Below are 56825 nucleotides of genomic sequence, written 5' to 3'. Positions count from 1 at the left end.
TCGGCGTCCCCGAATCGGCCGACGGCATCACCGTATTCGTGAATGGCGCGGGAACCACCGTCGGATATGCCGCGGTGCAGATGGCGTTGCAGCGGGGAGCCCGGGTCATCGCCTCCGCAGGCAAGACCTATGCCGATGCGTTGCGTGCGTTGGGCGCCCAGGTCATCGCCTACGGCGAGGGCATGGCCGAGCGGGTCTTGGAGTTGGCCGGTGGCCGGGTCGACCTCGCCCTGGACACGGCACCGGTGAGCAACTGCCTGCCCGAGGTCGTCCGAGCGGTCGGTAAACCGGCAGACGTGCTGACCGTCAGCGACTTCGCCGCGGCCCACGAACTGGGCGTGCGAACCCAGTTCAGCGACAATGCGATCCACGACCCCGGCCACGTGCTGGGCGATTACGCCCAGTTGGCGGCGGAGGGCAAGTTCACGGTGCCGGTCGCCCGCGCCTTCCCGTTGGAGGACTGGCGCGCGGCCGCGGAACTGAGCCTGTCCGGCCGACCCGGCGGCAAACTGATCCTTCGGCTGGCATGAACACCAGGCTCGTGACCGCGCTCACCCAAGGTTGAAACCTCTCCGCGACAGTCACACTGAGCGCAAATGGAGACCGATCACGCGGCCTGGCCGACGCCCTGTAAGTAGCCGCCTATCGAGCGGTTTCGCTTGTCACCATCAGCGATCGCGCCACGGAACAGATGCTCGTACTTCAAGGTGCCGAAGAACCGCTCGACAACACCATTCTGAGGCCGCGTCCCCCGCCATCCAGATGATGGACACGCACGAATCTGCTCCTCCCCGATTACCTCCGCGAGTCCGCGACGTCACACGTTCCGCAATCTGCTGCGAGAGGGGGTCTGTCCAGTAGACGGTGTAACTCGGTTTGATTCGGTTATTTTCGTCCGGTGGTGAGGCGGCCGTCGAAGGTGATGTCGAAGGCGTTCAGCGCCGCTTTCCATCGGGTGATCCAGCGTTTCTGGCCGGTGCCGGTGGGGTCCAGTGCCATGAGGGCCATGTAGATGCACTTCAGGGCTGCTTGCTCGTTGGGGAAGTGACCTCGTGCCCGGACGGCGCGTCGGATGCGGGCGTTGACCGACTCGATGGCATTGGTCGAGCACACCACCCGGCGGATCTCGGTGTCGAACGCGAGGAACGGCACGAACTCGGCCCACGAGTTCTCCCAGAGCTTGACGATGGCTGGATACTTGCCGCCCCAGGCTTCGGCGAACTCGTAAAATCGTTCCAGCGCAGCCGATTCCGTCGGCGCTGTGTAGACCGGTTTCAAGGCTTTGGCGATGGCGTCCCAGTGCTGGCGGGCTGCATATCGGAACGAAGCCCGAAGCAGATGCACTACACAGGTCTGCACCACCGCAGCGGGCCAGACCTGCCCGATCGCGTCCGGGAGCCCCTTGAGGCCGTCGCAGACGAGCATGCACACGTCCTCGACTCCGCGGTTGCGCAGTTCGGTGAGAATCTGCAGCCAGAATTTCGCTCCTTCGCCGCCGTCACCGGCCCACAATCCGAGGATGTCGCGGGTGCCATCCACAGTCACCGCCAACGCGACATAGATCGGGCGGTTGGCGACCTTGCCGTCCCTGATTTTCACGTGGATGGCGTCCAGGAAGATCACCGGATACACCCTGTCGAGGGGCCGGTTCTGCCACTCGGCCATCCCGTCCATCACCTTGTCGGTAATGGTCGAGATCGTCTGCTTGGATACTTCGGCGCCATACACCTCGGCCAGATGCGCGGAGATCTCCCCATGCGTCAGCCCCTTGGCCGACAGCGACAACACCATGTTCTCCACACCGTTCAACCGGCGTTGGCGTTTGCGAACAATCTGCGGCTCGAAGCTGGCATCCCGATCGCGTGGCACGTCGATCTCCACCGGCCCGACATCGGTCACCACCGTCTTCGACCGAGTTCCATTGCGGGAGTTGCCCGTTCCGCGACCTGCTGGGTCGCTATGGTCATAGCCGAGATGGTCGGTGATCTCGCCATCGAGAGCGGACTCGACCACCATTTTGGTCAGCTGCCCCAGCAGGCCGCCCTCACCGGTCAACTGCAGCCCGCTAGCGCGGGCTTGGGCCACCAGCTGGCCCACAAGATCGGCATCCACCGCGCTCTTCGCGTCCTTGCGCTTCGCCACCACAGCAGTATCGGCCACACCGGCCGTCGCCACATCAGACATCAAGTGCCACTCCTTGTTTGGGAGTTACACCGTTGTATTTACAGTCCCGCGAGAGGTACAGCGGTGGCATGCAAGGCTAAAACCACTGTGCTAGTGCATCATTCGGGAATGTTGGTGGGATAACCGGGTGTCGGGTTGATCGGGTGCGTGTGGTCGGTGCTGCTGCCGAATGGAGGGGTGTCGTGGCTCGCAAGCCATCGATCTTGTACGTCAAAGTTGCCCATTCCTACACCGTCCATCGCGTGACTGAAGCAATATCCCGAACCAGGGAACGATTACGCGCTCGACAAAGAGGCGATGGGGCACGTCTTCGTGCCGAAGCACAAACTGGACGGGCTGGTGCGGTCGCTGGGTGGCGAGGAGGCGACGATGAAGAAGATCATCGAGAGCGTTCAGGGTGTACCGGACGGTGTGCACAACGGGTCGAATCCTCTGGTGCGCACGATCATCGGCCAGACCGTCCATATTCGCGGCGCCATGATCGATGGCGTCTTCAAATCGGCACCGCGTACATTCCGTGACGTAGCGCGAGAACCGAGGAGAATGCGATGAGTATTACACCGATTCAGCTGCGGGTGCTCACCGAGCTCGAGTCCGGCGTCGTCACCAAGCTGCTGTCGTCCGGTGCCGCCGGTGCGGGCGAGTTCCTGTCGCAGATCCCGTTCGCGCAGGTCGTGGCGACCTGGGGTGTCGGTTCACCCAGCGTTGACCTGTCGGTGCTGCCCAGTGCGGTGCCGGCGTCCGGGTCGACGGACGGAATCTTTGCCAGCGGAGCGGTCACGGACCGGAACGGGGCACCTGTCGGTGAGGTCATCCTGTGGGTCGAGAACGGCAGGCTCAGCGGAATCGAGTACGCCTGGTATACGGATGAGCGCCCACAGGAGCTGCCCGAGCCCGCGCGGATAGAGGTTCTGTAGAGCTGGCCGAGCTCGAGTGGTTGCTGGCGCGGATACGAGAACTGGGAAGCGGCCAGAATGTTGGGGCGGTTCAGTCACCGGCCACCCACAGGGGGAACTGCCAGAACTCGGGCGCCCACACCACCCGGCGGCTGCCACAGGAGATGAGATAGCCAAAGGTGGGATGGGCGGTGTGCACGACCGGGCACGGGTCGACCCGCAGTGCTCGATCACAGTAAGAGCCGACCGCAGGTTCGGTGTCGTACGCCCGCGCAAGGCGGCGTATCTGCCCGATGAGCTCGGCACGGTTGTCGGTGATCAGCCAGGCATCGATACGGCCGTCGGGCACGGCACCCGGACCACCATCGAACATGATCCGCCGCCCAGACGAGCACAACAACAGCCCAGCGGGACGGTACCGCGGCGAGTTCATCGCCCCGACACCGAGCAGCTCGAACTCCATGCGACTGACCGGTTCCGGGAGGACACCGCCCTTACACGTGGTCGACCAAGCCTTTGGCACCCTCGGACACGGCGCAGTGCGCGCAGCAGAAGAATCGGCCGTCTGACTCCACACCGTGGCCGATGATCTTGCAGTTGCAGTGCTCGCAGATGGGTGCCATGCGGTGGATCGCACATTCGAAGCAGTCGAAGACGTGCCGCATTCCCTGAGCCTCGACGACGATCGGCATAGCGTAATCGTTACCGCAAACCTCGCATGCGCTCATGGACCGTAGGCTACTCCGTGGAACCGGCACCATATAGCTAATTTCAGGTTATCTGCGCATGACCACGTCGAACTGCGCTGTGGAGGTCATCGCCCCGAGTTCGGCACCGATGCCCGGGCCGTCGTCCCCCAGCGCCCACATATTCGATACAACCCGGTTGACGAATTCGTCATACATCGACTAGAGCTATGAGTCGACGTTCGTTCGAACGTGCACGATCGCCGGGTTCGAACGCGAGCTGTGCGGGATTGCGAGGCGTCGGCCATGACGATTCGGGACGTTGCGGCGTCGAAACAGGGCCTGTCATGACCGGACCGGTGCAGATGGGCACACGAGCGGATCGACGCCGGTGAGTGCTGAACTGATGGCCCACAGTCTGGCGGCGGTGTCGTGGTCGGTCATATGCGCCCGAGGTGCCTCCCTATGAGGTTGTCCACGAAGACCGAAAACCCTTGGCCCCCAAAGCTGCCCGCCGGTGATCTCAGTGTCCAGAACGGCCCGGACAATACCCTCGGCCGCCGCGTGTTTACCATGCAGCACAACGCCTGCGGGCAGCCCACGCAGGCGCTGAGCGGTGGTGCGGACGAACAGCGGTGGCCGTGACGGGGTCAGCGAGTCCAGGGCACCACCGGGATGGACGACAATGCTGGCGGTGCTGGCCCTGTGTCCACGCAGACGGCGATCCAGTTCGAAACCGAAAAGCATCTGGGCCAGTTTCGATCGCCCATAGCTGCGTTTGGGCTGATAGTCGTGCTCGGATTGCAGATCGCCAAGATCCAGCCGCTCCGACCGCGCGGCGAAACTGCCCACCGTAATCACCCGACTGTTCGCGGCTGCGGTCAGCATCGGCGCCAGATGAGCAACCAGAGCGAAGTGCCCGAGATGGTTTGTCGCGAACATCAATTCATGTCCCTGGGCACTCACACGGCGATCGGGACCGGACAGCAGGACTCCAGCATTGAGCACGACCGCGTCCAGGCTGTCGACACCGAGGGCGTCCACTGTCGCGGGCAGTGCGGACAGGTCCGCCAGATCCACACGCACGCACCGCAGACGAGCGCCGGGAACCCGTGCCCGAATCGCGCCTATCGCGAGGTCGCCCTTGGCGGTGTCACGGCAGCCCACCACCACGGTGGCACCGCTGACCGCGAGGTGCTCGGCGACGAAATATCCGATGCCCGCACTCGCACCGGTAACCAGAAATGTTCTCCCATCGGCCCGATAGCCGCTATGCCAGGTCATGCCGTCCACCTTTGCACCGGGCTCTTGCACGGCACTCGCACACCACTGGCATGCGGCGCCACCGATTAGGAGTAACCGCTCGGCCCCGCCGGGGGGGATCGACGCATGTCCGGAATTCGGCTGACTACCACACGTTCGAGGAGGCGGTGGATGCTCGCTGAGTCTGACCTGCCCCTGCTGTCGTAATTCGTGAACATCTTCGAAGTGATGTAGCTAGAGCCACACGCCACCAGGATTCGCGAACAACTGACGTCACAGTTCGCGGACAGAGCCAGTCCGCGAGTGCGCGGACCGCCCAAGTGCTCTTTGGTGGTGACCGGCACCCAGGCCAGAGAGATTTCCGAACTCCCTTGCCTGGGCCTATTTTTCGGCCTAACGGCCTGTTCGATCAGGGAATACTGAATGTCGGGTCAACAGTCCCCATCGCGTCACCGTATGAGGATCGGGGTGCTCATGGCTTGGCGTCGTTGTCGAGCCGGTCACGCTCGTCGACGGCGGCGGCGAGGACAGAGGAACCTGGTCGTTTGCCGAATTTCCATTCGTTGAAGGCGAGGTTGAGGAGGACGGCGGCGACTGCGGCGGCGCTGATTCCGGAGTTCAGGACCACTGTAATTTTTTCGGGGAGGGCGTCCCAGAATTTCGGTGCCGCAACGGGTATGAGGCCGAAGCCGATGCCGACCGCGACGATGATCATATTGAGGTTGTCCTGGTAGTCCACCCGGGACAGGGTGCGGATCCCGCTTGCCGCAACCGATCCGAAGAGCACGAGTCCGGCGCCGCCGAGTACCGGGTACGGAATTCCGGCGACGATCGCGCCGACCACCGGGAGCAGACCGAGCAGTAGGAGAATCAGGCCGCCGGTTGCTACTACGAACCTGCTTTTGATTCCGGTCAGTGCGACCAGGCCGACGTTTTGTGCGAACGCGCTGCAGGTGAAGGATCCAAAGACCGGGGCAACCGTCGTCGACAGCATGTCGGCTCGCAACCCGTCCGCTACCCGCCTGGCATCGACGTCGGTCCCGACGATTTCACCGATGGTGAGGATGTCGGCCGTGGTTTCGATCAGGGTCACCAGAATCACGATTGTCATCGCGACGATGGCCCCGATTTCGAAGGTCGGCGACCCGAAATGCAGCAGCTGCGGCGGCGCAACCAAGCGGGCGGCGCCCACGTTGGAGAAATCGGCCTTGCCTGCGCACGCCGCGATGACGGTACCGAGCACCAGTCCGATAAGAATCGACAGTCGCGACAGCGCGCCCTGGAACAGGCGACTGATCACCAGGATGATCAGCAGCGTCAGCCCGGCGAATCCGATGTTGGCCAGGGAACCGTAGTCGGGTGCGGTGGAGTTGTTGCCCATGGCCCAGTTGAAGGCGACCGGCATCAGTGAAAGGCCGATCACGGTGATGATCGTGCCCGTCACCACCGCGGGGAACAATCGCACCAGTTGTGCAAAGAACGATGACAGCAACAGGCCGATTACCCCGGCGACGATGATGGAGCCGAGTACCGGACGCAACCCGCCGGTGGTGGCAATCGCCACCATGGTCGATACGCCTGCGAAGGAAACCCCCTGCACGATGGGCAATCGGCTGCCGAACGGTCCGATTCCGAGGGTTTGCAGCAGCGTGGCGAGGCCCGATACGAATAGGGCGGCCGTCACCAGTAGTCCGATATCGGTGGCGGATAGCCCGGCCGCGCCGCCGACGATGAGTGGTGGGGCGATCACACCCCCGTACATCGTCAGAATGTGCTGGGCTCCATAGGCGGCCAACTGTCCCGGCGAGTGTCTTGCATCCTCCGGTCGTCCACTGTCCGCCCGGCCACGACGCCAAGTCAACATCCCCATACCTCGTCCTCTCCGATCGCGGAAATGATGTTCCGCTACATCGGAAATGTGACAGCCATCACTCGAGTGTGGCTACGGTAGGTATGTCCAGTCTTCGCTCCCTCGTCGCTACGCCGCATTGTTGGTTCGGCTAGTTGCCGCTGTCTTGATGCGGAGAAAGTGATTCGAACGTGCGTCGCTCGCAGTACAAACCGTGCGCGACATTGTGCTGCGGCCCCGGAAGTTGCAGCGGCAGCCAGACGTTACGAAGCCGCTGCGGTCGCGGGGTAACGCACCTCCTCGCACCGTTGGATGTGCGTCATCGAATCGGCCCACCGACTCCCGGACGACGAAAATCCTTCTGCTCGAGCTGATTTCATCTCGCCGTTCGGGAACAGGCGTTCGCGCACGCAGGTTGCCCCTGGCATGACTCTCGGAATTGCGCTCGCTGCCTCGAATTCGGGCAACTACGTTGACCAGATCGTGGCGCAGGCCCGCTCGGTCGCCGAGCTGGGTATCGGGTCGGTGTGGTTCGGACAGCGGATGGACTACGACTCCCCCGCCCTCGCCGCCATCGTGGGCCGGGAGGTGCCGGGCATACAGGTCGGCACCTCGGCCATCCCCGTGGTCGGGCGCCATCCGCTGCTGGTGTCCGCCCAGGCGCAGACCGCCCAAGCCGCGACGCACGGGCGCTATCACCTGGGTCTGGCCGTCGGTTCCACGCTCGCCGCCGACGCGTTCGGCACAGCCTTCGACCGGCCCATTACCCGCTTGCGCGAGTTCCTCGCCGCGCTACGGGAATTGCTCGACACGGGCACCGCCAGCTTCCACGGCGAACTGCTCACGGTCACACCCTCGCTGCCGACCACGGTTCCCGGTGCAGAACCACGCGTACCGGTGTTGGTGGCCGCGATGGGGCCGCAAGCACTACGAGTCGCCGGGGAACTCGCAGACGGCACCCTGCCTTATCTGGCGGGCCCGAAGACCTTGAGCGAGCACATCGTGCCGGTGATCACGCAGACGTCGGAAACCGCACCACGCATCGTCGCCTTCGTCCCGGCAGTCGTCACCTCCGATGTCGAGGGCACCCGTGCGACGGCGGTGCAACACCTGGCGTTCTACGAGCAGGTGCCGTCCTATCGCCGGGTCATCGAACTCGAAGGTGCTTCGCGGGCGGCGGAACTGGCGCTCATCGGCGACGAGGAGACCATCGCCGCCGGGATCCAGCGCTACTACGACGCGGGCGCCACCGAGGTCGTGCTGACCACCACGGAACTGGCCGGTCCGGACGATCAGTACCGCACCTGGGCGCTGGCCGGGGCACTCACCGCCGACCGGGCCGGCTCCTCGACGGCTGCAGCCCTGCCCGCGTTGTAGCACGCGCGATCCCGAGCTCAGCCCCGACGCCCTCGCGCATGGCGTTGCCGACCAACCCGAAGACCCGCCGAGCAGCTGTGGGGACCGCTCACCACGTCCGGGCCTGCACGCGGCCGACACAGGCGGCGGGCACGGTCGATGTCGGTGTAGGTGCCGTCGGAGTTGATAATGGCTTCGAGGCGGTCGGCGACCTTGCGCTGATGATGTCAGCGCTCGGTGCCTTCCAGCAGTGCGAGATACCGGCGTCCGAACAGATAGGCGTCTCCTGGCCAGCGTGCGGAGAGATAGTTGCGATCTTCGACGATGAAGGCGGGGGTGTCGTCGGTGGCGGTGCCGCGTCGGGTGAGTTCGACTGGGCCGCGCTGGAATTGGGTGTCCGGGTTGTCGAGAGCCGCGCGGACCTCGTCCTCGACGTAGGCCGGATACGTGCGGTAGTAGCGGCCGAGTCGCCATGCGGTGCTGAAATACGCGATGCGCTCCATGTACTTGGGCAGGCAGGTGGTGCGGCGCTGGGCGAGCACGCTACGGCCGGTAGCGGGATCTTCGGACCGGGCGAGGACGAGGACACCGTGGCAGATGGCGCCCACCGGCCGGCCCAGGGTCCAGAACCTTGCGACCTGCCGCTGCAGTGTCTCCGAGCCCAGGTACTGCCGCATGCCGGGTGCATGTCCGCCGGGTAGGAGCAGTCCGTCGAAGTCGTCCACCTCCACCTCCGACCAGGAGACCGTGGCGGTGAACTCCGGTGTGCCAGTGAGCTGCTGGTAGAAGGTCCGGGGCTCGGCTTCAGCCCCGAGTTGACCGAAGATCACTCCGGTCAGCAGCCGCGGATCCGCCGCGGGCACCGTGCCCGCGCGCTCGGTGGCGAGTACGACCTCGTGTCCGGCGTCGGTCAGGATCCGCCAGGGCACGGCGACCTCGGTGACGTCGAAGTCGCGGTCGGGAACCGGCATGAACACGCGCATGCGCACATCATTGCAGCCGGCCCTCGACTGTTGAGCCATACATCAGCACAACGCGATATTTACGCGCAATCACGCTGTTCGGCGCATTGGTCCGCGTACATGGAGGGAGATCGGTACGCCATGCAGCTCAGTTCGATGGTCTCGCTCGCTGTATTTCAGGTCAATGCTCGATCTCAGGGGTGTAGCCGCACAGGAAGTTTGGTCAAACCGCGCACGATGAGGCTTCTGCGCCATTCAAGTTCAGCACCGGCAGCGAGTTCGAGGTCAGGGTATTCACCGAGCAGCCGCGTAAGCGCGATTGTCGCTTCCATTCGCGCCAGTTGGGCTCCGACGCAGCGATGAATACCGTATCCAAAAGCTAGGTGGTGATTGTCAGGCCGGTCGATGTCGACTCGGTGTGGATCGGTGAAACGGCGCGGGTCGCGACCAGCCGCTGCCATCGACACCACAATGAGCTCGCCGGCTGGGATTTCGATCCCGCCCAAAGCTATCGGTTCCGTTGTGTAACGAAAGGTTGCTTCGCCCGCCGGCGATCGGTGGCGCAGCACCTCTTCAACAAGAGCGGGAATACGGCTGGGATCATCGCGCACCATCACGCGAGTGTCGTTGTCGGCCAATAGTGTTGCAACCGCATTGCCCACGAGATTGACGGCCGTCTCATACCCGGCGACGAGCAGTAGGAACACCATACTGATCAGCTCTCGGTGAGTAAGCCGGTCACCGTCCTCTCCCACCGCAATAAGCTCGGAAAGCAGGCTGGAATCAGGTGCCCCGGACTTGGTGCGAATCAGCTGGTCAATATAGGCAACGAACTCTTGCACAGCCGCCATTCTGGCGTCGTTGGAATGTTCGCTCGAGACCAGGATGGTCGACCATTCCCGGAAACTGTCGCGGTCGGAATGCGGAACCCCCAACAGCGCGCCGATAACCATCATCGGCAGCGGAACCGCGTAGCTGTCCAACAGATCCTGGTCCGCATTCGATTCGCTTGCCATCGCAGCCAGCAGGGAATCAGCGATCTCTGCGACCCTGGGCGCCAGGTCGCGGACAGCGCGGCTGCCGAACGCCCGGTTGACCAACGTGCGGAGCCGAGTGTGCTCGGGCGGGTCGTAGAACACCATCATGTCCTTGAACAAGCCGCTTTGCACGTGCTGGTCACCGCCGTTGGCCGCCAGCGCCGCCCGAGCTCCGGTGGACTTCAGGGCCTTACTGATCGTTGGATCGGTGAACGCGATCTTCGCCACCTCGTAGTCGGTGACAAGCCAGGCAGTGCTCGAATCGGGGAACCGAACGTAGTGCACCGGACCCCGACTGCGCAACCGGTCATACGCGGTGTACGGATCCTGATAGAAGTCATCAGTCAGCTCGAATGGATCGACCGCCAATTCCTTTGCCGCGCATGCGGTCTCATGCCCCATAGCTCCGAACTCCAGCAGCGACCAGGAACACGTTCTACTTGCGATGGTGAGCCCCATGCCCGATCATCGACCACTACACCCCGGACCGACCGCGACATGGGCGTCCACAGCAGCTGCGCCCGAACGCCAGATCTCACTTGTGTTCAGTGACTGGTGATTCGGCGGCGCCCAACCCTCATCAGATCTGGGCGTTTTCTCATCTCCCTCGCGCTGCTGGTCGACGCCGCGATCGAACTCGACGTTCGCCGCCGCCCCGCCCCCGGGCCAGCTCGCCCACTGCGTCCGGATGAACTACATTATCAACGGCTTCCACGAGCAGGACTTCGAACTCTGGGGTACCACGGACACTCTCGTCGCGAGACCTTGTCGGCTCGCACTGATTCACAGCGGACCAACAGCTTTCGCGAACGCTCATCGGTCGCGCAGTAGATCGAGGAGCTTGCGGTGGGCGTGGGCGATCCCGGACGGGGTGTAATGGGCGACCACCACACCCGGGTCCGCGGCGCGACCGTCGAGGTGAGCACGCAGATAGTTGTATTCGTCGGGCAGGAAGTAGGTCGGGGTGCCCAGGGTGCGGACCGCGTAGTTCAGGGCGGACTGATCCTCGATCGGCAGCGGCCGCACGTTGTCGCGCCACAGCTTTGTCGCGAGATCGAACACGGGGCGATGGGCGCGGCGATTCACGATGAACATGCCGGAGTTGAAGTACGTGGGCCGCGGGATATCAGCGTCGTAGTCGGGGTAGAGCTCGATGAACTGGTCGCGGACACAGATGAACTCGACACGGTCCGTTAGTGCGGCGGGCTGCCACTCGCGCAGCACGACCGCGTCGGCGTCCAGATAGCAGATGTGATCGGCGGCCACGAGATCGAACAGCGACAGTTTGGCGTATCCGGGGAAGGCCTCGGGCGGGAAGTTCCGTGGCGGATGTTCGATGACAACGAATTCCAGCCCCGTCATGCGCTGTGCCCGGGCGGCGCTCAGCCGCGCGGTGTCGCGATAGGCGCCGAGTCCGAGCATCACTCCGATCATGGGTCAAAGATAGTGCGCCGCAAGGGAACATCGGTACCGTTGCACCATGAGCGAACTCTTGCGTTTCCGTACCGGCGACGGTGGCGTGATCGTGGTCGAGGGTGATCCGTCCGATGCCGGTGTGCAGCGGGTCGGTCGCGGTGGTGTGGTAGAGGTGAATCGCCGCTTCGAGGATGCGCTTGCTGACGTCCAGCGGGCCGCGGCGGCCGCGTTGGCGGTGTTCCGGGACGGCAGCCTGAAACCGGACGCGGTCGATCTGGAGTTCGGTATCAAGCTCAACGCCGAGGCCGGCGCGGTGATCGCAAAGACATCGGTCGAGGGCCATCTGACGGTGAAGCTGTCGTGGAAGCCGGGGGCATGAGGCTCACTCTTCGCACAACGTGAGTATGTGTACGGCGCCCGCTGCCTCGCCACATGCCACACCACCGTCGGGCAAGGGCGCGATCGCGGTGATGCGGCCGTCGCCGGTGAAACAGGCCACCTCGATTCCGGATTCGAGGTCGTAGACAGCCAGCAGGTCACCGGCCCCAACGGCGATGCGCCGACCCCCGTGCAGCGCTGCGATGGCGCGTACGGGTGCACCGAGTTCGGCGAGCACGCCGATTCGCGCTCCGTCGGTAAGTCGCCACAACCGGATCGCACCGTCGCCACCACCGGTAACGACCCGGTCCCCGACGATCAGAATGCCGGTCAGCAGCGAATCGTGCGCCTGCTGCTCCCAAACCAGTTCCGGGGATCCGAGTCGCCAAGCCGACAGCACCCCAGAGACGCAGCCGGACAGGACCTGGTCGACGGCCATCGCCAGGCTGATGATCGGGCCGCCCCGTCCTCGATAGGTCTGGATCTGGTGGCGGGCAGTGACGTCCCACACGCTGACTTGCCCCCGGATGCCGCCGACCACGACGTGGCGCCTACCAGCTTCGACCACCAGCATTCGTGGTGGCTCCGCCAGCTGGGCGTCAGTCGCTCCCAGGTCGAGGTCCCGGATCGAATCGGCGGGGCGGAAGAACCGCATCGCGGTGGTCGACGCCACCACCAGGCATCCGTCCAGGGCGACGGCTCCCCGCACCGCGTCGCAGGCGACGGCGCGGCGCACCACCTGCCCGGGGACGGGTTCGCCCATCGCAGACAACCGCACCTCCGAGCCGATGTCTGCCTGATTCGACATATCGCCCAAGGCCGCACCGGGCAGTACCGTCGCGGCACCCAGCTGGTCCAACACCATCCACCCGAGATTCGCCACCTCGACGACGGCGACCGCGGTGGCCGTCATCGACACAGTTGTCGATCGCCGTCCTGTCGCCATGTCCCAGACCGAGACCGATCCGTCATCCGCAGCGGCCGCAACCGTATGGTCAGCTACCGCAGTAATCGCTCCGATCCACGCGGCGTGCATCGGAGCGCCGCGCTGAGTCGGCGAAACGGTCACATCCCACACCCGCAAGGTGGATTCGTTCGCGGCAGACACCACGCGTGTTCCGTCGGAGCTGAACGCGGCGGCTGCGATCCACCCCGTATGGCCGCGCAGCGTCCGCGCCGATTCATCCCCGATCCGGCGATCGCGCAACCGCAGGATGCCGTCGTCGGCGCCTGACAGCACGTGATACCCATCCGGAGCCACCGCCACCATCTCGACCCACCCGCTGTGCAGGCCGACTTCGACTGCGGGGGAGCCAGTTTCGAGATCCAGCAATAGCACCTCCCCCGACGCACAGCCGACCACCACGTGCCCGCCGTCGGGTGTCGCCGCGACGGACCACACCTGCCCACGGCCGGGATCCCGGTCGATCCACACGACCGATCCGTCACGGTGATCCCAGCAGTACACGGTGCCGTCGTCGCCCGCGAACAGCGCGTGTCGATCGGTCAACGCCATCGCGCGCGACTGCACACCGCGCTGACCGCTGTCGAAACACCATGTCTGCGTGCCGGTTCCGAGATCCCAGATGCGCAGCGTGCCGTCCTCGGACTTCGACGCGATCGTCCGTCCGTCACGCGCCGCGAGCACGGTGTACGCGATACCTGTATGTCCGTGCAGCACTCCGACCTCCCGGCCGACCGCCCAATCCCATACGCGCACTGTCGTATCGACCGATGCCGACACCAGCAATGTGCTGCCTGGAACGAGCGCGATCGACCACACCGCGGCCTGGTGACCGCGCAGCACATGCCGGGTACTCCCATCGGCGAGGTCCCACACGCGAATGGTGCCGTCGGCTGATCCGGACATCGCATAGCGGCCGTCGATGGATACCCCAAGCTTCCACACGCCACCCGAATGCCCTTGCAGCACATACCTTTCACGGCCGTCGTCCGCCAGATCCCAGACGCGCACCGCGCCATCCCAGCCGCCGGACAGCGCATACCGATCATCGGGTGTGAGCACGACATCACGGATCGGACTGGTATGCCCGACCAGCATGAACAGCAGGGGCCCGCCCGGGGCCGTCAAACTTGCGGCTCGCGGTCGAAGCCAGGATTCGCCGCGCCAGCCGCATGCAGCGGCAACGAGTTCCTGAACTTGAGGCCGATCCGACTCGCCGAGACGCCCGACCAGCTGGGCGGGCAGCTGCCCCCTACCGCGAGTCAGCGCATGGCTGCTCAGCCGCAACGCGTCGCCGACGACCGCGACCGGATCCGACTGCGGCAGTAGCCGATAGGCGGCGATCAGCTCCGTCGCGTCGGTGGCCCACAGCATCGTCTGCAACCACGCCAGGTGCGACAGCAGCGCGCGCAGCTCTTCGCCCGCTCCTGCCGCGGCAAGGTGATGCGGCAGGTTTCGATGGAAGTAGCCGTCATCCGGACCATGCTGCCAACCGCCCGGCGCCTGCTCCCGATATGCCTCGACCAATCGCCGATGCAGGTGCGTCAGCTCTGAAACCTGGTGGCGCACATAGTCCATTTGCAGATCATGCATCCCGAAACGGCCGCCGCTACCGAGCTGGATCAGCGATCGGTCGGCGAGGCGGTCGAGCAGCTCCGCCACGTCCAGTTCATCGAGTCCAGCGTGCTGCCAAAGTGCCTGTGCTGCACCGGCGGTCGGATTCCTGCCGTTGAAGACCGCGAGTTCGAGATAGCGGGCGCGATCGGCAGGATCCAGGGCGTCGACGCTGACGCTGATTGCGCGCAAAAGATCTGGGTATGGATAGTTGCCGAACGGTTGGGCGATCTTGGCGAGATCGGCCTGGCGCAATCGGCGCAGCACTCTGGGCCAGCGCTCCGGGCGGCCAGCGATCATGGCGCCCGCCATCGCCAGTGCCAGCGCCAGATAGCCACATTCGGCCGCGATCTCCAACGCCTCCCGCGGTAGTTCCTCCACCGCGAGCCGCGCCCACCGGGCCAATAACACCAGCGATTCCCGGATGCTCAGCCCGGTCACCTCGAAGCAGGTCGCGCCCACCGATCGTACGATGGCGGTATCCCGGGTGGTGAACAATAGCCGTCCAGGCGCCTCGACAATATCGAGATCGCCGAGATCCGGTGCCGCCCAGACATTGTCGACGACCAGCAGACAACGTCGCCCCGCCAGCAACTGCGTGAGCAGAGCCTTACCCTGTTGAGCGTCGGCGAAGACCACACCCTGCTGCCCGAAGGCGGCCGCCACCTGCGCTTGTCTGGTCGGCGTCACCGGATTCGGGCCCAACTCCACCCAGACTATGCCATCCGGAAAAGCCGCCCGGACTCGCTCGTCACGGCAAACGGCCGCTGCGAGAACAGATTTCCCGACACCGCCCATGCCTACCGCCGCGACCCGCGCGCCGTCCTCGGCCGGCGCCAGTAGCGCGGCGACGACCTCCGACGCCACGGCCCGCACGACGAACTGGGTCGGCAAGGTCGGCACATTGGACAGCAGACCCATCGCCGGCCGGGCCGACCCGAGCTCGACGCCGAACTGCGCCACTACGGGAGCGATGAGCGCCGCGGGCAGCATGAAGCCGATCTTGCGGGCCGCGGCACGGTCGCGAGCAACCACCATGCCGACCACACCATCGGCCAGGTCGTCACACACCGCGCCACCGCTGAAGCCGCCTTCGATCGCCGAACCGGGCACCTTGACATCCTCGAGCTGATACCAGCCACCACCCACCCGATCCCGGATCACACCGGTCGCCCACAGCCCTTCGTCATGGCCCTCAGGGAATCCGTAGACGCGAAAGGAATGCCCCCACAGCGCTATCGAATCCGAGTCCAGCAGGCGGATCGGGACCGCGGGCGGGGCGCTCGCAAGCAGCAATACCGCGATATCACCCGTGTGTACATCATCGACCGGCGACCAGGCCACCACCGTCGCCTCGATCGGTTCACCGCCGTGTACCTGTGTGAACTCCACCAGCACCGGTTCGGTCGGCACCGCATCGGCCGCAGCATCTGCTCCGGTGGCATCGCTGATGACGTGGGCGCAGGTGAGTACGTGCCGCTCGGTAATGAGGAATCCGGCGCCGAAGGTCGCACCATCGGCGGACTGAATCGCGACCAACGCGCGCCGCCACTCAGGAGTAGGCATTCCACTGCTCCCCCTTCACCTCGCACCGTCCGGTGCGCAATTCGCCCGCCGCCGTGCGGACGAACAGTTCCAGCCGATCCGGTCGACTCGAACACACCGCGGGGCGGCCGACCGACCGGATTCCATCGTCGAGCACGCGGTAGCGCGCCGAGGAACCGCCAGTGTGGGAGGTGAGCCAGCCGATCGTTCCCTCGGACACACCGAAGAACACATCGACGCGACAGGGCCGGGCCGAGACCGCCACAGGATCCGAGGCCACCGCGGGCCCAGTCAGTACGCGGTTACCACGACCGGTCGGCCAGTCGGGCCCGGGTTCGAACTGGACAAGCCGATCCTCTTGCCGCGCAAAGGCGACCAGGCGGTTCTCGACCGCACCGACGCCCCGGCACCACACCAGGGTCGGATCACCGGTACAGCGCAGCGATTCCCCAGTCGAGGGCGCGACATCCGGACCGACATCGAAGGTGGTGCGGCCGGGCAGCATCGGTGTCGAGGTCCACTCGTGTGTGCGCTCCTCGGGGACGTGATACTGCCGCCGCAACACCCCGTCGAAGCTGCCGCGCGCGACAACTTCCAGCCCATACAGACTGGTAACCACTACGGCAGGCTGTCCGACCACAGGACGGGCCAGACTCTCCGGTCCCATCAGCCCGATCGGCTGCTGATACCAATAGTGTTCGAGCACGCCGTCCGCGCCTGTGCTGAAGACATCGAATCGGCCGCGGCTCCAACTGACGAAGCTCGCATCCGATACCGCCCCCACAGACCGAGCCAGCCGCGGCGGCCCCCAGCGGCCGTCGAATTCGCAATGCCACAACCGCGTCTCGACATCACGGACGAACACATCCAACCGATCGGCACCCCAGGACCCGATGGTCGGCCGGCCAACGGGCGGGGCGGGCAGTTCCAGCCGCTCGACGATCCTTGCCGTACCGGCGGCTACGACGAGATGACAGATCCGGTTTCGGTCATCGATCGCGACAACATCCACGCACTCCGGTGTGCGTGCGATAGCCACCGGGTCGGTCACGATGCCGTCGGCGAGCACACGGAACCTCGGTACCCGCAGCACGGCGTATTCGTCCACGACTCCTCATGATCCTATGGCGCGGGCGAATGCGCTGTGCCCTCAACGAATTCGAGCGCACCGAGCTGACCATCGTGCTCACAGGTTGGCGCTTCGATCTCATCCAGCGGCTTACGCACGCTGCCTGCGGCAACCACACCCCACCGGGCCAAACAGCATTTCCGTCGTGCGGTTCCCGGCCACGCCGCCACACCAAATCATCCGCCCAAGGCCCGACCGCACTCTTGCCCGCCCACCAGCCGCCACCCCGCCGCCACGTGGTATCCACGCAAATAACCGACCATCCGACGCAGGTCATCGCAGTTGTGGTGATAGGTGTTGCAGAATTCGGGCGTCGTCGGGGTCGTCACTACGCTCATCGGAAAGTCGTCGGCACCAACGCCATTGGTAATAGTCGCCGCGCCCCTGCCCGCGCTACTCCTTCTAGTCTTCTATACGGTCCATAGCTTCAATCAGGAGCTGCGTGCGGCTTCTGTCCGCACCCTGGAGCAGGATCCTGGCTTGGACGACTACCTGTCTAGTCAGCCGCTCCCGGCTTCGCATAAGACCGTGTCTTACGTGGTTACACCTAGAACATCGGTGTCGCAGGCCAGATCGGCTGGCTCGGGGAATGCCGTGCAGGCATGCTGCATATTGGAGCGCGTTCAGTCCGCGGGGGCGGCGTCTTCGATGTCGGCCTTGGTGATCGAGCGGACGACGGGGCGCAGAATCTCGACTACTCGGTCCGGGTCGGCCTCGGCGAGGTGATCGAGCTTGACGAGATGGCGGCACAGGACGATGCCGATCAGCGCGGCGCTGACCACCTCTGCGCGCAGATCGGCTTCCTCACCAGGTATGGCGTCGCTGATCTGATCCTTATAGATACGCGAGGAGGTGCGGATCTCCTCGGCGGCCTCGGGGTGGGTGAGCATCGACCGCAGCATCGCCAGCGAGGTAACCGGTTCCTCGATCAGTGAGTCGCGCAGTCTGTCGAGCAACTGCTCGGCGACATCCGCAGCGCTGCCCCCGGCGAGCAGTGCCGTTCCGGACCCGATAGCGCTCAGGAACAGCCGCTGTTTGCTGCCGAAATAGTGGATGACGAGTCCGGGATCCACGCCCGCGGCGGCGGCGACCGCGCGGATGGTGGTGCGGTCGTAGCCGGATTCGGCGAATAACGTGCGGGCGTGGGCGAGGATCCGCGCCTCGGTATTGCGTCGCTGCTCGGCCCGCGAAGTGGGCGCTGGGGGGTTGCTCACGCGGTTCATTCTACGGGCGTTGACCAAAGCGGTTTTTCGTTCTACGCTCGTTGAATCATTGATACAACGTACGTTGAATGAAAGGTGGTTGACATGAGCCGGCCAGGTGTTGAGAGCCCGCTACTGATCTTGGAGCAGCGGAACAAGGCGATCCTCGCCAACGACATGCACGCGTTCGTGGACCTGTTCGCGGAGGACGGCGTGATCGAGATGCCGTTCACTGCAGGCGAATTGCCTGCCCAGCTCGCAGGCAAGGAGGCAATTCGGGCATACGCGATCGACGCCGACCGCGGTGGGTTCCGTCTCGACGAACTGCGTGTACACCAGACCCACCAGACCGCCGATCCGGAGGTCGTGATCGTCGAACTGACCTCCGTCGGACGCGTCACGTCGACCGACCAGCCGTTCGAGGTGCCGTGTATTCAGGTCTTCCGGATCCGCGACGGGAAAATCGTGTTGTTCCGTGACTATGTCGGCCACGCGTTCCTACCGGACCTGAGCTGAGTCTCAATCCAAGCGGACTTCGGGTAGCGGTCTGGGCACATTCCTGCCGCCTCCAGCGCGTCCTGGTCGAACTGTTCGGGCCTATGATCGTGTCTCACGTTGTGCAACGAGATGGGTTGCACTGGTTGCTGTTTGAGCGTGGCTGATGTGTTGTCGGTCCGGCTGGTGCCGGACGAGTTGCAGGAGATCGTGGAGTCGTTGTTGCCGGATTTCACCGCTCGCCGCCAAGGTGGCGATACCGCTCCGGTCGAGCAGCGGGCGGGTCTTCACGGCAGTGGTTTACGTGCTGACCAGCGGTTGTGCGTGGCGGATGCTCCCGGATCAGTTCGGGGTGAGTGCCCACGGCCTGTCGCCGGTTCGGGCAATGTGGGACGAGCTGGGAGCCAAGGCTTGACCGACTGGTCGCGGGCGGTGATCAACGCCGGGCCGAGCCCGGGACAAACTCGTGCAGATCCTGGCTCGCCTGTGCATGACTGCTGATGGCTATGTGACGACTCCGGACGGCTGGCCGCCTCAGGTCATCGATCCGGTGCACGGTCCGGGCAGCCACGGCATCGCCGAATTCCTGCGGAGCTGTGCGGCCGCGCTGATGGGCCGCACCACTTTCGAACCCGCGCTCACCGCCGATCGCTGGCCCTGGCCGGAACCGTCCTGCCTGCCGTTACAGATCCGCATCCAGAATGCCCGCGCCTGATGCAACCAACGTGGCTGGCAGATCTTTGTGCGCGGATCCACTATTCCGATCCCATCTGTCCTGTCGGATGATTCCTGCCTGGGTTGAGCCAACAAGCGACAGCCTCCCAATCGGCAGAAGTCATTCCTGTAGGAGCGCCCTCCCCGGCGCAGGAGGAGGAGTGCAGATGTTGGCACCGCTCCATTGTCGATGGCAACTCTGTCCCGCATAGATGGCAATGAATGTAATCCATTAGGTGAACCGGTATCATCTGGTCACGCTCTCGAGCGCGGACGCGCAAAGGTTATCGATATTTCAGGCCTCTGACGTCGACTCAGGGAAACTGTGGCTAGCGCCCGTTTCGAGGTCCACGCCATTGTGGACCGTCATCGGCGTCGTTGCCGGACGGCGGGGTGTCGAGCACCCACACCTGAAACGGGCAGTCGGGAAAGCCTGGATCGGCGTGCAGTTCTGGGTCGGTCTGTCGCGTGCGCGCGATGATCAGTGCACCGGGGGCCGAATACAGCGGCAAGGCTGCAGGTGCTAGTTCGTTGTGCCAGGCGAACGAGTCCCGGAGCGGGCAACGCTGAAACATAATCCGGTATCTGCGGCGGCGGAATCAGCGGGCTTGCTGACTAGATCAGCGTCGGTTCGCTGAGAGCCCGGTTTTCCAGCCGCGTCGCATTGAACCACATGGTGGCGGCCGTTGGTGGACAGCCCGATAAGCACGCAGCAGTGGGAGCGGGGTTTCGAGATCACGTCCATCGCCATTGTCGACACTGTGGTTGCGGCGGAATGAGTTTGGTCCAGAAGTCGTGGCGTACTGCGTCCCACAACTTGCTCATTTCCGGAAGGAGTTCTCGTGCTCGCGCGAGATCCGGAAAGTCCTCGGGGCCGAAGGATACGATCGGCGTGGCGCCGGATGCCTCGTGGACGGCGACTATAGAGATCAGGTGGTCCTGAAACAGCCGCCATGTCGCCCGCAATCCTTCGACTTCGGTTCGTCGGATATCATCCATGTTTGTTTCCAACTCGTCGACTTTGTTCCATAGCGTTTTCGACCATTGTCAATGTCGACCACCTGCTGATTCTTATTTCACGAATACTATCGATCGGGTCCGGTCCGGGCATGGGTGAGAAAACGCAAACATATCCCTATATTCGCAACTCATAGGCATACCGGGTCGTGCCAAGTCTGCAATTTGGAAGCACTTGGTGGTGCTCGCCAGCGCGAGCGCCGCCGTGCTGCGGGCGGGTACGGCGGACGCTGATCGGCGGGAGTAATTCCGCACCCGCTCGACCGCACGCCGATCACCTGCGGTATGTGTGGGCAACCAACGCCGAACGCAGGTGCCACAGCCCGCTTGCCTGGGTGGGATCGAACCCTGTGAGCTGACCGATCCGCTTGAGCCGGTAGTCCACGGTGTTGGTGTGTACGTGCAGTAGCCGCGCAGTGCGCTGGCGGTTCAGGTTGTGCGCGATATGGACCTGCAGGGTCTCCAGCAGTTCCGGATACGCGTCCAGTGGATCGAGCAGCGACCCGAGATGTTCGCGGGCGGGGCCGGGGCGGGTGAGCTGGTATTCCAGAGCCAGATCATCGAAGCGATACAGGCCCGGCACCGACCCCAGCCGGGTGACCATGTCGAGCAGTTCGTGGGCTTGATCCGCGGCGGTGGGCACGGTGTCGGTGGGGGCGGTGACCACGGTGGCGGTGATGTGCACGCGGGCCGCCCGCGACAGATGCCCGATCAGTTCCTTCAGGGTGCCCTCGGTGACGTGATCGGCGGGGATGAGCAAGGTGCCGCCGTCGACCGACAGCAGCGACAGCACGGTGTCGTCGCAGCGGGTGGCCAGTTCCGCCTGCACGCGCCGGAGTTTACGGCGGGCAACGACTTTCGCGTCCAACATCGGGTTGGACTCGTCCGGGTGAGACGGAATGGCGAGGGCTATTACGCGATAGCGGTCGGAGATGTCGATGCCACACTCGCGGGCCATGGTGGAGGTGGGGTGTCCCCCGAGCAACGCCGAGGTGAGCGTGTGCACCGCGGTGTGGTGCTCCGACACGACCGCGCGCAGTTCGCGCACATAGGCCGCCGAAACCGCCGTAGTCATGGTGTCGAGCATTTCGACGACGAGTTTGGCGCCGTCGAGGATACTTTGGTAGTCGGCCATGCTGAGGGTGAGCATCGGCTCGGTGTCAGCTGATCCGGAGGCACCCTGCTCGGCCAAGGCGGTGGACACCACCAGATCGAAGCCGATCTTGAAGCCCTCGTGGATAGCGTGGTGAATGGTACCAATGGGCACGCCTTCGCGAGCCCATTGGGCCGCAGCGTCCTCGAGCTGCCCGGTCTTCTCCGGAATGTTGCTGCCGTCCAGCATGCTGACTGCCAGCTCCAAGCACACGCGGGTGATGATGGTGATGTCGCCATGGATCGCGTCACCAGGCAAGGTGCCGCAGGGGGCGACGGTTTCGACAAAATGCCCGACCATCTGCCGCGACAAGGCCCGCACGTCTTTCAATGGCAACGACATGAGCCGGCCGGATACAGTAAGTCCTTGCCGTCCGGCGAAGGTGACAGACATGGTCGAACTTCCTTCCATCCCCGTTAACTGCACTATTGCACCAGCGTAACCAGAACAAGATTCGAGAGAACGGTTTACTCCGGGTAACGTGATATTTCGGCAAGAGCGGTCAGCAAGCGATAGTGATAGTTCACAATGGCGGTCGGCTGAACAGCGACTGAAGTGCCGAGATGCCGGAGAGCAGCGAGTCGAGCACTACCGGGACAAGTCGCCGAAACGAGGGCTAACGGCGAGATCGACGGCGTGGATCCACGCCTCTCGCGTACGCATCCATTCCGCCTCGGCAGCAGGTACGGTGCGACCTGGGCCGTGCGGAGCTAGCTCGACCATGCGATCAATGGAAGGTTCGTTTCCCTAACCAGGTCAAGCTGGTCTGCTGCTTTTGCGGCTACGGCAACATAGGCATCGAAATCACCACAGCCTGACCGCCGAATCGGTGCCTGGTCGACGACCCGAGGCGTTCCGCGACAGAGGCAGTCATCGCCGAGGCCCCGGTACCTGGACCGACTGCCACCATCTCGACCAGCACAGTCGCGGCCCGTATGGCGGAGTCGTGCCTGTCCTTGCCGAGCGGATTACCTGCAGGTCAATCGCTTTCGGATCGGGTGCGGGATGCGAATACGATTGCGTCCTGGCTGGGTGGTGCACCGAAGAGGCGGCGGTATTCCCGGCTGAACTGGGATGGGCTGTCGTAGCCCACGAGATATCCGATGTTGGTGACGTCTTTGGGATTTGCCGCCAGCAGGAGTCGTGCTTCGTGAAGTCGGATCTTCTTCTGGTACTGGACGGGGGTCGTTCGGGTGACGGTCCGGAAGTTGCGGTAGAAGGCCGAAGGGCTCATCCCGATGAGTTCGGCGAGGTCTTCCACCAGGAATGGCTCTCGGTAGTGTTGCCGGATCCATTGCACGGCTTTGGCAATCGGGGAGAGCCTGGGATCGGCGAGTCCGATCTGGCGGACTGTTGCGCCGTGCTCGCTGGTGATCAGTCGCCACAGGATCTCCCGTTTCACCAGCGGTGCGAGGACGTCTCTGTCGCGTGGCTGGTCGAGCAGGCGTACCAGCCGCACGGTGGCGTCGAGCAGTTCGTCGGAGGCGGTGCTGAACGCGATTGCCGGTGACGCGGTGTCGTCGGTATCCGGAATGGTGCCGGGGCCAGCCTGCAACACCAACTCGGCGACCTCCGAGGCTTGCAGTAGCAGGCACAGGCCGAGCACCGGCCGTTGCGGGGTGGCGTCGGTGAATCGGCACTTGAGGGGCATGGCGATGGAGGTCACCAGGTATTGCCCGGCCCGGTAGTCGTAGACCTGCTCGCCGTAGGCGAGACGTTTGGCGCCCTGGGCGATCAGTGTCATGCGCGTTCTGGCCATGGACGGCGGTGCCGGCAAGTCCGACTCCTCCCGGCCGACCAGCAGGTCCTCAATGGCCGTCGCCCGTCGTCTCGAGCATGGCGAGCCAACAGTATGCAGAGCTCGTCGAGCAGCATGGGCCGGAGTTTAGTGCGCCAGGTGTGCGAGGACGATGACGCATCCGAGGACGAATTCCAGGACGGGTTTGCTCGCCGTCGCGCGGCTGTTCAGGGTTGCTCGGTGGGACGGACGAGCAGTTCAGCGACGGCGACGTGCCGGGGGCGGGTGACGATGTAGCCGACGGTGTCGGCAACGTCCTCGCCCTGCAGCCGTTCGATGCCGCCGATACCGGCGGCGATCTGCTCCTGGACGGCGGGCACGTTGTGCGAACGCAGTTCGGTATCGACACTGCCCGGCTCGATCACCGATACACGCACGTGTTGACGCGTCAGTTCCTGACGCAACGCCTCGCTGAAGGCGCCGACACCGAACTTGGTGGCGCAGTACACCGCTGACATACCGAAGGCCATCCGGCCGGCCAGCGAGCCGATGTTGACGATGTCGGCGACCTGACGTGGCCCATCAGCGGCCGCCTTGACCAGATGCGGGATGGCCGCGTGGGCGCAGTACATCAACCCCATCAGGTTGATGTCGACCATGCGCCGCCAGTCACTCAGTTCCGCGCCCGAGGCCGGTCCGAGCAGCATCAAACCGGCATTGTTGACCAAAATGTCAAGGCGGCCAAGACTTTCGACCGTCCGGTCGACCGCGTCGGCAGCGGCCTCTGCGTCGGTGATGTCGGCGGGCACGACAACGGCCTGACCACCCACATCGGAGATCTCCGACGCCAGCTCGGTGAGGCGGTCCTCGCGGCGGCCGACCACCGCCACGGACGCACCCTGGCGGGCAAGCTCCAACGCAGTGGCGCGGCCGATTCCGCTGGACGCCCCGGTAACCAGGGCGATGGTTCCGTCGAGACGACGAGTCATAGTTCCTTACCTTTCGAAGAGTGTCGACATTTCTGGGTGCCGCACATCCCGGACAAAGTGCGCAGGCTCGAGGCCATCACCCAACTCATTCAGCGGTGGGCTTGCGCGAATATGCCGCCGGACTCACGCCAGCCGATCTCCCAGCCAATTCGCCACTTTCCCGTTGCGACTCGGATGTCGGTACGAAGTAACGGTCATCGCTGATCTTTGGATGCGTTCCTGTGCAGTGACGAACGAGACGACCTATTCAAGCATCGTGACCTGCGGAAACGTTAGAACGATGCTGGCTTGTCCTTGCCTAATCCTCGCGTAGGACCGCAGACCCGATCCCTTGTTTGCCATGGCCTTCGCCCAGGGCGGCGGGTCACCGGTCGTCCCGAGGCCGGCGAGCCTGCGGATGTGATGGACCTCGATATCCTCGGTCCGCTTGCAGAGCTCGCATCGCCGATGGCGCAGCGGCTGGGGACCGATCATCAGCGGCTGCAGCGGTTCGTGACGACGTCGCCGTGGGATGGCGTTCCGGTTCGGAATGAGCCCCTGGGTCAGCGCATATGACGATCCGGCGGGCGTTCGATCAGGGCATGTGCGCGATGAAGTGCCAGTCCAGGATCGGGCGGTCGGAGTCCTTATCCGTCGCGGGTTCCGATGGTGCGTTGCAGCAGGATGAAGGCGAGTAGCAGGACGCCGATGAAGATCTTGGTCCACCAGGAACTCAGGGTGCCTTCGAAGCTGATGATCGTCTGGATCACGCCGAGGGTCAGTACGCCGAGTACCGAGCCGAGGACGAATCCGAAGCCGCCGGTCAGCAGGGTACCGCCGATGACGACCGCGGCGATGGCGTCGAGTTCCATCCCGACGGCGTGCAGGCTCCAGCCGGACAGGGTGTAGAGCGTGAACAGGATGCCCGCGAGAGCCGAGCAGAAGCCGCTGATCGCATACACGCCGACCTTGGTCCTGGCCACCGGCAGGCCCATCATGAGCGCCGACTGTTCGTTGCCGCCGATCGCGTACGCCGTGCGACCCAGTCGTGTGTAGTGCAGGACGACGAAGGCCCCGGCGACGATCACCAGCGCGACGATCATGCCGACCGTCAGGAACACGTCCCCGCCGAGCTGGAATCGACGCTGCGCCAAATCCGTATACACCGGATCGGTGATCGTGATCGAATCCGTGCTGATCACATACGCCAGCCCGCGCGCGAGGAACATACCGGCCAGCGTGACGATGAAAGGCTGGATCTCGAAGTAGTGGATAACCGCGCCCATTGCGGCTCCGAAGAGTGTGCCGCCGACCAACATGAGCGGCATGACCAACAGGGGCGGCCACCCGTGCGCGGTCACCAGCCATGCCGAGACCACCGTGGACAACGCCAGCACCGCGCCGACGGACAGGTCGATGCCGCCGGTGAGTATCACGAAGGTCGTCCCGACGGCGAGGACGAGCAGAAAGGCGTTGTCTATGAACAGGTTCACGAAAACCTGCGGGTAGCCGAATGCCGGATATCGGATCACCCCGACCCCATAGATGACGGCGAACAGGGCCGCGGTAGCCAGCACCGGGATGTACCGGCTGCGGTGACCGCGCATCATGGGTCGACGCAACACAGGTCGGACGGCACGGGCTTGGGTCAGCACATTCATGTGTTCGCCTCCGTCGGTGTCGAAATGATGACGGCTCGGAGTTGGCGGGGACGGCGAAAGACCTTGGCACGGAACGCCGGTGACTGGATCAGACATACCGCGATCACCACGACCGCCTTGGAAACCAGTGTCGTCTCCGGTGGTACCCCGACGGTGTAGATCGTGGTGGTGAGCGTCTGGATCACCAGCGCCCCGAGGACGGTGCCGCCGAGCTGGAATCGCCCACCGGTCAACGCGGTACCGCCGATGACGATCGCGAGAATCGCATCGAGTTCGATCCACAGTCCGGCGTTATTGCCGTCTGCCGCGGAGACATTCGAACTGATCATCAGTCCCGCGATCGCCGCACAGCATGCGCAGACCGCGTACACCGCGACGATCAGACCTCCGGCCCGGATGCCGACCAGACGCGCCGCCTCGGCATTGCCGCCCACCGATTCCAGCAGCAGTCCGAGCGCGCTGCGCCGCAATAACACCGCGAGCCCGGCGAATACCGCGACGGCGACCAGGACGGGCACCGGCAGGCCGAGCAGATAGCCGCCACCGATGACCTTGTACGGCGGACTGTTGATCGTGATGATCTGGCCTGACGTAATCAACTGTGCGACACCGCGTCCGGCGACCATCAGGATCAATGTCGCAACGATCGGCTGAATCCCGAAGCGCGCCACCAGAATTCCATTCCAGAGGCCGAGCACGGCCGCCACGCCGAGCGCGATCAGCACGGCGACGGCGACGCCACCGGTATCGGCCTGATCCGGCATGGTGCTGATGTGCAGACAGGCCAGCGCGCCCGCGATCGCCACGACCGTGCCGACCGAGAGATCGATGCCACGGGTCGCGATGACCAGCGTCATGCCGAGCGAGATCAGGACCAGCGGCGAGCCGTAGCGCAGGATATCGATGAGGCTGCCGTAGAGGTGTCCGTCCTGGATGCGGATCGAGAGGAATCCGGGCGTGAACGCCACATTGACGATCAGCAGCGCGATGAGCGCGATCGCGGGCCAGAACAGGTGGTTTCGGATGATCGTCATGAAACCGCTCCGCTCGCAATGGTTTCGGTGAGCCGATCCATGGTCAAGGTGGCATCGTTGACCAGTTCGGCGACCAGCCGCCGATCGCGCAGGATCGCCACCTTGTGACTGAGCCGCAGCACTTCCTCGAGTTCGGCGGAGATGAACAGCACCGACATGCCCTCCTCGGACAGCGAGATGACCAACCGCTGGATTTCCGCCTTGGCGCCGATATCGATGCCGCGGGTCGGTTCGTCGAGGATCAGCAGTTTCGGCCGGGTGGCCAGCCAGCGGGCCAGCAGCACCTTCTGCTGGTTGCCGCCACTGAGGAATTTCACCGGCGTATCTGGATCGGCCGGAACGATCCGCAGCGAGGCGATGTACCCGGCGACGAGTTCGTCGCGCTTGCGAGCCGACAGCGGCCGGGCCCAGCCGCGCGCGGCCTGGACCGCGAGGATGATGTTGTCGCGCACCGACAGGTCGAGGATCAGGCCCTGGGATTTGCGATCTTCGGGACAGAAGGCGAACCGGTGGTCGATCGCGGTGCGCGGCGAGCGCAGTGCCGTCGGCATGCCCGCCACCCGGAGATCCCCGGTGGACGATCGGTCGACGCCGAAGAGCAGTCGCGCCACTTCGGTGCGGCCGGAGCCGAGCAACCCAGCCAATCCGACGACTTCGCCACCACGGACAGTGAGATCGAAGGGCGCAACGGAATTGCGGCGGCCCCCGATCCCCGTTGCCTGGAGCAGCGGATCGCGGCGCGCCACCGTCGCCGGATCCGGCTTCTCGTGCTCGATCTCGTCGAGCGTGCTCAGCGCCGTGCCGAGCATGTGCGCGATGAGATCCTTCTGGCTCAGCTGTGCCACCGGATATTCGCCGACCAGGGTTCCGTTGCGCAGCACCGTGGCCCGGTCGCAGATCTCGAAGATCTGATCGAGGAAGTGGGTGACGAACCCGATCGCCACGCCCTCGGCGGCGAGCCCGCGCATTACCGCGAACAGTTGCCCGACCTCACCGGTGTCCAGCGACGAGGTCGGCTCGTCCAGGATGAGGACCTTCGCATCCAGGTCGACGGCTCGGGCGATGGCGATGAGCTGTTGCACCGCAAGCGAATACGAGCCGAGCGGGGCCGCCACATCGATGTTCAGATGCAGCCTGGTGAGCAGCCGGGCGGCATCGCGACGCAGCGCGGCGAAGCTGATCAAACCGGCCCGCCGTGGTTCCCGTCCGATGTAGATGTTCTCCGCGACCGACAGATTCGGGCACAGATTCACCTCCTGGTAGACGGTGCTCACACCGGCCCGCAGCGCCTGCTGCGGACCGGTGAAACGCACTGGGCGACTATCGAGTTCGATGGTGCCGGCATCGGCGTCGTGAATTCCGGTGAGCACCTTGATGAGGGTGGATTTGCCCGCACCGTTCTCGCCGACCAGTGCGTGTATTTCACCGGGGAACAGTCGCAGGTCCACCTCGGACAGTGCGGTGACCCCGGCGAAACGCTTGACGATGCCCGACATCCGAAGTGCGGGTGTGACAGTCGGTTCCGACATGCACTGCTCCGGCTCAGTACGTCCGGGTGGGCAGCGCCGCGGCGGCCTGGTCCTGGGTGTAGACGCCTTCGTCGGTGACGATCCGCTTGGGCGTCGGACGACCCGCGACGACGTCCTTGGTGATCTCCATCAGCTTCGGGCCGAGCAGTGGATTGCATTCGACGACCACATTGATCTTGCCGTCGGCCATGGCCTGGAAGGCATCTCGGGTCCCATCGATCGAGATGATCTTGATGTCCTTACCCGGCTTCAAGCCGGCCTCCTCGATCGCCTGGATCGCGCCGAGCGCCATATCGTCGTTGTGTGCGTACAACACGTTGATATCCCGGTGGGCGGCGAGGAATGCCTGCATGACCTCTTTGCCCTTGGCGCGGGTGAACTCCGCGGTCTGCGATGCGATGATCTTGAACTTCGGGTCGGCTCCGATGACCTCCTGGAAACCCTTCTTCCGGTCGGTCGCGGGTGCGGATCCGGTGGTGCCCTGCAACTCCGCGATATTCACGGTGTCGTTGGAGTGCTTGGACGCCTCGACGAGCCAATTTGCCGCCCTGCGGCCCTCTTCGACGAAATCCGAGCCGAGAAAGGTCACATACAGCGAGGTGTCGGCCGAGTCCACCGCGCGGTCGGTGAGGATCACCGGAATCTTGGCGTCCTTGGCCTCCTTCAGGACCGTGTCCCATCCTGAGGCGACCACAGGGGAGAAGGCGATGACGCCCACGCGCTGCTGGATGAAGGTGCGGATCGCCTTGATCTGGTTCTCCTGTTTCTGTTGGGCGTCAGCGAATTTCAGCTGGATGCCGGCTGCGGCCGCGGCGTCCTGGATGGATTTCGTATTCGCGGTGCGCCAGCCGCTTTCGGCGCCTACCTGGGAGAACCCGAGTACGGTTTGGTCGCTTCCCGAACTGCCGCAGCCGGCGGCCGTTGCTGCGGTGAGGATAAGTGCGCTGGCGGTGATCAGAAGCCTCTTCAACACGATCGGGCTCTCCCTCGAATTGTGAAACGTGTCGCACCGAGGTGCAGTAGTCCTGATAGTGTTAGCGCTCACATTCGTCTAGTCAAGAGCTCGCACAGCCGTAATCCGGTGGCCACGACCGGACATCCCTTGTGGAGGTCAGCGCGGCAGTCCGGGCGCGATGCGGCGCTCGGCTGTGTGAGCGTTAACCTATGAGGACCGGAACGACTGATCGGCGACGTTGGAAGGTGGGATGTGAGGGACAGGGACGGATTTGCCGCCGCGGATACCTCAACGGCGGTTCGGCCGACGGGTGCGCGCCCGGCGGTCATGACCGATGTCGCCAAACTCGCCGGAGTCTCCCATCAGACCGTGTCGCGGGTGCTCAACGGCAGTGCGAATGTGCGTCCGGAGACCCGCGAGCGGGTATTGCGCGCCGTCGAACAACTCGGCTACCGCCCCAACGCCATGGCCAGGGGGCTGGTCAGCAGGCGCTCGAATATGCTCGGCGTGGTCAGCTTCGACACCATCCTGTACGGACCGGCGTGCACCCTGCTCGGCATCGAACGTGCCGCTCGCACAGCGGGTTACGGTGTCAGCATCTTCGCGCTGGAGACGGTGGACCGCTCCAGTGTGTTGGCGGCCGCGAACAGTCTGGCCGATCAGGGCGTGGACGGGATCATCGTCATCGCCCCGCAGATGGCCGCCGCCGCGGCACTGCACAATCTGCCCGAACGCCTGCTGGCCGTCGCGGTCGAGGCCGGACAGGACAGCGGCTTGCCATCGGTTTCGGTCGATCAGATCGAAGGTGCCCGGATGGCCGTGCAACATCTGCTCGACCTGGGACATCGCACGGTATGGCAGGTCGCAGGTCCGAGTGACTGGCTGGAGGCACGCGACCGCATCGAGGGTTGGCGACGCACGCTGGAGGCCGCTGGCGCGCCGGTTCCGCCGGTCATCGGCGGGGATTGGAGTGCGCGCTCCGGATACGAAGCGGGCCTGCTCCTAGCCGCGCAACCTGATGTGACCGCGGTATTCGCGGCCAATGACCAGATGGCGCTCGGCATGCTGCGCGCATTCACCGAACGTGGTATCCGGGTGCCCGCCGATATTTCGGTGGTCGGTTTCGACGATATTCCGGAGGCCGCCTACCTTTCGCCACCGCTTACGACCATCCGACAGGACTTCGACGAGGTGGGCCGCCGGAGTATGCAGATGTTATTGCGGCTCTTGGAATTCGACGGAACCACCGCCGAACCGGCATCGCCTTCGGTGGTGCCGACGCTGGTCACGCGCGACAGCACCGCGGCACCGGTTCAGCGGTGATGCGGGCTCACGCCGCCGCGCGCTTCTTGTTGTAGACGTCGAATGCCACCGCGGCCAGCAGCACCAGACCCTTGATGACCAGCTGCCAGTCGCTGCCGACGCCGAGCATGGACATGCCGTTGTTCATCACACCCATCACCAGCGCCCCGACGATCGCGCCGACGACGGTACCGATTCCGCCGCTGGCCGACGCGCCACCGACGAATGCCGCGGCGATGGCGTCGAGCTCGAAGTTCTGTCCCGCCTTGGGTGTTGCCGCACCGAGCCGGGCCGCGAAGATGACACCCGCCAGTGCCGCGAGCACGCCCATATTCACGAAAACCCAGAACGTATTGGCCTTGGTATTCACCCCGGACAGCTGCGCGGCCTTCTCATTGCCGCCGACGGCGTAGATCCGGCGCCCGATTACCGAGCGGTTCATTACGAACGAATACAGCACGATCAATACGATCAGGATGACGCCGATAATCGGAATCCCGTTGTAGGACGCCAAAACGAAGCTGAATGCCAGGATGACCGCACCGAGCGCCGCCAACTTGGCGATGAACAGCAAGCGAGGTCCGGCAGGCAGACCGTAGGAATGGCGGCGCTGGCGCACCCGCCATTGCGACCACACCAGGGCCGCCACCGCGAGTACGCCGATGAGCAGCGTCAAACCGTTCAGCTCACCGACGCGCAGCCGGATGGCGATTCCGTTGAACCCGGCGAATTGAACGGCATGCAGCGGTAGCCAATTCGGGAGGTACCCGGCCGCGATATTCACGAACCCCTGCGGGAACGGACCGATCGACTGGCCCTCGAGCACCAGCTGTGCCAGACCGCGGAACAGCAGCATGCCGCCCAGGGTGACGATGAATGCCGGAATCTTGACGTAGGCGATCCAATACCCTTGCCAGGCACCGATTGCCGCGCCCATCGCGACGGCCGCTAGCACGACCAATGGCCACGGCCAGTGCCATTGCACGATGGCGATGCCGGTCACCGCACCGACCAGTGCGCACAGTGATCCCACCGATAGGTCGATATGGCCGTTGATGATCACGAGCATCATCCCGATGGCCAGCACCAGGATGTAGCCGTTCTGCAGGATGACATTCGTGACATTGAGCGGCGTCAGCAGGCTGACACCGTCGGAAAGCTTTGCCGTGGTCAGAATTTGGAACAGCAGCGTGATCACCACGAGCGCCACGATCATGCCGTATTGGCGTACATTGCCGCGCAGTGCGCGGCGCAGAGCCGCCAGCGCGCCGACCTGTTTCTGCTCGACGGCCTTCGCGATAGCCTCGGCGGAGGTGTCGTCGCCGTCTTCCAGCTTGTCCAGTAACGTCATTCGGGTACCACCTCGGCCATGGTGGTTCCGCGTGTCATCAGTTTCATGACAGCCTCCTGTGTGGCTTCGTGTTTCGGGAGTTCGCCGGTAATGCGGCCCTGGCTCATCGCGTAGACGCGGTCACACAGGCCGAGCAGTTCCGGCAGCTCCGAGGAAATGATCAGCACGCCCTTTCCGGCGGCGGCGAGCTGGTGGACGATCAGGTAGATCTCGTATTTGGCGCCGACATCGATGCCGCGGGTCGGCTCGTCGAGGATCAGCAGATCGGGTTCGGTGAAGATCCATTTGCCGAGTACGACCTTCTGCTGGTTTCCGCCGGACAGGTTGCCCACCTTCTGGAATACCGTCGGTGTCTTCACCGTCAGCTGGGTGCGCAGGCGCTCGGCTTCGACGATCTCGCGGTGGGTGTCGATGACGGTGTGCCGGGAGACCGCGGGAAGATTGGCGAGGGTCATATTGCGCCGGATGTCCTCGTCGAGGATCAGCCCGTATTGTTTACGGTCCTCCGAGACATAGGCGATCCCGGCAGCGATCGCATCCCGAACCGACGAAACTCGCAGTACCGCACCATCTTTGCGAATCGTGCCACGAATATTGCGACCGTAGGACCGGCCGAAGACACTCATCGCCAATTCGGTGCGCCCGGCGCCCATCAATCCGGCGATACCGACGATCTCACCGCGCCGGACCTGCAGAGCCGCGTCCCGGACGATCCGGCGATCGGCAATGGTCGGGTGGTCAACATTCCAATCGGCGATTTCGAAGAACACCTCGCCGATCTGCGGATCGGCCCGCGGCGGAAACCGGTGGTCGAGATCGCGCCCGACCATGCCCTTGATAATGCGATCCTCGGTGACCGCCTCGGCCGCTGCATCCAAGGTCTCGATGGTCCGGCCGTCGCGCAGCACCGTGATCGAATCGGCGACTGCCAGAACTTCATTGAGCTTATGCGAGATCAGGATCGAGGTGATGCCCTGCTCGCGCAGCTGCCGCAGCAGCACGAGCAGACTCGCGCTGTCGGTTTCGTTGAGTGCCGCGGTCGGTTCGTCGAGGATGAGCAATCGCACCTGTTTGGACAGCGCCTTGGCGATCTCGACGAGCTGCTGTTTGCCGACCCCCAGGGCGGCGACCAGGGTTTCGGGATCCTCGACGAGACCGACCTGCCGCATGAGCAACATCGCCTGCCGATTGGTCTCGTGCCAGTCGACGGTCCAGCTGCGCAGCCGTTCATTGCCGAGAAAGATGTTCTCCGCGATCGAAAGCTGCGGCACCAGCGCCAATTCCTGATGGATGATCGCGATCCCCGCCGCCTCGCTACCGCGAATATCCTTGAACGCCACATCGGTACCGTCCATGCGCATCTGTCCGCTGTAAGAACCGTGCGGATAGACGCCGCTGACCACCTTCATGAGCGTCGATTTACCCGCGCCGTTCTCGCCGACCAGCGCGTGGATTTCGCCATCGGCCACCGCGAAATCCACCGCGTCCAGCGCCTTCACACCTGGGAATTCCATCGTGATCTCGCGCATTTCGAGAATGTGCTTGGTCATACTGTGTCCTTCTCTGCGTGCCCGAGGGGCCCTCCGTGGTTACGCAGGCTGCCTCCTTCGCGCCCTGACTCGGCCATGCGGGGCGTTCTTCCGGATCGTCAGGCGAAGTCACGCTCGGAGTAGTAGCCGGAGTCGATCAGCACCTTCCGGTAGTTGTCTTTATCGACCGGCACCGGCTGCAGCAGATACGACGGCACCTTCTTGGCGCCGTTGTCGTAGGAGGTGGTGTCATTGGTTTCCGGTGTGCCGCTGGTCAGAATCGCATGGACCATCTGCACGGCGCGTTTGGCGAGGTCACGGGTGTCCTTGAAGACCGTCATGGTCTGCTCGCCCGCGATGATCGACTTCACCGACGCCTTCTCGGCATCCTGACCGGTGACGACCGGCATCTTCTTATCGCCCCTGCCGTAACCGACCGCCTTGAGGGCCGAGACGATGCCGATGCTGAGGCCGTCGTAGGGGGACAGCACGGCATCGATATTCGCGGTGGAGTAGTTGGCGCTGAGCAGGTTCTCCATCCGGGATTGGGCAGTGGCGCCGTCCCAGCGCAGCGTGGTCACCTGATCGATGGCGGTCTGTCCGGAGCGGACCACCAGCTTGCCCGAGTCGAGATGGGGCCGGAGCACCGACATGGCGCCGTTGAAGAAGTAGTAGGTGTTGTTGTCGTCGGGGGAACCGGCGAACAGTTCGATCGAGAACGGGCCCTTGCCATCGCGCAGACCGAGCCGGTCCACAATGTAATTCGCCTCCAGCACACCGACTTTGAAGTTGTCGAAGGTGGCGTAATAGTCGACATTCGCAGTGTCGCGGATGAGCCGGTCGTAGGCGATCACCGCGATCTTGTTCGTCTTGGCCTGCTGCAGTACGCCGGTGAGCGACTTGTTGTCGATCGCCGCGATCACCAGGGCCTTGACGCCGCGGGTGATCATATTCTCGATCTGCGAAACCTGCGTCTCGATGACGTCCTCGGCGTATTGCAGATCGGTGTCGTAGCCGAGGTCCTTGAACTGCTTGACGATATTGTTGCCGTCGGCGACCCAGCGTTCGGAGGATTTCGTCGGCATGGCGATGCCGATCATGCCGCCGGAAGCGGACGAATTCCCGCTGTCCTCGACGGAACACGCGGCGGCGGCCAACAGTGCGGCAACACCGGCGGCGCCGGCGAAGAGTCCGCGACGGTTGATGGTGGGCATGGCACAACTCCTTGACTAGACCTGGACGAACTCGATGCCGGTGAGCTGACAGAAGACCTGCCAGTCGGCGGCGTGGTGGCCGATATTCATGACCTGGTGGTGCGGCCCGCCCGCGGTGAGCCAGCCATCCATGCATTCGCGCACGCCGTTCGCGGGCCGGAACTGGCCGTAGGGCATTTCCAGTGCGGGCAGTTGCTGGCTGTCGAGCACCGTGCCTTCGGCCACCACCATGCGGAACTTTTCGCCGCCGAGCGAAACCAGACAGGCCAGCGTCGCGGGTCCCGGCCGGTAGCGGAACAGGAAGGTCGGCGGCTCGTCGAGGTTGCCGATGCCGAGTTCGCGCCGGATCAGCCGGACCGGTTCATCGGTGCGTGCGATCCGCCAATTCCCTTCGCCCATATGGCTCATCAGGATCGAGTCGGAGGGGAAATCCATCGCGTACATTTCGGTGAAATGTCCGTCGCCGATCAGCTGATGTCCCGCGTAGACCATGGCGGCCGCCATCGCATCACCCTCGGCGCCATAGCCGTAGCCCTTGGCCATCAGGCTCGATGCCGCCGCCAGCGGCAACCGCTGGAACCGGCCATCCTCGCCGATCGCGTCGAAGTGCGTCGAGTAGGCGCCGTAGCCACGGTCGGTGAGAATGCGTTCGATGGCGATCTGCATCCGGGCGTGGTCTTCGCGCTCCGCTCCGGTCAGTGCCGGATCGATCGCGAATTCCCCGTCCTCCCATGCCATCAGTGCCGCCACCTCGTCATCGGTGACCGCCTGGCTGCCGCGGTAGAGGTCGCCAGGTGCGACGAAGCTGATCTCCGGGCCGAGCGCCCGCAACAGCGCGTTCTCGTCGACGCGGATATCGCCCATATCGTTCATGGCGTAGCCGAATACGCCGACTTTCAGCGACCGCCATGCGGTGACTGCCCGCGCGGCCCGCGCCCAACGGTCAACGCGCGCAGCGAATTCCGGTGTGCGCCAACCATCGGTCACCACCGTGAACGGACGCTCGGCGCGCACCATCGCGTTAGCGGTGTCCTGGGCGCCGTGGATGCCCTGGTTGTAGGTCATATCCGCCATATCCCAGGCCGGGGTGACGGAAGGTTCGGGCTGAATATTGGCCAGTAGCACCGGAAGTCGGTTCTCGTTGAACAACCGGGCCACCCGCATAGCCGGGCCGTAGGTGAGCATCACCACCATGACGCCGTCGAGATCGGCATTGACGAATTCGCGCATTACCGCCTCGGCGTCGCGCCGGTCCTTGACGGGGCGGCCGACGGTCCAGTCGGCGAGATCGGCGAGTTGTTCGGCGATATCGTGGGCGTAGCGGTCCTGGCGGTCGGCGATGCCCGGGATCATGTCGTCGTAAAGGGCCTGCATGATGCCGAGTAGGCCGATGCGTGGTTTCGGGTTCATCGAGGACGTACTCCTTTGTCGGCGGCCGGAATTCAGTGCTGGCCGTACACGTTCTGGTAGCGGTCGTGCAGGCTGTCGACATCGGCCTGCGCAATGGGGACCGGCTCACCGAGCTGGCGCGCGATATGCACGGTGCGAGCCACGTCCTCGCACATGACAGCCGCCTTCACCGCGGCGCGGGCGTCGCGCCCGACCGCGAAGACGCCGTGATTGCGCATCAGGACGGCCGGGGAGCGGTGGCCCGACAACGTCGCGACCACACCCCGGCCGATATCGTCGTCGCCGATGAGCGCGAAGGGGCCGACCGGGATTTCGCCGCCGAACTCATCGGCCATCGCGGTCAGCGCGCACGGAATCGGTTCCGCGCGTGCGGCCCACGCGCTCGCGTAGGTCGAATGGGTATGCACCACACCGCCCACCTCGGGCATCTCCCGGTAGACGTAGGCATGCGCGGCGGTATCGCTGGACGGTGACAGATTGCCCTCGACCAGCTTGCCGTCGAAATCGCAGACCACCATCGAATCCGGGGTGAGTTCGTCGTAGGACACCCCGCTCGGCTTGATGACCAGCAACTGTTCCCCGGGAACCCGGGCGGATACGTTGCCCGCGGTCCAGACCACCAGACCCCAACGCAACAGTTCTCGATGCAGATCGACCAGCTGCGCACGCAGGTCGGTAATCACGGCCGCGACCGTTGGCTCAGCTGTGCCTACTGTTCGCTCGCTGCGCTCGTTCATGCGGTGGCGACTTCCCTTCGTGCGTGGTTACGGATGCGCCGCAGCCGGTGCAATACCTCGGTGCCGCCGCGGCCGAAATGGTCGTGCAGGGCTTGGTATTCGGCGTAGATGGCGTCGTAGGCGGCGGCGCGGTCGGGATCGGGGAGGTAGGCGTTGCGGTGTACCCGGCCCATCGCCGCGGCGGCGGTACGGACATCCGGGTAGGCCCCGGCGGCGACGGCGGCGTGGATGGCCGCGCCGAGCGCCGGGCCCTGATCGGAACCGATGATCGACAGCGGTAGCCGCGTCACATCGGCATAGATCTGCATCAGCAACGAGTTCTTCAGCAAGCCACCGGCAATCACGAGTTCTCGAACGGGAACGCCTGCGGTGTCGAAGGATTCGATGATGGTGCGGGTGCCGAAGGCGGTGGCCTCCAGCAATGCGCGATAGATGTCTTCGGGTTTCGTCGCGAGGGTTAGGCCGACCAGGATCCCGGACAGATCGTGGTCGACGAGCACCGAGCGGTTTCCGTTGTGCCAGTCCAGCGCGACCAGGCCGTGCTCGCCGACCCGCTGCCGCTGCGCCAGGTCGCTCAGATGGGCATGGGCGTCCATGCCGCGCGCGGCGGCCTCTGCGTGATAAGCACCCGGCAGTGACGAGTCGACGAACCACGCGAAGATATCGCCGACGCCGCTCTGCCCGGCCTCGTATCCCCAACTGCCACTGATGATTCCGCCGTCGACCACGCCACACATACCAGGCACCTCGGCGAGGTGATCGCTGTTCATGACATGGCAGGTGGAGGTGCCCATCACCGCGAGCAGTTGCCCGTTGTCGACGGCCTGCGCGGCCGGTGCGGTGACGTGCGCGTCGACGTTGCCGACCGCGACCGCGATCCCGGCCCGCAGCCCCGTCCAGCCCGCTGCTCGCTCGGTCAGGCCGCCGGCACGACCACCGAGCGGGGACAGCGGGTGGACCAACTTGTCGACGGCGAAATCGGCGAAGTCCGGATCGAGCGCAGCGAGATAGTCACTGCTCGGCCAACTTCCGTCCTGGTGAATTCCCTTGTAACCAGCTGTACAGACGTTTCGTGTCTCCTGACCGCACAGTTGCCAGACAATCCAGTCCGCCGCCTCGATGAAACGCTCGGCCCGGGCATAGATCTCCGGATCCTCTTCCAGGATCTGCAGCGCCTTGGCGAACTCCCATTCCGCCGAGATCTTGCCGCCATACCGGTTGATCCACGGCTCACCTCGCTGATCGGCAAGAGCATTGATCCGATCCGCCTGCGGTTGTGCCGCATGGTGTTTCCACAACTTCGGATAAGCGTGCGGCCGCCCCGCGAACTCGGGCACCTGACACAACGGCGTCCCATCGGCAAGCGTGGGCAGCACCGTACACGCCGTGAAATCCGTCGCGATCCCGATGACATCGGACGGGTCGACCCCCGATTCGGCCAGCGCGGCGGGCACGGCCGTCCGCAACACATCGAGATAGTCCTCAGGATCCTGCAGCGCCCAATCCGGAGGCAGTTCGGCACCGGTAACCGGCAGGCTCCGATCGATGACCCCGTGCCGGTATTCGGTTACCGCACTGGCGAACTCGGCCCCATCCCGCACCCTCACCACAAGCGCACGCCCGGACAACGTGCCGAAGTCGACACCGACCACATACTCGTCCACCACTGTGACGCTCCTAACAATGTTAACGCGAACATTGTTAGCGCGAACATTCGCCCCGTGTCAAGGAGTCACCGTTTAGTACGTTGTGATCGCTCACGTCGAGGTGTAGCTCATCTCGGACAATGGCCCGAGGCGTCGGTTGTGCGTCAGGCCGCTCGAAACGAGAAGCCCTGGACAATGTCCGTGGCCTGGTCAGCGCGATGGCCCAGCGCTGTGGCGCGACGCGATTCGCGCTGGTGGGCTATCCGCCGCTGAACCTGACCTACACCTACCTGCCCACCGCCACCCGCCGACCCGAGCCACTGCTCGCGCACGGCTACAAACCCGACGCTGCCCATCTGGCCGCGCTGCTCCCGCCCGGCACACCGACCGGAACTGCATTCGCCGGTGTGGGGCCACGTCGGCCAGGTGCCGGGCTATTCCAGCCAGAGCTACACCGACGACACCGGTCACCGCACCGTCGTCTTCACCGCCGCCGTATTCGGCCTGGCCGAACCTGAAACCCACACCGCCGACCAAGCCCTCGTGGACGTCGCCGTCTGCGCGATGCTCGGCAAACCCATTCCCACGGCAACCATGCCGCCTCCCATAGATGTCACAAATTCTGACATTCCATGGCAGAGAAGTATCACAATAATTGCCGGACTGGCATGGAAATTAGTTCTGAAGCCATTAAAATGCACTTCAAATACAGCGCAGGTACACCGTTTTCGCACCGGAGCCAGTGCTCGCGAGACTTTTCTTGACCGGCGTCCACCGCACCGGTTACAAAGAAGTTACCGCTGGTCCAGCGCCCCGGACCGGCCCGCGAGAAGTATGCGAAATTGGCTATCGATGTGATCGATGCGGCGGTAGAATTACCGGCTGCACGCAATACTGTTTGGGATCTCCTCACGGATCCACAGAGCTATTCGAGAGTTTTCACCGGCATCGGCGCGTGCGACCAGTTGGGAATCATCGCCGATCGTCCGCTGTGGCAGTTCCGGATAGGTACTCGGGACACCGGGATCCACACACTGGCCGTAACTCTCGTTGCCGAACGCGGCCGCAAGACCATCGGACTGCACTGCGCCGCCACCGGCAGCTTCGTCGTGATGCGGCTGCGCGACTTCGGGGAGGGCGCCGGGAGACAAACCGCCACGGGTGCCACTCGGGACACCACCACGGGCACTCACGTCAGTGTGACTTGTTTCGCTGCCGACCGCATCCACCCCGGTGTGGCCGGGCTGCGGAAATCCGTCGTCACCGCATGGCTCGAGGCGGGGATGCGCCGGTTGGGCGACTTGCTCGCGGGCACACCAACCTCGGTGGTCGTCAACGGCGAGGACGCTCCGGTGCGGCGGCGTGCCGACGTGGCCCGGCAGATCGCCAGCACCGGGGTGGGGCGCACCTATCGCCTCGACCTTGGCGTGAAACAAATTGCGCGCCTGGCAAAGTGGGGTTTCAACCTGGCCGGCGGCTACGCTGCCGCGGCCGCGCACTCACCGCGGCGGGTCGCGATCGTCGACGATCACGGCAGCCGCACCTTCGCCGAGGTCCACGAGCGCAGCCAGCTGCTGGCCGGCGCGCTGGCCGCGCTCGGGCTCGGATATGGCGACGCGATCGGGCTGCTGGCGCACAACCACGCCGGCATGGTCGAAACCATGGTCGCCGCCGGGAAGCTGGGCGTCGACGTAGTGCTGTTGAACGCGGGCCTGTCGGCCCGGCGGATCGAGGAGATCGTGCAGCACCATCGCCTGGCGCACCTGTTCGTCGACACCGACCTGGAAAAGCTCGTGCACTACCTGCACCCCGGCATCCGCCGCTTCGGCACCGACCCGCACCACCCGACACCCGGCCGCACCACCATCGACGACCTGATCAACCAGGGACACAATGACTTCCGCCGCCCACCCCGTCCCGGCCGGCTGATCGTACTCACCTCCGGCACCAGCGGCACCCCCAAGGGCGCGCGCCGCCCACAGCCGAAGGGGTTCGCCACCGTGGCCGCGCTGCTGTCGCGCATCCCATTGCAGATGAACGAGACCATGCTCATCCCGTCGCCGCTGTTCCACACCTGGGGGCTGGCGGCCCTGCAGCTGAGCACCGCGCTGCGCGCCGCCGTGGTGCTGACCGAACATTTCGACGCCCGCGACACCCTGCGTCTGATCGCCGAAAACCAGGTCACCACCATGGTGGCAGTGCCCACCATGGTGCAGCGCATCCTCGACCTGCCGCAGACGACGCGGGCCCGGCACAACACCACGAGCCTGCGCATCGTGGCCAGCTGCGGCGCCCCACTGGCCGGCGCTACGGTTCTGCAGTTCATGGACACCCACGGCGACATCCTCTACAACATCTACGGTTCCACCGAGGTGTCCTGGGCCACCATCGCCACGCCCGAGGATCTGCGTATCTCCCCCACCACCGCCGGCCGCCCGCCGCTGGGCACGAGAATCGCGCTGCTGGGCCCGGATCAGCAGCCGGTGCCGATCGGCGCGACCGGCCGCATCTACGTCGGCAACCACATGCTCTTCGACGGCTACGTCAATTCGGCGCCACCGGCCGAGACCGACGGCATGCTCGACACCGGCGATCTCGGCTACCTCGACGCCGCCGGGCGGCTTTTCATCGCCGGTCGCGACGACGAGATGATCATTTCCGGCGGTGAGAACGTCTTCCCACGCCCGGTGGAGGAGGCGCTGGCGCATCTGCCGCAGATCACCGATGTCGCCGTGATCGGGGTGCCCGATCACGAATTCGGCCAGCGGCTGGCCGCGTTCATCGTCAAACGCGAAGGCTCCGGCCTGGATCCGGACATGATCCGCACCTACATCCGGCATCGACTCAGCCGGTACTCGGTGCCACGCGATGTCACCTTCCTGCCGGCGCTGCCGCGCGGGGACACCGGAAAAGTGCTCAAGCGGCTGCTGACCGGCATCCCGGCACATCAATCGCCGCTCTAGCTCTTGCCCGCCTGCCAGCCGCTACCCCGCCGCCGCGTGGTACTGCTCGCGGTGCTCGATCCAAGGACGTTGCCGCTGCTCCTCACTCATCGCCAACAACTCACGCAACTTCGCCGATGCCACCTCAATTCGACCCAGATCGGTGGTCGGCTCATACGGCCTGACCTGGCCTCTCGTTCCAGAGTCGGTCCAGCCAGTCGTCCATGGCGCGTGCGGTCAGGTGCGAATCGTCCGCGACCATGGCGAAATGGTCGGTGTCGAGCATGCGGAGCGTCTGCGAACTCGACCACGGGCGGGCCAGCAAGGGTTCGCGGTCGCCGGTAGGCGATGTGCGCCAGAAGTAGGGTTTGGCGCACGTGATGAGCAGGGTCGGGCTGGTCGGGGGGTGGCAGTTCAGGGCAGGTAACAGTTCCGACCATGCGACCATTGCGGTGAGGCCGGCGCCGGTTAGTTCGCCCCATGCGACGTCCATCTCGAGCAGGGCTTCAACCTGTTGCGCGCGTGGCACCTCGGTGCCCATATCGAAGGTGTCCAGCAGGACGAGGCCGCCCAGTTCGATGCCCGGCACTGTGCATAGGTGGGCCGCGGTGGCCTGGGCGAGGTATCCGGCGGCCGAGTGGCCGACCAGCACTATGGGATTGTCATCGGTGATCTCTAGTACCGCCCCGGCGAGTGCGGCGACCGCGGCTGCCGGGCCGGACGGCAGGGGGTCGGCCGAGTCGAACCCGGGCAGGGGGACGCTGGATACTCGCCTGCGGCCGCTGAACGCGGCGGCGATGCGCAGGTGTTGGTGGATTCCTCCGGTAAATGTTGGTGCGCAGAGGAAGACGAGATGCGGGCCCGTCCCCTCGCTGAGCCGGACCGCAGCGGTTGCCGTCGCCGCCTGGTCCGATTCGAAGACGGGGCGCAGCCGCGCCGCTGCGTGCAGCAAGCCATATCCGGCGTTCACCCGGTTCGACGCCACCGCGTCTTTGAACAGATCGACGAGCGTTTCGCCTGCCACGGGCGGCTTGTCGACGGCCGCGCGAGATGCCCCGGGGATACGGGAAGAGTCGTTTGCCGCGAGCTCTTTCATAATGTGTCCGGCCACAGCTGCCGGGGTGCCGTGATCGAACAGCGTCGCGAGTGTCATCCGGATCCCCGTGGTCTCACCGAGCCGGTTGCGGGTCTCGACCGCGGCCAGGGAGTCGAAACCCAGATCCTGGAAACTGCGGTCGGCATCGATCGCGTCCGGCCCGTCGTGGCCGAGCACCAGTGCGAGTTGGGTGCGCACCACGTCCAGGATCAACCGCACCTGGTCGGGCTCGGTCAGTCCGGTGAGGCGCTGCCGCAGTGCGGGTTCCGTGACATCGGCTGTGCGATGCTCGGCGGTTTCGCGGCCTGCGTCGGGGATGTCGGCGATGAGGGGGCGGCGCCGGGCCATGGTGTAGACGGAGCTGAACAGTTCCCAGTCGATATCGGCGATGGTGAGCAGTGTTTCGTCGGCGCCGACTGCCATCTCCAGCGCTTGCATCGCCTGCTCCGGCGCCATCAATCGCAGGCCGCTGCGGTTCATGTATTGCCGCGCGTCGGCGGCTTGCGCCATGCCCGCGCCCGACCAGGCGCCCCAGGCGAGCGCGGTGGCGACCAGACCGCGCGCGCGTCGGCGCTCGGCGAGGCTGTTCACAAACGCGTTGGCAGCGGCATATCCGGCCCCGCCCGCGCTGCCCCAGGTGGCGGCGCCGGAGGAGAACAAGACGAACGTGTCCAGCCGACGCGAGCCGAGCAATTCGTCCAAGTGCTCGGCGCCGATGACCTTGGGGGCCAACACCGCCGTCAGTGACGATGGCTCGATTTCGGTGATCGGGCACTGCGCTGCGACCCCGGCCGCGTGGACGACCGCGGTCAATGGTGTGTCCCCGGCATCTATCGCGGCCAAAATCGCTGCCATATCGCTACGTTCGGTGACATCGGCCGCGCGGATCGTCACTCGGGCGCCCAGACTCGCGAGCTCCCGCTCGAGCTCCGCTGCGCCGGGTGCATGCCGTCCGCGGCGGCTCACCAGTACCACATGTTCCGCGCCGCCGTGTGCCAGCCTGCGTGCGAGCTGTGCACCGATTCCGCCGGTGCCACCGGTGATCAACACGGTGCCGCTGGGTATCCAAGGTTCCGTCGAACCGGAGTTCGGCGATGACGCTCGCATCATTCGCCTGCCGTACACGCCCGATGCCCGGACCGCGAGCTGATCTTCGCCGTCGGTGCGGGACAGCGCGCTCACCAGTCGGCGAGTCAGCGTGTGGTCCCGGTCGGGCGCAAGGTCGACCAGACCGCCCCACGAATCCGGCAATTCCAAACCCGCCACCTGGCCGATCCCCCACATCTGGGCCTGTCTGGTGCTGCCGACGTGCTCGGACGGGTGCACCGCAACCGCGCCGGTGGTCACACACCAGAAGGGCACCGCGGCTCCGGCATCGATCAGGCCTTGTAGCAGAAGGAGATTCCCCAGGACGCCGCGGGACATCGCCGGGGCAGCGGAGCTGGGCAGATCATCCGAGGCGAGAAACGACAGCACGCCGGACAGTTCGCCGGACGCGCTTTCCGATCGGATCAACGCAGCGAGTTCGAGGCGTGTTGTTCGGTCGGCATCAATCGTCGCGGTTCGTGTCCGGGCACCTGATTCGGTGAGGGCCAGCACAAGGTCCTGGGGCAGCGGGTCGGCGGGCGAATCGATGAGCAGCCACGTCCCCGACAACATTGCGTGGCTGTCGGCCAAGGGTTTCCATTCGATCCGGTAGCGCCACAGGTCTAGCGCCGAACGGTCCTTGCGATCACGGCGCCATCGCGACAGCTGCGGTAGGACCTTGCTGAATTGCAGTTCCGGATCGATTCCCAGCGGGGTGGTATCGCCGCGGTCGACAGCTGTCCAGAACTGGTCATCGATCAGGTCTCCGGCACGGTCCGCGCGACCGGCACCGTCCAGCCAGTACCGCTGGCGCTGGAAGGCATAGGTAGGCAGCGCGATTCGCTGCCTACCTGTCCCGAAGGGCGCGTCCCACCTGACGTTCGATCCAGCGACGAATACGCGGGCCACTGCCTGCAACGCCGTCCACGGCTCCGAATGGTCTTTGCGCAGCACCGGAACCGTTACGGCATCCGCCGGTTCCAGGGACTCGACGATCAATGCGGCCAAGCCGCCGTCCGGGCCCGCGATCAAGAATGTGGTGGTTCCCTCCTGCTTTAGGGTCCGGATTCCGTCGGCGAAGCGCACCGTTTCGCGAACATGCCGGACCCAGTACTGCGGTGCGGACAATTCCGAACCAGCCACCGCACCAGTCACATTCGACACCACCCCAATCGTGGGCTCATGGAAGTCGAGACCCGCCACCACCTCGGCGAACTTCGCCAGCATCGGCTCAATCAACGGCGAATGGAACGCATGCGACACCCGCAACCAACTCACCCGCCTCCCCGCCAGCGCGAAGTGATCCACTATGGCGGACACCGCATCCCGAACACCGGACACCACCACCGAACCCGGCCCATTCACCGCCGCAACCGCCACCCCATCGGTCAGCAACGGCAACACCTCCGCCTCAGCAGCCGCAACCACAGCCATCACCCCACCCGCAGGCAACGCCTGCATCAACCGACCCCGCGCCGCCACCAACACCACCGCATCGTCCAACGACAACACCCCCGCGACATGAGCGGCCGCCACCTCACCCACCGAATGACCACTCACGAAATCCGGGCGCACACCCCAGGATTCGAGCAGTCGAAATAGCGCCACACCCACCGCGAACAACCCCGCCTGCGCAAACACCGTGGCATCCAACGCCCCCGCATCCGAACCCCAGACGACGTCACGCACCGAACAACCAAGCTCCACGTCCAACCGCGCGACAACCTCATCGAAAGCGGTCGCGAACGCCGGAAACGCCGCATAAAGACCCCGACCCATACCCAACCACTGCGCACCCTGACCCGGAAACACCAACGCCGTCTTACCCGAGAAGTCCGGTGCGCCTCCTCGCACAACGCCGACCGATGGCTCATCCGCGGCCAGCGCCCGCAATCCCGACAGCAACTCGGCGTGGTCGGTACCCAGCACCACCGCGCGATGCTCGAATCGCGATCTCGTGGTTGCCAGCGACCAGCCAACGTTCGCGGGATCCAGATTCGGCTGCTGCCGTGCCCATTCCAGCAATCGACCTGCGTGCTGGGTCAATGCTGCGCGGCTGCGCGCCGTCACCACCCAGGGCACCACCGAAAGGTTCCTTTCGGCGATGGCGGTGACACCACCTGCATTATCGAAAGCGCCGAACTCACCGACCGGAGCCTGTTCCAGGATCACGTGCGCGTTGGTGCCGCTCACCCCGAACGCGGACACCGCGGCGCGACGCGGGTGATCCACCGCGTGCCATTCCCGTTGCTCGACAAGCAGCTCCACCGCACCGCCAGACCAATTCACATGCGCGGACGGCGCATCCACGTGCAAGGTCGCGGGCAGTGACCCGTGCCGCATCGCCTCGATCATCTTGATCACCCCGGCCACTCCGGCCGCGGCCTGCGTGTGACCGATATTCGATTTGATCGAGCCCAGCCACAGCGGACGGTCCCTCGGCCGGTCCCGCCCGTAGGTGGCCAGCAACGCCTGTGCCTCGATCGGATCTCCCAAGGTGGTGCCGGTACCGTGCGCCTCCACCACATCGACCTCGGCTGCGGCGATCCCCGCAATCGCCAGGGCCCGGCGGATCACCCGCTGCTGGGACGGACCATTCGGCGCGGTCAAACCATTCGACGCACCATCCTGATTCACCGCACTGCCCCGTACGACCGCAAGTACGTGATGGCCGCGACGCCGCGCGTCGGACAGCCGCTCGACCACCAGTACCCCGGCGCCTTCACTCCATCCGGTGCCGTCCGCGGCATCGGCGAATGCCTTGCACCGACCATCCGGGGCCAGCCCGCCCTGTCGCGAGAACTCCACGAACACCCCCGGCGACGCCATCACGGTCACTCCGCCGGCCAACGCCAGTCGGCACTCGCCCGAACGCACGGCTTGCACTGCCTGGTGCAGCGCCACCAATGACGACGAGCACGCTGTGTCCACCGATACCGCAGGGCCTTCCAGACCGAGCACATAGGACACCCGGCCCGACACCACGCTCGACGCGGTCCCGGTCAGCAGGTAGCCTGCGACGCCGTCTTCCTCGGTTGCCCCTGTGCCATATCCGGATCCCGCGACACCGATGAACACACCGGTGTCGCTCCCCCGCAGCGAACGTGGGTCGATCCGGGCGTGTTCCACAGCTTCCCAGCATGTTTCGAGCAGCATCCGCTGCTGGGGGTCCATCGCCAGGGCTTCGCGTGGACTGATCCCGAAGAATCCGGCATCGAAATCGCCCGCGTCGCGGACGAATCCACCCTCCCGTACCGCGAATCCCGCGATATCCCAGCCCCGGTCGGCGGGAATTCCGGACACTACGTCTCGTCCCTCGGCCACCAGGCGCCACAAGTCCTCCGGCGAGGAAACGCCGCCCGGGAAGCGGCAGCCGATCCCCACGATCGCCACCGGATCCGCTGGTCCCGCCGTGGTGGCCGGAGCAACCGATCCGGTCTCGCCATCCGACTGGTCGCCGAACAACTCACCGAGGACGAATCGCGCGACGGCATGCGGCGTCGGATAGTCGAAAACTACGGTCGCGGGCAGCCTGAGCCCGGTTGCGGCACCGAGCCGGTTGCGGGCGTCGACCGCGGTGAGCGAGTCGAATCCCAGCTCGCGGAAATTGCGGTCCGGGTCGATGTCGGCTGCGCTCGTGTGACCGAGTACCCCGGCAACCTGGGCGCGCACCAGGTCGAGCACGACCGGAATCCGATCAGTGCTGGTCAGGCTCGAGAGCCGCTGCCGCAGTGCGAGCTTCGCGGGACCGGCGGTGGCGTCCGCCGCGGGCGGTGACTCCGGCACCAGTTCGCGCAGTAACGGGGCGACCACCCCGGCCCGAGCTTGCGCCGCCAGCGCCCGCTGATCCAGGCGAACCGCGACAACTCCCGCGCGGGCCTGATCCACGGCTGCATCGAACAACGCCAATCCTTGCGTGGTCGACAACCCCAGCACACCAGCACGACTCAGCCGCGTGGCATCGGAACTCCCCAGGTGCCCGGTCATTCCGGTACTCGATTCCCACAGACCCCACGCAATGGACGTCGCGACCGAGCCGGTGCTGCGACGATGCGCGGCCAGCCCGTCCAGAAACGTATTCGCCGCAGCGTAATTGGCTTGCCCGGGCGCTCCCAGGATTCCGGCGGCCGCCGAGAACAGCACGAACATCGCCAGATCCAGGTCCCGCGTCAGCTCGTGCAGATACCACGCCGCATCCGCTTTCGCCGCCAGCACGGAATCGATCCGCTCCGGGGTCAGTGACCCGAGCACACCGTCATCGAGCACACCCGCCGCATGCACCACACCAACCAGGGGGAACTCGTCGGGCACTGCGGCGATCGCCGCTGTCACCGCGTCGCGATCCGACACGTCACATGCCACCACCTGTACCCGAGCCCCTGAATCGGTCAGGTCCCCGGCCAGCTGCGCTGCCCCCACCGCAGCCATTCCGCGCCGACTCACCAACATCAGCGACGCGGCACCCCACTCGGCGACCAGATGCCGAGCTACCGCCGCGCCCAAACCACCTGTGCCGCCGGTGATCATGACCGTCCCAGCGGCCAGAGCTGCTTTGATACCCGCTCTGGTTGTGCCCTCGCTTGCCCCGGCCCGCATCAGCCGCGGCGCATGCAGCACACCATGACGAATGGCAAGCTGTGGTTCCCCGGATGCCAGTACCGCGGCGACGGTCTCCGATGGTAGGGCGCCCTCGGTGTCGTTGTCCACGAGCACGATCCGGCCCGGATCCTCCGATTGTGCCGAACGCACCAACCCCCAGACCGCCGATCCCGCCGGATCCGGAACGTCCTCTCCGGCAAGCTTCACGGTGCCGCGAGTAACCATGAGCAGCGTGCTCGATGCCCATCGCGGCTCGCGCGAAAACGCCTGCAACACCTCCAGCGTCTCGTGCATGGTCCGCCGCGTCTCGGCGGGCACATCGCCACCACGATCGACCCGGCAATCGAGAACCAGCACCGGTGGCACCGCATCGCCATCGATGGAGGTCCAGTCCGCGAAGAAGATATGGTGCGGTCGTCGCGGTGCCGGTATCGCACGCCACTGCACGACATGCAGACCGTCGGCGGTATCGGCAGGAGTTGGCGACAGCCAGAAGCGCTGCCGCTGAAATGCATACGTCGGCAACGTCACCGGCTCCGGCGCGTGCCCTTCGAAGACCGCGTCCCACCGCACCTTCGCCGCACCGACCACATCCACCTGCGCCACCGACGCAAGGAACCGGGTCAGCCCGCCCTCGCCGCGCCGCAGGGATCCGACAATCGTGGTCTTCTCGTCCGCGGCCGCCGCCTCGCGGCACTGCTCGATTCCCAAGGTCAGCAACGGATGTGGGCTGGCCTCGACGAATGTGCGGTATCCGTCGGCAAGCAAGGCTTGCACAGCCTCCTCGAACCGCACGGTCTCGCGGAGATTCCGAAACCAGTACGCCGCATCCAATTCGGCCGTGTCCAGTGCCGCGGCTGTCACCGTGGAATAGAACGACACCTGCGACGACCGCGCCGTGACGGTGCGCGCGGCGTCCAGCAGCTCCGCGCGCAACGAGTCGACCTGGGGCGAGTGCGACGCGTAGTCCACCGCGATCCGGCCCACGTAGATGCCATCCGCGATGCACTCGGCCAGAAACTCCTCCAGTTGCTCGGGTGCGCCGGACACGACCGTCGTGCGCGGCCCGTTCGCCGCGGCCACCGCCAGCCCGTCCCGCCCGGCCAATCGCGCGCCGATAGCGGTGGCGGGCAAGGCAACCGAGGCCATCGCACCGGCGCCGGACACTTCGGTCAACGCCCTGGAACGGACGACCACCAGCCGTGCGGCGTCCCCCAGCGACAGCGCTCCCGCCACATACGCGGCCGCGATCTCGCCTTGTGAGTGGCCGACCACCGCATCCGGCACCACCCCGAGCGAGCGCCACAATTCCGCTAGCGACACCATCACCGCGAACAGCACCGGCTGCACCACATCGGTGCGGTCCAGCGACGGCGCACCCGGCGCTCCGCGCAGCACCTCGAGCAGCGACCAGTCGACCAGTGGCGCAAGCGCTTCGGCGCACTCCGTCATCATCCGCGCGAACTCCGGTGCCGAATCCATCAGCTCGACACCCATTCCGACCCACTGGGAGCCCTGGCCCGGGAACACCAGCACGGTCTTTCCGGTGACACCGGCGACGCCGTTGGCCACGTCCGGTGACGGCTCGCCGTCGGCCAGCGCCGCCAGCCCGGACAGCAGCTGCGCGCGATCCGCACCCACGATGACTGCCCGGTGCTCGAATCGCGCCCGGGTGGTCGCCAACGACCAGCCGATATCCACCGGGTTCGAGTCCGGGCGCTCGCGCACCCATGCCGACAACCGCGACGCCTGGTCCGCCAATGCCTGCCGGCTGCGTGCCGACAGGACCCACGGCACCCCGGCGAGCCCCACCTCGGATGTGACGGTGTCGTCGGTGATTTCGATCTGGGGGGCTTGCTCGAGAATGACGTGGGCATTGGTGCCGGAGATCCCGAACGACGACACCCCGGCCCGCCGAGGCCGACCGTCGACGCGCCATTCCCGTTGTTCGACAAGCAACTCCACCGCACCGGCGGACCAATCCACCTGTGTCGACGGCGCATCCACGTGCAGGGTGGCTGGCAGCACGCCACGGCGCAGCGCCTCCACCATTTTGATCACTCCGGCGACTCCCGCCGCGGATACGGTGTGGCCGATGTTCGATTTCACTGCGCCCAGCCACAGTGGCCGATCCGCGGGCCGATCCTGGCCGTAGGTGGCCAGCAACGCCTGCGCCTCGATCGGGTCACCCAATCTGGTGCCGGTCCCGTGCGCCTCGACCACATCCACCTCGGACGCGGGCACACCGGCGTTCGCCAGCGCCCGCAGGATCACCCGCTGCTGTGCCGGACCATTCGGCGCCGTCAAACCGTTCGACGCACCGTCCTGGTTCACCGCCGACCCGCGCACCACGGCGAGCACCCGGTGGCCGCGTCGCCGCGCCTGCGACAACCGCTCGACGACCAGGACCCCGGCACCCTCCGACCATCCGGTGCCGTCCGCCGCGTCGGCGAAGGCCTTGCACCGCGCGTCGGCCGACAGGCCACCCTGCCGCGAAAACTCGGTGAAAACTGCCGGGGTGGCCATCACCGTCACACCGCCCGCCAGCGCCAGCGAGCTCTCACCGGAGCGCACCGACTGCACCGCCTGATGCAGCGCGACAAGACTCGATGAGCACGCCGTGTCCACAGACACCGCGGGACCTTCCAGACCGAGCACGTAGGACACCCGGCCCGACACCACGCTCGACGCGGTCCCGGTCAGCAGGTAGCCCTCGACGCCGTCGTCCTCGGTCGCCCCCAGCCCGTAGCCGGATCCCGCCACTCCCATGAACACGCCGGTGTCACTGCCGCGCAACGAGTTCGGGTCGATGCCCGCGTGTTCGATTGCCTCCCAACAGGTTTCCAGCAGTACCCGCTGCTGCGGATCCATCGCCAGTGCCTCGCGCGGGCTGATCCCGAAGAATCCCGCGTCGAACCGGTCCGCGTCATGGACGAATCCGCCCGCGCGCACCTCCAGCGACGCGGCGACCTGCCAACCTCGATCGGCCGGAAAGCCGGACATCACGTCCCTGCTCTCGGCCACCACGTCCCACAGATCCGCCGCCGAGGACACCCCGCCGGGGAAGCGGCAGCCCATCCCGACGATCGCCACCGGCTCCGACATCGTCGCCACCAGCTTGTCGTTCGCTTGCCGCAGCACGGCATTGTCCTTGGCCGAAACACGCAGCGCCGCAACAAGTTCGTCGATAGACAGAGCCATCGGCTGTTTCCTCACTCTCAGCTGAGCCGGTTGCTCATGATGTGGGCGACCAGACTCTCCGAGTCCATCGCATCGATCGACTCCGGCGCGCCGGTCCGGTCGGAGAGCGGCGCGGGATGGTCGGTGTCGGCCAGGTGGAGCAAGGCGTCCAGGATGCCCATCTCACGCAAATGCGCCAGCGGCACGGTGGCCAGGCGGCGCCGGATTTCGCGCTCGTCCGGATCGATATCGCCGTCCGAGCCTGCGCCGAGGTCCAGCTGCCGGTGTATGTGCTCGGCGACGGCTTGTGGTGTCGGGTAGTCGAAGAGCAGGGTCGCGGGCAGCGTGAGCCCGGTGGCCGCCTGCAACCGGTTGCGGGTTTCGACGGCGGTCAGCGAGTCCACACCGAGATCACGGAAGTTGCGGCCTGGCTCGACGTCCCCGGGGCCGTCGTGGCCGAGTGCCGCGGCGATCTGCGTACAGACAACCTCGAGAATGGCTTGTCGCTGTTCGGATTCCCGCATCGCGGTCAGTGTCTGCCCTAACGCCGATGACGCCGCGCCCGCCGGGTCATGTCGATCCGCCTCCCGAATCGCTCGCACGTCCGGAATATCGGCGATCAGCGGGCGTGTCCGCGCCATGGTGTAGACGGCAGTGAACAGGTCCCAGTCGATGTCGGCGATGGTGGTCCGGATGTCGTCGCCACCGATGGCGTTGGCGAGCGCGGTCATCGCCAGTTCGGGTCGCATCAGTCGGACACCCATCCGGGTCATGTACTGCCCGGCGTCCCCGGTGCTGGCCATACCGTCACCGGCCCAGCCGCCCCAGGCCAGCGTGGTGGCGACCAGGCCGCGGCCCCGCCGCTGCTCGGCGAGGCCGTCGAGAAAGGCGTTCGCGGCTGCATATTCGGCGGCGCCGGCGCTGCCCCAGGTCGCGGCACCGGATGAGAACAGCACGAACGCGTCCAGGGGACGGTCGCCGAGCACGTCGTCGAGGTGTTCGGCCCCGAGCACCTTGGCGGCGAGGACGGAGTCCATGGACGAGGGCACGATCTCGGTGAGCGGATGGTGCGCAGCGACGCCCGCGGCATGGATCACCGCGGTCAACGCGTCGGCGTCGCGGTCGACCAGCGCCAGCGCCGCGGCCACAGCGCCGCGGTCGGTCACATCACCGGCCAGGATCGTGATGCGGCCGCCCAAGACGCCGACGTCGGTTTCGAGTTCCGCCACGCCGGGAGCGTGGCGGCCTCGCCGACTGAGCAGAACGACATGTTCGGCACCAGCTTTCACCAACCAGCGCGCGAGGTGCCCGCCGATTCCACCGGTTCCACCGGTGATGAGCACGGTCCCGCGCGGTGTCCAGGTCCGAGCTGTGCGGGGCGCGGGGGCGCGCATCATTCGCCGCCCGTAGACACCGGTTTCGCGGATCGCGAGCTGATCCTCGCCATCGTCACGGGACAACACGGACAGCAGCCGCCGCAGCGAGGTCCGATCCGATTCCGGTGGCAGGTCGATCATTCCGCCCCACCAGTCGGGGAATTCCAAGCCTGCCACCTGCCCCATCCCCCACAGTTGGGCACGTCTGGGGTCGGCGATGCGATCGGACTGAACGGCTGCCATTGCGCCGCTGGTCACGCACCAGATGGGCACGCCATGCGCCGGGTCGCCCGGTGCCAGATCGCTCAGTGCTTGGAGCAGCGCGAGATTCCCCAGCACGCCGCGAGATACCGAGGAGACCGCACCGGCTCGATCGTCGATGGCGAGCAGCGATACGACACCGTGCAGCTCATCCACTCGGGTTGCCCGGATCAGATCGGCGATCGCGGCGCGGTCCATCCCGTCGACATCGACGGACACCGATTGCGCCGATACACCCGATTCGATGAACGTCTCGACAACCTCATCGGCGATCATGCTGTGGGATGGGGCGACAACCAGCCAGTTCCCGGACGGCTGGGTCGCACTGTCCGCCAGCAACGTCCATTCGATCCGATACCGCCACGAGTCGATCACCGACTCGTCCCGGCGCCGCTGCCGCCAGGACGACAGCACCGGCAGCACCTCGTCGAACCGTCGACCGGGATCAACGCCCAACGCGCGCACGTCGCCGCGTTCGACCGCGGCCCAGAACTCACCGTCGATCCGGTCGCGGCCGGGCCGCTGTGCCGTGGCTGTGCCGCCGAGCCAATATCGTTGGCGCTGGAACGCATACGTCGGCAACCCGACCCGGCGCCTGCCTTCGCCGAACAGGGCACGCCAGTGGACGGTTTCTCCGGTCACGTGCAGCTGCGCAACGGCTGCCGCCGCCGTCGACGACTCAGGGCGAGCCTTGCGCAGCACCGGTACCGCTGTCCCGCCCGCGGACTGCTCGATCAGATCCGTCAATCCGCCATCCGGGCCGACCACTACGAAACGGCTCGCCCCGGCCAGCTCGAGCGAGCGCACCCCGTCGCCGAAGCGCACCGTCGCACGGACATGCCGCACCCAGTACTCTGGCGCGGCCAACTCCGAACCGGCCAGTTCCCCACTGACATTCGACACGATCGGGATGACCGGTTCAGTGAACGACAGCCCCGCGAGCACATCGGCGAACTCCGCCAGCATGGGTTCCATCAACGGCGAATGGAACGCGTGCGACACCCGCAGCCACGTCGCTGCGCGGCCGATGCCCTGGAAGTGGCTCACCACGTCTTGTACGGCCGCTCGAGCACCGGACACCACGACCGAGCCCGGGCCGTTCACGGCGGCGACGGCGACGTCGGCGGTCAACCGCGGCATGATTTCGGTCTCCGTTGCCGCCACCGAGCACATCGCGCCGTCGTCCGGCAGCACCTGCATCAACCGGCCGCGTGCCGCCACCAGCGCGGCCGCGTCGTCGAGGGACAACACGCCGGCGATATGGGCGGCCGCGACCTCACCGATCGAATGACCCACAACGAAATCCGGTCGGATACCCCATGATTCGAGCAGCCGCGACAGGGCGACTCCGACGGCGAACAATCCCGCTTGCGCGAACGCCGTGGCATTCACGGTGTCCGTGTCGTCGCCCCATATGACCTCGCGCAGCGAGCACTCCAGATATCCGTCCAGCCGATCCGCGGCCGCGTCGAAGGCCGCCGCGAACACCGGGTACGCGTCGTACAACTCCCGGCCCATGCCGCGATACTGCGCCCCCTGGCCTGGGAAGATGAATGCGGTTCTGCCCGAGGTGTCCGCCACCCCGCGCACCACAGCGCCCGAAGGCTCCCCCGCCCCCAGGGCGGTCAACCCGGATAACAACTCCGCACGCTCGAACCCGACGACCACTGCGCGATGATCGAACCGAGACCGAGTACCGGCCAGCGACCATCCGACATCGACCGGATCCAGCTCGGGATGCGCGGATACCCATTCCAGCAACTTCGATGCCTGGGCGGGTATGGCCGATTCGCTCTTCGCGGAAATCATCCACAGCACGGCACGCGAAGCGCCGGGCTCCTCGGTACTCCGGGGATCGATCGTCTCGGGTTCGGGGGCTTGTTCGATGATGACGTGGGCATTCGTACCGGAGATACCGAACGACGACACCCCGGCGCGCCGAGGCCGACCGACGGTGTCCCATTCCCGTTGCCCGGCAAGCAGTTCCACCCGACCGCTGTCCCAATCGACGTGCGGCGACGGTGCGTCGATATGCAAGGTGCGCGGCATGATGCCGCGTCGCATGGACTCCACCGCCTTGATCACGCCCGCCACCCCCGCGGCGGCCAGGGTATGGCCGATATTCGATTTGATCGATCCGAGCCACAGCGGCCGATCGGCCGGCCGGTCCTGCCCGTATGTCGCGAGCAGTGCCTGCGCCTCGATCGGATCACCCAACGTCGTTCCGGTGCCGTGCGCCTCGACCAAGTCCACATCGGTGCCGGCGACACCCGCGTTCGCCAACGCCCGCCGGATCACCCGCTGCTGGGACGGACCGTTCGGCGCGGTCAAACCATTCGACGCACCGTCTTGATTCACCGCCGACCCGCGCACCACCGCCAGCACTTCGTGACCATGGCGCAGCGCATCGGAGAGCCGCTCGAGCACCAGCACTCCCACACCCTCCGACCAGCCGGTACCATCCGCGGTCGCCGCGAATGCCTTGCACCGCCCGTCGGTCGCCAACCCGCCGTGACGGGAGAACTCGGCGAATATCGCCGGTGTCGCCAGCACCGTCACACCGCCGGTGAGTGCGAGCGCGCACTCACCCGAGCGCACCGACTGCACCGCTTGATGGAGCGCGACCAGACTCGATGAGCATGCCGTATCCACCGACACGGCAGGCCCTTCCAGACCGAGGGCATACGCCACTCGGCCCGACACCACACTCGGTGTCGTCCCCGTCATCAGGTAGCCCTCGCCCGCGGCCGCATCGTCAGCGCCGAGACCGTACGGCTGGCTGATCACGCCGACGAAGACGCCCGTGTCGCTGCCCCGCAACGACGTCGGATCGATGCCGGCCCGCTCCAGCGCCTCCCATGAGGTTTCCAGCATGAGCCGCTGTTGCGGATCCATCGCGATCGCCTCGCGCGGGCTGATCCCGAAGAATCCCGCGTCGAATTCACCAGCGTCGTACAGGAAACCACCTGCGCGCACGGGCAATCCGGCGACATCCCAGCCGCGGTCGGACGGAAACCCCGACGCCACATCCCGTCCCTCGGCGACCAGCCGCCACAAATCCTCCGGGGAGGACACACCTCCGGGGAAACGACACCCCATCCCGACAATGGCCACCGGCTCCGCGACCGCACCGGATGACGCAGCCGCGGGAATGGATTCTCCGGGAGCCTCGCCCACCATGTGCCGGTGGAGGTACTCGGCGAGTGCCGTAGGTGTCGGATAGTCGAAAACGAGGGCTGCTGGCAGTCGTAGCCCGGTGGCGGCGGCGAGTCGGTTGCGGACCTCGACGGCGGTCAGCGAGTCGAAACCCAGTTCCTGGAAGTTACGGTCGGGATCGACAGCGCTGGCGTC

37 protein-coding genes and 1 pseudogene (1 of these 38 only partly in view) are annotated in these 56825 nt (G+C 65.5%); 10 read left to right on the top strand and 28 right to left on the bottom strand.

Annotated features, from left to right (window positions below; all coding sequences use genetic code 11):
• Positions 1–530, top strand: a 530-nt coding sequence (locus tag ACWEO2_RS34450; RefSeq protein ID WP_452409178.1) for a zinc-binding dehydrogenase, incomplete at its 5' end; no start/stop codon positions are given.
• A 355-nt stretch (positions 531–885) separates the two neighbouring features.
• On the opposite strand, the gene ACWEO2_RS34445 is transcribed toward ACWEO2_RS34450, so the two are convergent.
• Positions 886–2184 carry an IS256 family transposase gene (locus ACWEO2_RS34445; protein WP_452409177.1) on the bottom strand — a complete coding sequence of 433 codons (1299 nt, stop codon included), beginning with the start codon at positions 2182–2184 and terminating at the stop codon, positions 886–888.
• A gap of 297 nt (positions 2185–2481) precedes the next feature.
• Between ACWEO2_RS34445 and ACWEO2_RS34440 the strand changes: the two genes are divergently transcribed.
• Together ACWEO2_RS34440 and ACWEO2_RS34435 are read left to right on the top strand one after the other, a co-directional pair.
• Positions 2482–2736, top strand: a complete 255-nt coding sequence (locus ACWEO2_RS34440; RefSeq protein ID WP_452409176.1) for a hypothetical protein — start codon at positions 2482–2484, stop codon at positions 2734–2736.
• Complete coding sequence (locus tag ACWEO2_RS34435) at positions 2733–3101, top strand: hypothetical protein (RefSeq protein WP_452409175.1); 369 nt, start codon at positions 2733–2735, stop codon at positions 3099–3101. Before ACWEO2_RS34440 ends, ACWEO2_RS34435 begins: the two co-directional genes overlap by 4 nt.
• Before the next feature lie 70 nt (positions 3102–3171).
• Here the strand turns inward: ACWEO2_RS34435 and ACWEO2_RS34430 are convergent, their stop codons facing one another.
• The 5 genes from ACWEO2_RS34430 to ACWEO2_RS34410 all read right to left on the bottom strand — a co-directional run bounded on the left by ACWEO2_RS34430 (position 3172) and on the right by ACWEO2_RS34410 (position 6893).
• Positions 3172–3543: a hypothetical protein gene (locus ACWEO2_RS34430; RefSeq protein WP_452409174.1), complete on the bottom strand. Its 372-nt coding sequence runs from the start codon at positions 3541–3543 to the stop codon at positions 3172–3174.
• A 31-nt stretch (positions 3544–3574) separates the two neighbouring features.
• The gene (locus tag ACWEO2_RS34425) at positions 3575–3772 is read right to left on the bottom strand and encodes a hypothetical protein (RefSeq protein ID WP_452409173.1); all 198 of its coding nucleotides are present in this window, start codon (positions 3770–3772) and stop codon (positions 3575–3577) included.
• Positions 3773–3856: 84 nt separating this feature from the next.
• Positions 3857–3985, bottom strand: a complete 129-nt coding sequence (locus ACWEO2_RS34420; RefSeq protein ID WP_452409172.1) for a hypothetical protein — start codon at positions 3983–3985, stop codon at positions 3857–3859.
• Positions 3986–4111: 126 nt separating this feature from the next.
• Positions 4112–5050, bottom strand: a complete 939-nt coding sequence (locus ACWEO2_RS34415; protein ID WP_452409171.1) for an SDR family NAD(P)-dependent oxidoreductase — start codon at positions 5048–5050, stop codon at positions 4112–4114.
• Positions 5051–5501: 451 nt separating this feature from the next.
• Positions 5502–6893: a nucleobase:cation symporter-2 family protein gene (locus tag ACWEO2_RS34410; protein WP_452409170.1), complete on the bottom strand. Its 1392-nt coding sequence runs from the start codon at positions 6891–6893 to the stop codon at positions 5502–5504.
• A gap of 411 nt (positions 6894–7304) precedes the next feature.
• Here ACWEO2_RS34410 and ACWEO2_RS34405 point away from each other — a divergent pair, with 411 nt between their 5' ends.
• Positions 7305–8255 carry a TIGR03564 family F420-dependent LLM class oxidoreductase gene (locus tag ACWEO2_RS34405; RefSeq protein ID WP_452409169.1) on the top strand — a complete coding sequence of 317 codons (951 nt, stop codon included), beginning with the start codon at positions 7305–7307 and terminating at the stop codon, positions 8253–8255.
• Positions 8256–8461: 206 nt separating this feature from the next.
• On the opposite strand, the gene ACWEO2_RS34400 is transcribed toward ACWEO2_RS34405, so the two are convergent.
• From ACWEO2_RS34400 to ACWEO2_RS34390, 3 genes are all read right to left on the bottom strand, one after another.
• Positions 8462–9217 carry a type 1 glutamine amidotransferase domain-containing protein gene (locus ACWEO2_RS34400; RefSeq protein ID WP_452409168.1) on the bottom strand — a complete coding sequence of 252 codons (756 nt, stop codon included), beginning with the start codon at positions 9215–9217 and terminating at the stop codon, positions 8462–8464.
• 173 nt (positions 9218–9390) lie between these two features.
• Positions 9391–10692 carry a cytochrome P450 family protein gene (locus tag ACWEO2_RS34395; protein WP_452409167.1) on the bottom strand — a complete coding sequence of 434 codons (1302 nt, stop codon included), beginning with the start codon at positions 10690–10692 and terminating at the stop codon, positions 9391–9393.
• Positions 10693–11046: 354 nt separating this feature from the next.
• Positions 11047–11667: a glycosyltransferase gene (locus tag ACWEO2_RS34390; RefSeq protein WP_452409166.1), complete on the bottom strand. Its 621-nt coding sequence runs from the start codon at positions 11665–11667 to the stop codon at positions 11047–11049.
• 46 nt (positions 11668–11713) lie between these two features.
• Here ACWEO2_RS34390 and ACWEO2_RS34385 point away from each other — a divergent pair, with 46 nt between their 5' ends.
• Positions 11714–12028 carry a CU044_2847 family protein gene (locus ACWEO2_RS34385; protein WP_354958287.1) on the top strand — a complete coding sequence of 105 codons (315 nt, stop codon included), beginning with the start codon at positions 11714–11716 and terminating at the stop codon, positions 12026–12028.
• A 3-nt stretch (positions 12029–12031) separates the two neighbouring features.
• On the opposite strand, the gene ACWEO2_RS34380 is transcribed toward ACWEO2_RS34385, so the two are convergent.
• From ACWEO2_RS34380 to ACWEO2_RS34365, 4 genes are all read right to left on the bottom strand, one after another.
• The gene (locus ACWEO2_RS34380; RefSeq protein ID WP_452409165.1) at positions 12032–16171 is read right to left on the bottom strand and encodes an NB-ARC domain-containing protein; all 4140 of its coding nucleotides are present in this window, start codon (positions 16169–16171) and stop codon (positions 12032–12034) included.
• On the bottom strand, positions 16158–17258 hold the full coding sequence (locus ACWEO2_RS34375) for a hypothetical protein (RefSeq protein ID WP_452409164.1): 1101 nt from the start codon (positions 17256–17258) through the stop codon (positions 16158–16160). The genes ACWEO2_RS34380 and ACWEO2_RS34375 overlap by 14 nt, the downstream gene beginning before the upstream one ends.
• 197 nt (positions 17259–17455) lie before the next feature.
• Positions 17456–17617: a hypothetical protein gene (locus ACWEO2_RS34370; RefSeq protein WP_452409163.1), complete on the bottom strand. Its 162-nt coding sequence runs from the start codon at positions 17615–17617 to the stop codon at positions 17456–17458.
• 285 nt (positions 17618–17902) lie between these two features.
• Positions 17903–18493, bottom strand: coding sequence for a TetR/AcrR family transcriptional regulator (locus ACWEO2_RS34365; protein WP_452409162.1), 591 nt, complete (start codon positions 18491–18493; stop codon positions 17903–17905).
• Positions 18494–18586: 93 nt separating this feature from the next.
• Here ACWEO2_RS34365 and ACWEO2_RS34360 point away from each other — a divergent pair, with 93 nt between their 5' ends.
• The 3 genes and pseudogenes from ACWEO2_RS34360 (at position 18587) to ACWEO2_RS34350 (ending at position 19691) form a co-directional block, all read left to right on the top strand.
• Entirely contained in the window at positions 18587–18997 is a 411-nt protein-coding gene (locus ACWEO2_RS34360) for a nuclear transport factor 2 family protein (RefSeq protein WP_452409161.1), read from the top strand.
• Positions 18998–19135: 138 nt separating this feature from the next.
• Positions 19136–19468: pseudogene (locus tag ACWEO2_RS34355) on the top strand (transposase); the annotation flags it as partial.
• A complete protein-coding gene (locus ACWEO2_RS34350; RefSeq protein WP_452409160.1) occupies positions 19467–19691 on the top strand; it encodes a hypothetical protein in 225 nt (74 codons plus the stop codon). The pseudogene ACWEO2_RS34355 and the gene ACWEO2_RS34350, both read left to right, overlap by 2 nt.
• 1290 nt (positions 19692–20981) lie before the next feature.
• Here ACWEO2_RS34350 and ACWEO2_RS34345 read toward each other — a convergent pair.
• From ACWEO2_RS34345 to ACWEO2_RS34315, 7 genes are all read right to left on the bottom strand, one after another.
• Positions 20982–22253 (bottom strand): PucR family transcriptional regulator, encoded by a 1272-nt coding sequence (locus tag ACWEO2_RS34345; RefSeq protein ID WP_452409159.1) that lies wholly within the window; start codon positions 22251–22253, stop codon positions 20982–20984.
• A gap of 586 nt (positions 22254–22839) precedes the next feature.
• On the bottom strand, positions 22840–23637 hold the full coding sequence (locus tag ACWEO2_RS34340; protein ID WP_452409158.1) for an AraC family transcriptional regulator N-terminal domain-containing protein: 798 nt from the start codon (positions 23635–23637) through the stop codon (positions 22840–22842).
• Between the two features lie 188 nt (positions 23638–23825).
• Positions 23826–24587: an SDR family NAD(P)-dependent oxidoreductase gene (locus tag ACWEO2_RS34335; protein ID WP_452409157.1), complete on the bottom strand. Its 762-nt coding sequence runs from the start codon at positions 24585–24587 to the stop codon at positions 23826–23828.
• Between the two features lie 626 nt (positions 24588–25213).
• Positions 25214–26227, bottom strand: coding sequence for a galactofuranose ABC transporter, permease protein YjfF (yjfF, locus tag ACWEO2_RS34330; RefSeq protein WP_452409156.1), 1014 nt, complete (start codon positions 26225–26227; stop codon positions 25214–25216).
• A complete protein-coding gene (locus ACWEO2_RS34325) occupies positions 26224–27261 on the bottom strand; it encodes an ABC transporter permease (protein ID WP_452409155.1) in 1038 nt (345 codons plus the stop codon). The genes yjfF and ACWEO2_RS34325 overlap by 4 nt, the downstream gene beginning before the upstream one ends.
• Complete coding sequence (locus tag ACWEO2_RS34320) at positions 27258–28790, bottom strand: sugar ABC transporter ATP-binding protein (RefSeq protein WP_452409154.1); 1533 nt, start codon at positions 28788–28790, stop codon at positions 27258–27260. The genes ACWEO2_RS34325 and ACWEO2_RS34320 overlap by 4 nt, the downstream gene beginning before the upstream one ends.
• A gap of 13 nt (positions 28791–28803) precedes the next feature.
• On the bottom strand, positions 28804–29763 hold the full coding sequence (locus ACWEO2_RS34315) for an ABC transporter substrate-binding protein (RefSeq protein ID WP_452409153.1): 960 nt from the start codon (positions 29761–29763) through the stop codon (positions 28804–28806).
• Positions 29764–29997: 234 nt separating this feature from the next.
• Between ACWEO2_RS34315 and ACWEO2_RS34310 the strand changes: the two genes are divergently transcribed.
• On the top strand, positions 29998–31068 hold the full coding sequence (locus ACWEO2_RS34310; RefSeq protein ID WP_452409152.1) for a LacI family DNA-binding transcriptional regulator: 1071 nt from the start codon (positions 29998–30000) through the stop codon (positions 31066–31068).
• A 7-nt stretch (positions 31069–31075) separates the two neighbouring features.
• On the opposite strand, the gene mmsB is transcribed toward ACWEO2_RS34310, so the two are convergent.
• The 6 genes from mmsB to araB form a co-directional block, all read right to left on the bottom strand.
• Positions 31076–32398 carry a multiple monosaccharide ABC transporter permease gene (gene mmsB / locus ACWEO2_RS34305; protein ID WP_452409151.1) on the bottom strand — a complete coding sequence of 441 codons (1323 nt, stop codon included), beginning with the start codon at positions 32396–32398 and terminating at the stop codon, positions 31076–31078.
• Positions 32395–33948, bottom strand: a complete 1554-nt coding sequence (mmsA, locus tag ACWEO2_RS34300; protein WP_452409150.1) for a multiple monosaccharide ABC transporter ATP-binding protein — start codon at positions 33946–33948, stop codon at positions 32395–32397. Before mmsA ends, mmsB begins: the two co-directional genes overlap by 4 nt.
• A gap of 98 nt (positions 33949–34046) precedes the next feature.
• Positions 34047–35141 (bottom strand): multiple monosaccharide ABC transporter substrate-binding protein, encoded by a 1095-nt coding sequence (gene chvE / locus ACWEO2_RS34295; protein ID WP_452409149.1) that lies wholly within the window; start codon positions 35139–35141, stop codon positions 34047–34049.
• 15 nt (positions 35142–35156) lie between these two features.
• A complete protein-coding gene (locus ACWEO2_RS34290; RefSeq protein WP_452409148.1) occupies positions 35157–36551 on the bottom strand; it encodes an L-fucose/L-arabinose isomerase family protein in 1395 nt (464 codons plus the stop codon).
• 32 nt (positions 36552–36583) lie between these two features.
• On the bottom strand, positions 36584–37288 hold the full coding sequence (locus tag ACWEO2_RS34285; protein WP_452409147.1) for an L-ribulose-5-phosphate 4-epimerase: 705 nt from the start codon (positions 37286–37288) through the stop codon (positions 36584–36586).
• On the bottom strand, positions 37285–38955 hold the full coding sequence (gene araB, locus ACWEO2_RS34280; RefSeq protein WP_452409146.1) for a ribulokinase: 1671 nt from the start codon (positions 38953–38955) through the stop codon (positions 37285–37287). Before araB ends, ACWEO2_RS34285 begins: the two co-directional genes overlap by 4 nt.
• 821 nt (positions 38956–39776) lie before the next feature.
• On the opposite strand from araB, the gene ACWEO2_RS34275 reads away from it, so the two are divergent.
• Positions 39777–41897 carry an AMP-binding protein gene (locus ACWEO2_RS34275; RefSeq protein WP_452409145.1) on the top strand — a complete coding sequence of 707 codons (2121 nt, stop codon included), beginning with the start codon at positions 39777–39779 and terminating at the stop codon, positions 41895–41897.
• A 151-nt stretch (positions 41898–42048) separates the two neighbouring features.
• On the opposite strand, the gene ACWEO2_RS34270 is transcribed toward ACWEO2_RS34275, so the two are convergent.
• Positions 42049–51858, bottom strand: a complete 9810-nt coding sequence (locus ACWEO2_RS34270) for a type I polyketide synthase (protein WP_452409144.1) — start codon at positions 51856–51858, stop codon at positions 42049–42051.
• A 17-nt stretch (positions 51859–51875) separates the two neighbouring features.
• A protein-coding gene (locus ACWEO2_RS34265) for a type I polyketide synthase (protein ID WP_452409143.1) crosses the window boundary here: on the bottom strand, positions 51876–56825 show its 3' end. The gene runs 4953 nt beyond the window's last position; only the last 4950 of its 9903 coding nucleotides appear in the window; its start codon lies beyond the right edge, outside the window; it ends in the stop codon at positions 51876–51878.

It is taken from the genome of Nocardia sp. NPDC004278 (genome assembly GCF_053602975.1).
This window is presented reverse-complemented; position numbering and strand designations above follow the sequence as displayed.

Coding starts and splice junctions, on each gene's coding strand:
- ACWEO2_RS34445 (WP_452409177.1), bottom strand. CDS start 2,184: ATGTCTGATGTGGCGACGGCCGGTGTGGCCGATACTGCTGTGGTGGCG.
- ACWEO2_RS34440 (WP_452409176.1), top strand. CDS start 2,482: ATGGGGCACGTCTTCGTGCCGAAGCACAAACTGGACGGGCTGGTGCGG.
- ACWEO2_RS34435 (WP_452409175.1), top strand. CDS start 2,733: ATGAGTATTACACCGATTCAGCTGCGGGTGCTCACCGAGCTCGAGTCC.
- ACWEO2_RS34430 (WP_452409174.1), bottom strand. CDS start 3,543: ATGGAGTTCGAGCTGCTCGGTGTCGGGGCGATGAACTCGCCGCGGTAC.
- ACWEO2_RS34425 (WP_452409173.1), bottom strand. CDS start 3,772: ATGCCGATCGTCGTCGAGGCTCAGGGAATGCGGCACGTCTTCGACTGC.
- ACWEO2_RS34420 (WP_452409172.1), bottom strand. CDS start 3,985: ATGTATGACGAATTCGTCAACCGGGTTGTATCGAATATGTGGGCGCTG.
- ACWEO2_RS34415 (WP_452409171.1), bottom strand. CDS start 5,050: ATGACCTGGCATAGCGGCTATCGGGCCGATGGGAGAACATTTCTGGTT.
- ACWEO2_RS34410 (WP_452409170.1), bottom strand. CDS start 6,893: ATGTTGACTTGGCGTCGTGGCCGGGCGGACAGTGGACGACCGGAGGAT.
- ACWEO2_RS34405 (WP_452409169.1), top strand. CDS start 7,305: ATGACTCTCGGAATTGCGCTCGCTGCCTCGAATTCGGGCAACTACGTT.
- ACWEO2_RS34400 (WP_452409168.1), bottom strand. CDS start 9,217: ATGCGCGTGTTCATGCCGGTTCCCGACCGCGACTTCGACGTCACCGAG.
- ACWEO2_RS34395 (WP_452409167.1), bottom strand. CDS start 10,692: ATGGGGCTCACCATCGCAAGTAGAACGTGTTCCTGGTCGCTGCTGGAG.
- ACWEO2_RS34390 (WP_452409166.1), bottom strand. CDS start 11,667: ATGATCGGAGTGATGCTCGGACTCGGCGCCTATCGCGACACCGCGCGG.
- ACWEO2_RS34385 (WP_354958287.1), top strand. CDS start 11,714: ATGAGCGAACTCTTGCGTTTCCGTACCGGCGACGGTGGCGTGATCGTG.
- ACWEO2_RS34380 (WP_452409165.1), bottom strand. CDS start 16,171: ATGCCTACTCCTGAGTGGCGGCGCGCGTTGGTCGCGATTCAGTCCGCC.
- ACWEO2_RS34370 (WP_452409163.1), bottom strand. CDS start 17,617: ATGAGCGTAGTGACGACCCCGACGACGCCCGAATTCTGCAACACCTAT.
- ACWEO2_RS34360 (WP_452409161.1), top strand. CDS start 18,587: ATGAGCCGGCCAGGTGTTGAGAGCCCGCTACTGATCTTGGAGCAGCGG.
- ACWEO2_RS34350 (WP_452409160.1), top strand. CDS start 19,467: ATGACTGCTGATGGCTATGTGACGACTCCGGACGGCTGGCCGCCTCAG.
- ACWEO2_RS34345 (WP_452409159.1), bottom strand. CDS start 22,253: ATGTCTGTCACCTTCGCCGGACGGCAAGGACTTACTGTATCCGGCCGG.
- ACWEO2_RS34335 (WP_452409157.1), bottom strand. CDS start 24,587: ATGACTCGTCGTCTCGACGGAACCATCGCCCTGGTTACCGGGGCGTCC.
- yjfF (WP_452409156.1), bottom strand. CDS start 26,227: ATGAATGTGCTGACCCAAGCCCGTGCCGTCCGACCTGTGTTGCGTCGA.
- ACWEO2_RS34325 (WP_452409155.1), bottom strand. CDS start 27,261: ATGACGATCATCCGAAACCACCTGTTCTGGCCCGCGATCGCGCTCATC.
- ACWEO2_RS34320 (WP_452409154.1), bottom strand. CDS start 28,790: ATGTCGGAACCGACTGTCACACCCGCACTTCGGATGTCGGGCATCGTC.
- mmsB (WP_452409151.1), bottom strand. CDS start 32,398: ATGACGTTACTGGACAAGCTGGAAGACGGCGACGACACCTCCGCCGAG.
- mmsA (WP_452409150.1), bottom strand. CDS start 33,948: ATGACCAAGCACATTCTCGAAATGCGCGAGATCACGATGGAATTCCCA.
- chvE (WP_452409149.1), bottom strand. CDS start 35,141: ATGCCCACCATCAACCGTCGCGGACTCTTCGCCGGCGCCGCCGGTGTT.
- ACWEO2_RS34290 (WP_452409148.1), bottom strand. CDS start 36,551: ATGAACCCGAAACCACGCATCGGCCTACTCGGCATCATGCAGGCCCTT.
- ACWEO2_RS34285 (WP_452409147.1), bottom strand. CDS start 37,288: ATGAACGAGCGCAGCGAGCGAACAGTAGGCACAGCTGAGCCAACGGTC.
- ACWEO2_RS34270 (WP_452409144.1), bottom strand. CDS start 51,858: ATGGCTCTGTCTATCGACGAACTTGTTGCGGCGCTGCGTGTTTCGGCC.